Source organism: Streptomyces sp. SD31, from assembly GCF_052068475.1.
In the GTDB taxonomy this organism is placed as follows: Bacteria; Actinomycetota; Actinomycetes; order Streptomycetales; family Streptomycetaceae; genus Streptomyces.
This window is the reverse complement of sequence record NZ_JBQHCX010000017.1, coordinates 55,492-111,789: the sequence shown is the minus strand read 5'-3', so window position 1 is coordinate 111,789 and position 56,298 is coordinate 55,492. Positions and strand designations below refer to the sequence as shown.

General features: G+C 70.5%; 55 protein-coding genes (2 of these 55 cut by a window edge). 20 read left to right on the top strand and 35 right to left on the bottom strand.

Features of this window, described 5'->3' with window-relative positions; all coding sequences use genetic code 11:
• The 6 genes from ACTMVF_RS31895 to ACTMVF_RS31870 form a co-directional block, all read right to left on the bottom strand.
• Positions 1–95 carry the 5' end (the start) of a bifunctional methylenetetrahydrofolate dehydrogenase/methenyltetrahydrofolate cyclohydrolase gene (locus ACTMVF_RS31895; RefSeq protein WP_441274550.1) on the bottom strand. 766 nt of this gene lie to the left of the window's left edge, so the window shows 95 of its 861 coding nt (coding positions 1–95); its start codon is at positions 93–95; the stop codon falls past the left edge of the window.
• Between the two features lie 36 nt (positions 96–131).
• Positions 132–2,570, bottom strand: coding sequence for a GcvT family protein (locus tag ACTMVF_RS31890; RefSeq protein ID WP_441274549.1), 2,439 nt, complete (start codon positions 2,568–2,570; stop codon positions 132–134).
• 193 nt (positions 2,571–2,763) lie between these two features.
• Positions 2,764–3,750: an ABC transporter substrate-binding protein gene (locus tag ACTMVF_RS31885; RefSeq protein ID WP_441274548.1), complete on the bottom strand. Its 987-nt coding sequence runs from the start codon at positions 3,748–3,750 to the stop codon at positions 2,764–2,766.
• Positions 3,751–3,763: 13 nt separating this feature from the next.
• The gene (locus ACTMVF_RS31880; protein WP_441274547.1) at positions 3,764–5,773 is read right to left on the bottom strand and encodes an ABC transporter permease; all 2,010 of its coding nucleotides are present in this window, start codon (positions 5,771–5,773) and stop codon (positions 3,764–3,766) included.
• Positions 5,773–6,858, bottom strand: a complete 1,086-nt coding sequence (locus tag ACTMVF_RS31875; RefSeq protein ID WP_441274546.1) for a quaternary amine ABC transporter ATP-binding protein — start codon at positions 6,856–6,858, stop codon at positions 5,773–5,775. The genes ACTMVF_RS31880 and ACTMVF_RS31875 overlap by 1 nt, the downstream gene beginning before the upstream one ends.
• Positions 6,859–6,878: 20 nt before the next feature.
• Positions 6,879–8,348, bottom strand: a complete 1,470-nt coding sequence (locus tag ACTMVF_RS31870) for an aldehyde dehydrogenase family protein (RefSeq protein ID WP_441274545.1) — start codon at positions 8,346–8,348, stop codon at positions 6,879–6,881.
• Positions 8,349–8,566: 218 nt separating this feature from the next.
• On the opposite strand from ACTMVF_RS31870, the gene purU reads away from it, so the two are divergent.
• The gene (gene purU, locus ACTMVF_RS31865) at positions 8,567–9,439 is read left to right on the top strand and encodes a formyltetrahydrofolate deformylase (protein ID WP_441274544.1); all 873 of its coding nucleotides are present in this window, start codon (positions 8,567–8,569) and stop codon (positions 9,437–9,439) included.
• Positions 9,440–9,635: 196 nt separating this feature from the next.
• Here the strand turns inward: purU and ACTMVF_RS31860 are convergent, their stop codons facing one another.
• On the bottom strand, positions 9,636–10,472 hold the full coding sequence (locus tag ACTMVF_RS31860; RefSeq protein WP_441274543.1) for a 5,10-methylenetetrahydrofolate reductase: 837 nt from the start codon (positions 10,470–10,472) through the stop codon (positions 9,636–9,638).
• A 3-nt stretch (positions 10,473–10,475) separates the two neighbouring features.
• On the bottom strand, positions 10,476–12,146 hold the full coding sequence (gene betA, locus ACTMVF_RS31855) for a choline dehydrogenase (RefSeq protein WP_441274542.1): 1,671 nt from the start codon (positions 12,144–12,146) through the stop codon (positions 10,476–10,478).
• Between the two features lie 150 nt (positions 12,147–12,296).
• Between betA and ACTMVF_RS31850 the strand changes: the two genes are divergently transcribed.
• Positions 12,297–13,094, top strand: coding sequence for an IclR family transcriptional regulator (locus ACTMVF_RS31850; protein ID WP_441274541.1), 798 nt, complete (start codon positions 12,297–12,299; stop codon positions 13,092–13,094).
• Between the two features lie 13 nt (positions 13,095–13,107).
• Here the strand turns inward: ACTMVF_RS31850 and ACTMVF_RS31845 are convergent, their stop codons facing one another.
• From ACTMVF_RS31845 to ACTMVF_RS31805, 9 genes are all read right to left on the bottom strand, one after another.
• Entirely contained in the window at positions 13,108–14,238 is a 1,131-nt protein-coding gene (locus tag ACTMVF_RS31845) for an aromatic ring-hydroxylating oxygenase subunit alpha (RefSeq protein WP_441274540.1), read from the bottom strand.
• A gap of 165 nt (positions 14,239–14,403) precedes the next feature.
• Positions 14,404–15,567, bottom strand: a complete 1,164-nt coding sequence (locus ACTMVF_RS31840; protein WP_441274539.1) for an NAD(P)/FAD-dependent oxidoreductase — start codon at positions 15,565–15,567, stop codon at positions 14,404–14,406.
• Positions 15,564–15,926, bottom strand: a complete 363-nt coding sequence (locus ACTMVF_RS31835; RefSeq protein WP_128430547.1) for a bifunctional 3-phenylpropionate/cinnamic acid dioxygenase ferredoxin subunit — start codon at positions 15,924–15,926, stop codon at positions 15,564–15,566. The genes ACTMVF_RS31840 and ACTMVF_RS31835 overlap by 4 nt, the downstream gene beginning before the upstream one ends.
• Positions 15,927–16,141: 215 nt before the next feature.
• A complete protein-coding gene (locus ACTMVF_RS31830; RefSeq protein ID WP_441274538.1) occupies positions 16,142–16,771 on the bottom strand; it encodes an MBL fold metallo-hydrolase in 630 nt (209 codons plus the stop codon).
• Entirely contained in the window at positions 16,771–17,856 is a 1,086-nt protein-coding gene (locus tag ACTMVF_RS31825) for an S-(hydroxymethyl)mycothiol dehydrogenase (protein WP_441274537.1), read from the bottom strand. The genes ACTMVF_RS31830 and ACTMVF_RS31825 overlap by 1 nt, the downstream gene beginning before the upstream one ends.
• Positions 17,857–18,077: 221 nt before the next feature.
• Positions 18,078–19,844 carry a BCCT family transporter gene (locus ACTMVF_RS31820; RefSeq protein WP_441274536.1) on the bottom strand — a complete coding sequence of 589 codons (1,767 nt, stop codon included), beginning with the start codon at positions 19,842–19,844 and terminating at the stop codon, positions 18,078–18,080.
• Between the two features lie 302 nt (positions 19,845–20,146).
• A complete protein-coding gene (locus ACTMVF_RS31815; protein ID WP_441274535.1) occupies positions 20,147–21,229 on the bottom strand; it encodes a chorismate-binding protein in 1,083 nt (360 codons plus the stop codon).
• 70 nt (positions 21,230–21,299) lie between these two features.
• Positions 21,300–23,648 carry an FdhF/YdeP family oxidoreductase gene (locus ACTMVF_RS31810; protein WP_441274534.1) on the bottom strand — a complete coding sequence of 783 codons (2,349 nt, stop codon included), beginning with the start codon at positions 23,646–23,648 and terminating at the stop codon, positions 21,300–21,302.
• Positions 23,649–23,775: 127 nt separating this feature from the next.
• Positions 23,776–24,015, bottom strand: coding sequence for a hypothetical protein (locus tag ACTMVF_RS31805; protein WP_441274533.1), 240 nt, complete (start codon positions 24,013–24,015; stop codon positions 23,776–23,778).
• A gap of 50 nt (positions 24,016–24,065) precedes the next feature.
• Here ACTMVF_RS31805 and ACTMVF_RS31800 point away from each other — a divergent pair, with 50 nt between their 5' ends.
• The 6 genes from ACTMVF_RS31800 (at position 24,066) to ACTMVF_RS31775 (ending at position 28,550) form a co-directional block, all read left to right on the top strand.
• Complete coding sequence (locus tag ACTMVF_RS31800; protein ID WP_441274670.1) at positions 24,066–24,560, top strand: MarR family winged helix-turn-helix transcriptional regulator; 495 nt, start codon at positions 24,066–24,068, stop codon at positions 24,558–24,560.
• Positions 24,561–24,721: 161 nt separating this feature from the next.
• The gene (locus ACTMVF_RS31795; protein WP_441274669.1) at positions 24,722–25,339 is read left to right on the top strand and encodes a DsbA family protein; all 618 of its coding nucleotides are present in this window, start codon (positions 24,722–24,724) and stop codon (positions 25,337–25,339) included.
• 46 nt (positions 25,340–25,385) lie between these two features.
• A complete protein-coding gene (locus ACTMVF_RS31790; RefSeq protein ID WP_441274532.1) occupies positions 25,386–26,192 on the top strand; it encodes an MBL fold metallo-hydrolase in 807 nt (268 codons plus the stop codon).
• A gap of 5 nt (positions 26,193–26,197) precedes the next feature.
• Positions 26,198–26,620, top strand: a complete 423-nt coding sequence (locus ACTMVF_RS31785; protein WP_441274531.1) for a nuclear transport factor 2 family protein — start codon at positions 26,198–26,200, stop codon at positions 26,618–26,620.
• 207 nt (positions 26,621–26,827) lie between these two features.
• Positions 26,828–27,235 (top strand): CoA-binding protein, encoded by a 408-nt coding sequence (locus ACTMVF_RS31780; protein WP_441274530.1) that lies wholly within the window; start codon positions 26,828–26,830, stop codon positions 27,233–27,235.
• A 91-nt stretch (positions 27,236–27,326) separates the two neighbouring features.
• Positions 27,327–28,550, top strand: coding sequence for a 4-hydroxybenzoate 3-monooxygenase (locus ACTMVF_RS31775; protein ID WP_441274529.1), 1,224 nt, complete (start codon positions 27,327–27,329; stop codon positions 28,548–28,550).
• Positions 28,551–28,574: 24 nt separating this feature from the next.
• Here ACTMVF_RS31775 and ACTMVF_RS31770 read toward each other — a convergent pair whose 3' ends face one another.
• Positions 28,575–28,934 (bottom strand): ArsR/SmtB family transcription factor, encoded by a 360-nt coding sequence (locus ACTMVF_RS31770; protein WP_441274528.1) that lies wholly within the window; start codon positions 28,932–28,934, stop codon positions 28,575–28,577.
• Between the two features lie 63 nt (positions 28,935–28,997).
• Here ACTMVF_RS31770 and ACTMVF_RS31765 point away from each other — a divergent pair, with 63 nt between their 5' ends.
• Entirely contained in the window at positions 28,998–30,119 is a 1,122-nt protein-coding gene (locus ACTMVF_RS31765; protein WP_441274527.1) for a cation diffusion facilitator family transporter, read from the top strand.
• A 15-nt stretch (positions 30,120–30,134) separates the two neighbouring features.
• Here ACTMVF_RS31765 and ACTMVF_RS31760 read toward each other — a convergent pair whose 3' ends face one another.
• Complete coding sequence (locus ACTMVF_RS31760) at positions 30,135–30,692, bottom strand: YbaK/EbsC family protein (RefSeq protein WP_441274526.1); 558 nt, start codon at positions 30,690–30,692, stop codon at positions 30,135–30,137.
• A 43-nt stretch (positions 30,693–30,735) separates the two neighbouring features.
• Positions 30,736–31,308: a helix-turn-helix domain-containing protein gene (locus tag ACTMVF_RS31755; protein WP_441274525.1), complete on the bottom strand. Its 573-nt coding sequence runs from the start codon at positions 31,306–31,308 to the stop codon at positions 30,736–30,738.
• A gap of 138 nt (positions 31,309–31,446) precedes the next feature.
• Here ACTMVF_RS31755 and ACTMVF_RS31750 point away from each other — a divergent pair, with 138 nt between their 5' ends.
• Positions 31,447–32,304 carry an EamA family transporter gene (locus ACTMVF_RS31750; RefSeq protein ID WP_441274524.1) on the top strand — a complete coding sequence of 286 codons (858 nt, stop codon included), beginning with the start codon at positions 31,447–31,449 and terminating at the stop codon, positions 32,302–32,304.
• A gap of 1 nt (position 32,305) precedes the next feature.
• Here the strand turns inward: ACTMVF_RS31750 and ACTMVF_RS31745 are convergent, their stop codons facing one another.
• On the bottom strand, positions 32,306–33,103 hold the full coding sequence (locus ACTMVF_RS31745) for an acyltransferase (RefSeq protein ID WP_441274523.1): 798 nt from the start codon (positions 33,101–33,103) through the stop codon (positions 32,306–32,308).
• A gap of 110 nt (positions 33,104–33,213) precedes the next feature.
• Between ACTMVF_RS31745 and ACTMVF_RS31740 the strand changes: the two genes are divergently transcribed.
• Positions 33,214–33,744, top strand: coding sequence for a gamma carbonic anhydrase family protein (locus ACTMVF_RS31740; protein WP_441274522.1), 531 nt, complete (start codon positions 33,214–33,216; stop codon positions 33,742–33,744).
• An 89-nt stretch (positions 33,745–33,833) separates the two neighbouring features.
• On the opposite strand, the gene ACTMVF_RS31735 is transcribed toward ACTMVF_RS31740, so the two are convergent.
• From ACTMVF_RS31735 to ACTMVF_RS31725, 3 genes are all read right to left on the bottom strand, one after another.
• Positions 33,834–34,478, bottom strand: coding sequence for a DedA family protein (locus ACTMVF_RS31735; protein ID WP_441274521.1), 645 nt, complete (start codon positions 34,476–34,478; stop codon positions 33,834–33,836).
• Positions 34,479–34,551: 73 nt separating this feature from the next.
• A complete protein-coding gene (locus tag ACTMVF_RS31730; RefSeq protein ID WP_441274520.1) occupies positions 34,552–36,108 on the bottom strand; it encodes a carboxylesterase/lipase family protein in 1,557 nt (518 codons plus the stop codon).
• Positions 36,109–36,250: 142 nt separating this feature from the next.
• The gene (locus ACTMVF_RS31725) at positions 36,251–38,119 is read right to left on the bottom strand and encodes an RICIN domain-containing protein (protein ID WP_441274519.1); all 1,869 of its coding nucleotides are present in this window, start codon (positions 38,117–38,119) and stop codon (positions 36,251–36,253) included.
• A gap of 360 nt (positions 38,120–38,479) precedes the next feature.
• Between ACTMVF_RS31725 and galU the strand changes: the two genes are divergently transcribed.
• A complete protein-coding gene (galU, locus tag ACTMVF_RS31720; protein WP_441274518.1) occupies positions 38,480–39,448 on the top strand; it encodes a UTP--glucose-1-phosphate uridylyltransferase GalU in 969 nt (322 codons plus the stop codon).
• A gap of 101 nt (positions 39,449–39,549) precedes the next feature.
• Here galU and ACTMVF_RS31715 read toward each other — a convergent pair whose 3' ends face one another.
• The 4 genes from ACTMVF_RS31715 to ACTMVF_RS31700 form a co-directional block, all read right to left on the bottom strand.
• Complete coding sequence (locus ACTMVF_RS31715; RefSeq protein WP_441274668.1) at positions 39,550–39,987, bottom strand: DUF4442 domain-containing protein; 438 nt, start codon at positions 39,985–39,987, stop codon at positions 39,550–39,552.
• 132 nt (positions 39,988–40,119) lie between these two features.
• Positions 40,120–40,965 carry a spermidine synthase gene (locus ACTMVF_RS31710; protein ID WP_441274517.1) on the bottom strand — a complete coding sequence of 282 codons (846 nt, stop codon included), beginning with the start codon at positions 40,963–40,965 and terminating at the stop codon, positions 40,120–40,122.
• Positions 40,966–41,108: 143 nt separating this feature from the next.
• The gene (gene tuf, locus ACTMVF_RS31705; RefSeq protein ID WP_441274516.1) at positions 41,109–42,278 is read right to left on the bottom strand and encodes an elongation factor Tu; all 1,170 of its coding nucleotides are present in this window, start codon (positions 42,276–42,278) and stop codon (positions 41,109–41,111) included.
• A 273-nt stretch (positions 42,279–42,551) separates the two neighbouring features.
• Positions 42,552–43,274, bottom strand: coding sequence for a DNA alkylation repair protein (locus tag ACTMVF_RS31700; protein WP_441274515.1), 723 nt, complete (start codon positions 43,272–43,274; stop codon positions 42,552–42,554).
• A 49-nt stretch (positions 43,275–43,323) separates the two neighbouring features.
• Here ACTMVF_RS31700 and ACTMVF_RS31695 point away from each other — a divergent pair, with 49 nt between their 5' ends.
• Positions 43,324–44,112, top strand: a complete 789-nt coding sequence (locus tag ACTMVF_RS31695; protein ID WP_441274514.1) for a TVP38/TMEM64 family protein — start codon at positions 43,324–43,326, stop codon at positions 44,110–44,112.
• Positions 44,113–44,221: 109 nt separating this feature from the next.
• On the opposite strand, the gene ACTMVF_RS31690 is transcribed toward ACTMVF_RS31695, so the two are convergent.
• On the bottom strand, positions 44,222–45,391 hold the full coding sequence (locus tag ACTMVF_RS31690) for a thiolase family protein (protein ID WP_441274513.1): 1,170 nt from the start codon (positions 45,389–45,391) through the stop codon (positions 44,222–44,224).
• Between the two features lie 169 nt (positions 45,392–45,560).
• Here ACTMVF_RS31690 and ACTMVF_RS31685 point away from each other — a divergent pair, with 169 nt between their 5' ends.
• On the top strand, positions 45,561–46,031 hold the full coding sequence (locus ACTMVF_RS31685; protein WP_441274512.1) for a winged helix-turn-helix transcriptional regulator: 471 nt from the start codon (positions 45,561–45,563) through the stop codon (positions 46,029–46,031).
• Positions 46,032–46,059: 28 nt separating this feature from the next.
• On the opposite strand, the gene ACTMVF_RS31680 is transcribed toward ACTMVF_RS31685, so the two are convergent.
• Together ACTMVF_RS31680 and ACTMVF_RS31675 are read right to left on the bottom strand one after the other, a co-directional pair.
• Positions 46,060–46,989, bottom strand: a complete 930-nt coding sequence (locus ACTMVF_RS31680) for a PmoA family protein (protein ID WP_441274511.1) — start codon at positions 46,987–46,989, stop codon at positions 46,060–46,062.
• Positions 46,986–48,215, bottom strand: coding sequence for a Gfo/Idh/MocA family protein (locus ACTMVF_RS31675; RefSeq protein ID WP_441274510.1), 1,230 nt, complete (start codon positions 48,213–48,215; stop codon positions 46,986–46,988). Before ACTMVF_RS31675 ends, ACTMVF_RS31680 begins: the two co-directional genes overlap by 4 nt.
• A gap of 259 nt (positions 48,216–48,474) precedes the next feature.
• Between ACTMVF_RS31675 and ACTMVF_RS31670 the strand changes: the two genes are divergently transcribed.
• Positions 48,475–49,350 (top strand): undecaprenyl-diphosphate phosphatase, encoded by an 876-nt coding sequence (locus tag ACTMVF_RS31670; RefSeq protein WP_441274509.1) that lies wholly within the window; start codon positions 48,475–48,477, stop codon positions 49,348–49,350.
• Between the two features lie 92 nt (positions 49,351–49,442).
• A complete protein-coding gene (locus tag ACTMVF_RS31665; RefSeq protein ID WP_078504336.1) occupies positions 49,443–49,622 on the top strand; it encodes a hypothetical protein in 180 nt (59 codons plus the stop codon).
• A 119-nt stretch (positions 49,623–49,741) separates the two neighbouring features.
• On the opposite strand, the gene ACTMVF_RS31660 is transcribed toward ACTMVF_RS31665, so the two are convergent.
• Entirely contained in the window at positions 49,742–50,347 is a 606-nt protein-coding gene (locus ACTMVF_RS31660; RefSeq protein ID WP_441274667.1) for a DUF4291 domain-containing protein, read from the bottom strand.
• A 172-nt stretch (positions 50,348–50,519) separates the two neighbouring features.
• Between ACTMVF_RS31660 and ACTMVF_RS31655 the strand changes: the two genes are divergently transcribed.
• Together ACTMVF_RS31655 and lnt are read left to right on the top strand one after the other, a co-directional pair.
• The gene (locus ACTMVF_RS31655) at positions 50,520–51,005 is read left to right on the top strand and encodes a nuclear transport factor 2 family protein (RefSeq protein WP_441274508.1); all 486 of its coding nucleotides are present in this window, start codon (positions 50,520–50,522) and stop codon (positions 51,003–51,005) included.
• Positions 51,006–51,076: 71 nt separating this feature from the next.
• Positions 51,077–52,657, top strand: coding sequence for an apolipoprotein N-acyltransferase (gene lnt / locus ACTMVF_RS31650; RefSeq protein WP_441274507.1), 1,581 nt, complete (start codon positions 51,077–51,079; stop codon positions 52,655–52,657).
• Here the strand turns inward: lnt and ACTMVF_RS31645 are convergent.
• Positions 52,581–53,486, bottom strand: coding sequence for a Gfo/Idh/MocA family protein (locus tag ACTMVF_RS31645; RefSeq protein WP_441274506.1), 906 nt, complete (start codon positions 53,484–53,486; stop codon positions 52,581–52,583). The two genes, lnt and ACTMVF_RS31645, sit on opposite strands and share 77 nt — an antisense overlap.
• Before the next feature lie 529 nt (positions 53,487–54,015).
• Between ACTMVF_RS31645 and ACTMVF_RS31640 the strand changes: the two genes are divergently transcribed.
• Positions 54,016–54,528, top strand: coding sequence for a DinB family protein (locus tag ACTMVF_RS31640; protein WP_441274505.1), 513 nt, complete (start codon positions 54,016–54,018; stop codon positions 54,526–54,528).
• Positions 54,529–54,640: 112 nt separating this feature from the next.
• Positions 54,641–55,162 (top strand): hypothetical protein, encoded by a 522-nt coding sequence (locus ACTMVF_RS31635; protein ID WP_441274504.1) that lies wholly within the window; start codon positions 54,641–54,643, stop codon positions 55,160–55,162.
• Positions 55,163–55,174: 12 nt separating this feature from the next.
• Here ACTMVF_RS31635 and ACTMVF_RS31630 read toward each other — a convergent pair whose 3' ends face one another.
• The gene (locus tag ACTMVF_RS31630; RefSeq protein ID WP_441274503.1) at positions 55,175–55,630 is read right to left on the bottom strand and encodes a hypothetical protein; all 456 of its coding nucleotides are present in this window, start codon (positions 55,628–55,630) and stop codon (positions 55,175–55,177) included.
• Positions 55,631–55,754: 124 nt separating this feature from the next.
• Positions 55,755–56,298, bottom strand: the 3' portion of a protein-coding gene (ung, locus tag ACTMVF_RS31625; RefSeq protein WP_441274502.1) for a uracil-DNA glycosylase. Its footprint extends 140 nt past the window's final position; only the last 544 of its 684 coding nucleotides appear in the window; its start codon lies off the right edge, out of view — the gene reads right to left on this strand; the stop codon is at positions 55,755–55,757.

Genomic DNA, 56,298 nt, shown 5'->3' with positions numbered 1-56,298 from the left:
CGACCGTTCGTGGCCGTCAACTTGGCGACGCGCTCCGCGAGTTCGCGGCGGATGTCGGCGGCGGTCGCCTTGCCGTCGAGCAGCTGTGCGTTCACCGGCGGTGTTCCTTCCATCGGGGTCGACGCTGGGTGTCAGCCGCGGAGGCGGGACATGGTGGGGTCGAACAGGGGCTCCTCGGCGACGACCGCCTCGACGCGCTGGTCGAAGTAGCCGATCTGTACGGGCGTGCCGGGAGTGGTGAGCTCGGCCGGGAGCCAGGCGTAGGCGATGCCCTTGCCGATGGTGTAGCCGTAGGCGGCGCTGGTGACGTAGCCGACCGCCTGGTCACCGTCGTACACCGGCTCCTTGCCGAGGACGACCGACTGCGGGTCGTCGATTGTGAGGCAGGTCAGCTTGCGCCGGACGTCGGACTTACGGCGCTCCAGCGCCGCCTTGCCGATGAAGTCGCCCTTGTCGAGCTTGACGGCGAAGCCGACGCCGGCCTCGTAGGGGTCGTGCTCGTAGGTCATGTCGGTGCCGAAGGATCGGTAGCCCTTCTCCAGGCGGAGGCTGTTGAAGGCGCCGCGGCCGGCGATGACGCCGCCGAGGGGCCTCGCCGCCTGCCACAGGGTGTCCCACAGCTTCTGGCCCTGGTCGGCGGTGGTGTACAGCTCCCAGCCGAGTTCGCCGACGTACGACAGCCGCATCGCGGTCACCGGGACGCTGCCGATGTAGGCGCGCTTGGCGCGGAAGTACTTGAGGCCGTCGTTGGTGAAGTCCTCGTCCGTCAGCGGCTGGAGGACCTTGCGGGCCAGCGGGCCCCACAGGCCGATGCAGCAGGTGCCGGCGGTGATGTCGCGGACCTGGACGGTGCCGTCGGCGGGGAGGTGGCGGCTGAGCCAGTCGAGGTCCAGGTTGCCGTTGGCGCCGATCTGGAAGAGGTCGCGGGCGAGACGGGCGACGGTGACGTCGCTGCGGATGCCGCCGTCGTGGTCGAGGAACAGGGTGTACGTGACCGAGCCGACCGACTTGGCGACCTTGCCGGTGCACAGGCGCTCCAGGAACTCGGCGGAGCCGGGGCCACTCACCTCCAGGCGCTTGAGAGCCGTCATGTCGTACATCGCGACGGTCTCGCGGGTGGCCTGTGCCTCGGCGCCGACGATGGGCGACCAGAACTGCGCGGCCCAGTCGTTGGGGGTGGGGATGGTGCGGCCCTCGACCAGTTTCGCGTTGGCCTCGTACCAGTGCGGGCGCTCCCAGCCGCTCGCTTCCAGGAAGAAGGCGCCGTGCTCCTGCTGGCGGGCGTGGAAGGGGCTGGTGCGGATCGGGCGCGGGTCGCCGGACGGCTGGAGGGGGTGGAGGATGTCGTAGACCTCGACGAAGTTCTGGCAGTCGCGGGCGAGGACGTACTCCGGGGACAGCTGGTGCGGCTCGAAGCGGTTGACGTCGCACTCGTGCAGGTCGAAGGACGAGCAGTGGCCGTCGACCAGCCATTCGGACATGGCCCGGCCGACGCCCGCGGAGTGGGTGACCCAGACGGCCTCGGCGACCCAGAAGCCCTTGACGTCCCTCGACTCGCCGAGGAGCGGGAAGTTGTCGGTGGTGAAGGAGAAGAGGCCGTTGATGCCCTCCTCGATCTTCGCCTCGCGCGTCGAGGGGAGCAGGGACTGGGTCTCGCTCCAGGCCGGCTCGAAGTCCTCCTCGGTGAACTTCAGGATCGAGGGCATCTCGTCGGCCTCGTCCACGGAGAGGATGTCGTCGGCGGAGATCGGCATCGGACGGTGGCCGTAGTAGCCGATGCCGATGCCGTCGAAGCGGTCGCGGTAGTAGAGGTCCGCGTCCTGGTGACGCAGGATCGGGCGGACCGCCTCCTGCGTCTGGCCGGCGAGGGCCGGGACGGGGCCGGTCCAGGCGAGCTGGTGGGCGAGCGGGGTCAGCGGCAGGTTCATGCCGACCATGCGGGCGATCTTCGGGCCCCAGATGCCGGCGCAGCACACGACGATGTCGGCGGGGATCTCGCCCTGGTCGGTCAGGACGCCGGTCACCTCGCCGTCGGCCTTGAGGACATCGAGGACCTCGTGGCGGGCCAGGAAGCGCACGCCGCGCTCGGCGGCCCGGCGGATCTGCGCCTCGACGGCGAGGACGGCCTTGGCGAGGCCGTCGGTCGGGACGAGGAGGCCGCCGAGGACCTTGTCACGGTCGAGAAGCGGGTGCTTGTCGACGCACTCGTCGGCGGTCAGGATCCGGGACTCGATGCCCCAGGCGGTGATCCACCCGTGCCGGCGGTGCAGTTCCGCGAGGCGCTCCGGCGTGGTCGCCACTTCGAGGCCGCCGACCTGGAGGAAGCAGGGCTTGCCGTCGACGTCGAGGGAGCAGAACTTCTCGACGGTGTAGCGGGCCAGCTCCGTCATGGTCTTGGAGGAGTTCGTCTGGAAGACCAGGCCGGGGGCGTGCGAGGTCGAGCCTCCGGTGGCCGGGAGCGGCCCCTGGTCGACCACGGTCACCTCGGTCCAGCCCCGCGCCGAGATCTCGTCCGCGAGCGCCGCGCCAACGACTCCCGCTCCGATGATGACCACACGCGGTCCCGCCATCGCCGCACCTCCGGTTGAGTTGCTTTCTGCGCAACATGATTCAGGTTGCGCAACTCAATGTGCCTGCCGTCCAGGTGGGTGTCAAGAGGTCCGGTGACCTCGGAGAGTGGCTTGGGAAATGGCTTGAGAAACAGGAATGCCCGGTGGGCGGTGCGCGTCCGTACGCACCGCCCACCGGGCATCCGTGAAGGGCCTACTTGATCCAGGCCTCCACCTTGTCGCGGTTGGCCTCGACCCACTTCTTGGCCGCCGCCTCGGGGGTCATCTTGTCCACCGCGATGTACTTCGCCACGACGTTCTGGTCGTCGTTGGTCCAGGTGAAGTTCTTCACCAGGTCATAGGCCGGGCTGCCCGACTTGGCGAACTTCGCGCTGACGATCTTGTCCAGCTTGTACACGGGGTAGTCGCAGTTGACCTTCTCCGGATCGGCGTCGCAGCCCTCCTTGTACTCGGGCAGCTTGACCTTCTTCAGCTGCACCTCGGACATGAACCACTGCGGCTCGTAGAAGTAGCCGATCACCCACTCCTTGTCCTTCTCCGCCTTGCGGAAGGCCTGGATGAGGGCGGTCTCGCTGCCCGCGTACACGACCTTGAAGTCCAGCTTCAGGTTCTTCACCAGCGCCTCGTCGTTGGTGACGAACGACGGGTCGCCGTCGAGGAGCTGGCCCTTGCCGCCGGACTCGGAGGTCTTGAACTTCGCCGCGTACTTGTTGAGGTTGTTCCAGTCGAGGATGTCCGGGTGCGCCTTGGCCAGCCACGGCGGCACGTACCAGCCGATGAGGCCTTCGTTGCCGGTCGGGCCGGCGTCGACGGCGGTCTTCTGGTCGGTGATGTACTTCTTCTTCAGGTCGTCGTGGCCCCAGTTCTCCACGACGGCGTCGACCTCGCCCGTCCCGAAGCCCTGCCAGGCGATCTCCTCCTTCAGATCCTTCTGGGTGACCTTGCAGCCGAGGTCGTGCTCCGCGACGTACGCGATGACCGCCGCATTGGCCTCATAGCCCACCCAAGGGTTGACCGCGAGGTTGAAGGTGCCGCACTTGCCGTCGCCGCCCGAGCCGCCGGCGTCCGAGGAGCTGTCACCGACCTTCGCACCGCCGCAGGCGGTGAGGGTGATCGCGAGGGCAGCCACGCCCGCTATGCCGGCCGCGCCGACTCTCCACTGTCTTGCTTGCCTTGCCATGGTCAGTTGCTCCTTACGCGCTGGTACGCCGCGCCGCTGCCTGAGTGATCCGGTCGAACATGACTCCGAGAAGGACGATGGCGAGCCCTGCGGCGAGCCCCTTCCCGAACAGTTGTCCCTGCGAGAAGCCGGCCACGACGTCGTAGCCGAGGGCGCCGGCGCCTACCAGGCCGCCGACCACAACCATCGACAGCACATAGATCAGGCCCTGGTTGGTCGCGAGAGTCAGGGCGCCGCGTGCCATCGGCAGTTGAACCTTGGTGATGATCTGCCAGGTGTTGCACCCGGCGGAGGTGGCCGCCTCCACGGTCGTCGCGGGCACGTTCCGTACGCCGTCCGCGATGATCTTCATGGCGACGGGAGCCGCGTAGACGACGGCGGCGACGATCGCTGTGAAGCGGGTCGCGCCGAACAGTGCGAGGAACGGCACGAGGTAGACGAACGGCGGCATGACCTGGGCCGCGTCCAGGGTGGGCCGGATCAGCCGGTCCACCAGCGCGCTGCGTCCCATCCAGACGCCGAAGACGACGCCGAGCAGCATCACGAGCACCGTGGCGACGAGGGTGGACGCCAGGGTCGTCATGCCGTCCGACCACACGCCGGTGCCGACCAGCAGACCCACGCAGACGGCCGTGGTGACACCGGCGCGCCAGCCGCCGAGGACGACGGCGAGCGCGATCAGTGCCGCGCCGACGAGCCACCACGGGGAGTCCGTGAGCAGCGCCTGGAACGGGTTGAGCAGACTGTTGGTGAGGGCGTCCCGGAAGGCGTTGGTGACGCCCGAGAGGTTGTCCTGCACCCAGGTGGTCACACTGTCCGCCGTGCTCCTGATGGTGCTGCCGGTGCTCCCCTCGCCGGGGAACTCCGCCGCCCACAGATAGGTGTGGGACAGATAGGCCAGGACCGCCGTGACCGCCGCACCTGCCGCCAGCAGCGGGCGTCGCCAGGTGATGAAGCGGTTCTTCGAGAGGCGGGCGGCCTCCTGGCGTGCGCTCGCCGCGGTGGTGACCCGGTCCAGCACGATGGCCATGACGACGATGGCCAGGCCCGCGTTGAAGGCCGTGCCGACGTCGAGGGTCTGGAGCGCCTGGACGACGGTCTTGCCGAGGCCGGGCGCGTCGATCAGGGCGGCGATGGTCACCATGGCCAGGGCGGCCATGATGGTCTGGTTGACGCCCATCACCACGGTCCGCTTGGACATCGGCAGCAGCACCTTCATGAGGGACTGCCGTCGCGTGGCACCCAGCGAGTCGGCCGCCTCCACCGTCGTCTCCGGGACGGAGCGGATGGCGTGCGCGGTGATGCGGATCGTCGGCGGCGCCGCGTAGATCAGCGTGGCGATCGTGGCGGAGGCCGGGCCGATCTGGAAGAACAGCGTCAGTGGGGCCAGGTAGACGAAGGTCGGCATGGTCTGCATGAGGTCCAGGAAGGGCGTCACGAACCGGTTGAACCGGTCGGACAGCCCCGCCCACACACCCAGCGGGATCGCGAACACCAGCGCCACGAAGACGGCGGAGACGGTGAGCGCCAGGGTGTCCATGCTCTCCTGCCACAGGCCCTGCAGGCCGAGGAAGGTGAAGCCGGCCACTGCCAGCAGAGCGACCCGCCAGTTGCCCACGGCCCAGGAGACATAGCCGGCGATGCCGACGACACCGAGCCAGCCGATCTGCGGGACGGGCCGGCCGACGGACGGCTGTGAGATCAGCTCCTGGACGAAGGTCACCAGGGAGTCGATGACCAGGCGGATCTCGTTGAAGAAGTAGAGGAAGAGCGGGTTGGAGTTGCGGTTCGCGCCGATCGAGTCGTTGACGTCGTTGAACCAACGGTGCAGGTCGGTCAGGTCGGCCGCCCCCAGGGCGAGGGTCTGCTTGCCGCGCAGTACGACGAACAGCACCAGCCAGACGACCAGGATCGCGCCGACCACCATGGACCGGCTGACCTTGCGCACGTTCTTGACGGGAGCGGGCGGCTCGACGGCCCCGGTCTTCTGCGGTTTCTCGGTCTTCTCCACGGCGACGGTCATCACGCGCCGCCTTCCTGCCCGGCGACCACCGCGAGGATCTCCTCGTCGCCGACGATGCCGAGCAGCTTGCCGTTCTCGACGACCTTGACCGGCTTGTCGGCCGCGAGCACCGCCCGGGTGGCCTCCTTCACCACGACGTCGGGGCCCAGCTCGGGACCGTCCAGAGCGTCGCCGTCCGCCGGCGGGCGCATGATCCAGCGCAGGGTGAGCACGTCGCCGCGCGGGACGTCCTTGACGAACTCGCGGACGTAGTCGTCGGCGGGGGCGCCCACGAGTTCGTCGCCGGTGCCGCACTGGACCATCTTGCCGTCGCGCATGATGAGGATGCGGTCGCCCAGTTTGAGGGCCTCGGAGAGGTCGTGGGTGATGAACACCATCGTCTTGCCGACCTCGTGGTGCAGGCGGATGACCTCGTTCTGCATGTCACGGCGGATCAGCGGGTCGAGCGCCGAGAAGGGCTCGTCGAAGAAGAGCACGTCCGGGTCGCCGGCCAGCGCGCGGGCCAGGCCGACGCGCTGCTGCATACCGCCGGACAGCTGGTCGGGGTAGGAGTTCTCGTATCCCGCGAGGCCGACCAGATCGACGACTTCCTGGGCCCGCCTGGTGCGCTCGGCCCTGCCCATGCCGCGGATCTCCAGACCGAACGCCACGTTGTCGACGACGCGGCGGTGGGGCAGCAGACCGAAGTGCTGGAAGACCATGGAGAACTTGCGGCGCCGCAGATCGCGCAGGCGCTTGTCGTCGGCCTGGCGGATGTCCTCGCCCTCGAAGACGATCTCTCCCGCGGTGGGTTCGATCAGCCGGGTCAGACATCGCACCAGCGTGGACTTGCCGGAGCCGGACAGACCCATGACGACGAAGACCTCGCCGGGCGAGACGTCGAAGTGGACGTCGCGTACGGCGGCGGTGCAGCCGGTGCGGTCCATGAGCTCGCGGCGGGTGAGGCCGCGCAGCTCCTCGGAGTCCGGCACCTGGTCGGCCTTCGGCCCGAACACCTTCCACAGCCTGCGCACGGAGATGACCGGGGTGGAGCCCGAGTCCTGGGGCGTGCCGCGCCGCTGCGGCACCTCGGTCTGTGTGGTCACGTTCGACCTTCTTTCGGCGTTCAGCCGCGGAACCAGTGTTGCGGCCGGGGTTGGATGTTCTGCCAGATGTGCTTGGGCTCTCGGTACTCGTTCAGGCCGGTCGGTCCCAGCTCCCGGCCCACCCCCGAATGCCCGAAGCCACCCCATTCCGCTTGCGGCACATAGGGGTGGTAGTCGTTGATCCACACCGTGCCGTGGCGCAGCCGCCGGGCGACCCGCTGGGCCTTGCCGGCGTCCTGCGTCCACACGGCGCCGGCGAGTCCGTACTCGGTGTCGTTGGCGATGCGTACGGCATCGTCCTCGTCGGTGAAGCGCTCCACGGTGAGCACGGGCCCGAAGGACTCCTCGTGCACCACGCGCATGTCCTGCCGGCACTCGTCGAGGACGGTCGGCGGGTAGTAGTGGCCGTCTCCCAGCGCGGGGTCGTCGGGCCGGGCGCCGCCGCAGCGCAGTACGGCGCCCTCGGCGATCCCCGCGGCGACGTACGCCTCGACCTTCTCCAGGTGCTGGGCGGAGATCAGTGCTCCGGTGTCGGCCTCGGGGTCGAAGGGGCCGCCGAGGCGGATCTGCCGGGCCCTGCGGACGACCTCGTCGACGAAGCGGTCGTGCAGGGAGTCCTCGACGATCAGCCGGGCCCCGGCCGAGCAGACCTGTCCCGAGTGCAGGAAGACGGCCGTGAGGGCGAAGTCGACGGCCGTCTCGAAGTCGGCGTCGGCGAAGACCACGTTGGGGTTCTTGCCGCCGAGCTCCAGCGCGACCTTCTTCACGCTCGCCGCGGCGGTGGCCATGATCCGCTTGCCGGTCTCCAGGCCCCCGGTGAAGGAGACCATGTCCACGGCCGTGTCCTCGGAGAGCGGTGCGCCCACCTCGGGCCCGGTGCCCAGGACCAGGTTCGCGACGCCCGCCGGGAGCCCCGCCTCCTGAAGTGCCTTCATCAGCAGGATGGAGGTGGAGGGGGTGAGCTCGCTGGGCTTCAGAACAATCGTGTTGCCGGCGAGCAGCGCCGGGGCGACCTTCCAACTGGCTTGCAGGAGCGGGTAGTTCCAGGGGGTGATGAGCCCGCACACACCGACGGGCTCGTACACGACGCGGCTGACGGCGTCGTCGCGGCCGGTGTCGATCGCGCGGCCGGCGTCGGTGCCCGCGAGGCCGCCGTAGTAGCGGAAGCAGGAGACGACGTCGGCGATGTCGTACTCGCTCTCCACCAGCCGCTTGCCGGTGTCGAGGGACTCGGCGCGGGCGAACACCTTGGCGTCGCGCTCAAGAATGTCGGCGGTGCGCAGGAGCAGGGCGCCGCGCTCACGCTCGGGGGTGTTCGGCCAGTGCCCCGCGTCGAAGGCGCGGCGGGCCGCGGCGATCGCGGCCTCGGTGTCGGGGCGGGTCGCCTCCGATACGGTCGCCGCGAGCGTGCCGTCGGCAGGACATCGGATGTCCCGGTGCCCACCGGCGACCGGATCCCGCCATTCGCCATCCACGTACAGGTCTGCCACGCGACGAGCCTTTCAATGGAAATTCGTTGCGCATCGTGCACCCGATTGCTTGTGGTGGAACACAGTGTCGAATGGACAGACCGGCGTCAAGAGGTTGGCTGATGACGATTTCACCATGCGCACCTTTACCCACCTGCCCTTGACCACAAGCGGCGCCGAGCCGACCATGTTGCGTATCGCTCACCATGTTGTGCATTACGCACCGACGGAGGCCGCACATGTCCCCTCGACCGCACCCTGGCCGCGAGTACGTCCTGACCCTCTCCTGTCCCGACAGCGCGGGACTGGTGCACGCCGTGAGCGGCTTTCTCGTCAGGAACTCCGGCAACATCCTGGAAAGCCAGCAGTTCGACGACCGACTTCAGGGTCGCTTCTTCATGAGGGTCCACTTCGACGTTTCCGATCCCGACGTCGATCTCGAACAGCTGCGTTACCGGTTCGGTCCCGTGGCCCAGGCCTACGGCATCACCTGGGCGCTGAGCGGCGCGGCCACACCGACCCGGACGCTGATCATGGTGTCCAAGTTCGGCCACTGCCTGAACGACCTGCTCTTCCGCCGGCGCACCGGCGCCCTCAACATCGAGATCCCGGCGATCGTCTCCAACCACCGGGACTTCGAGAAGCTGGCGGAGACGTACGGCATCCCCTTCCACCACATCCCGGTGACCAAGGACACCAAGCCCGAAGCCGAGGCACTGCTGCTGGAGCTCGTGCGTGAGCTGGACGTCGACCTGGTCGTGCTGGCCCGCTACATGCAGGTCCTCTCCGACGACCTGTGCAAGGAGCTGGAGGGCCGCGCCATCAACATCCACCACTCCTTCCTCCCCAGCTTCAAGGGCGCACGCCCCTACGAGCAGGCCTACCGGCGCGGAGTGAAGCTCGTCGGCGCGACGGCGCACTATGTGACGCCGGACCTGGACGAGGGACAGATCATCGAGCAGGACGTGGTCCGGGTGGACCACTCGCTCGACCCCGGCGACCTGGTCACGGTCGGGCGGGACGTGGAGGCGCAGGTGCTCGCGCATGCGGTGAAGTGGCACAGCGAGAGCCGCGTGATGGTGGACGGCAACCGCACGGTGGTCTTCCGCTGAGCACACCCACGAAGGGGCGGGACCGGCTACCGGTCCCGCCCTTTTCGCATCCGGGCCGTCCAGCCAGGGCTCGATGAGTCGACTGCGGGGCCGGCAACCGCCCTTGAGGGACGCGGGACCGTATCGACATGCGGCTACCGCCGCGCGGGCGCGACCAGCCACGACGAGCCCGCAGACGATGGACGACCCTTCCGTCTCAGCCGCCCAACCGGTCAAGCACAGCGCAGCGCCACCGCTCCGTCTCGGCGATCTGGTTGAACGTGAACAGGTGCAGTCCGGCCACTCCCGCCGAGGGTGCGGTGAGGGCCTTCTCCGTGCGGGTCAGCAGCCGCTCGGGCGCATACCCACCGGGGGCCGCGAAACGCACGAACCACGAGGCGTGCTTCGTCAGGAAACGCGTCGACTCGCCCACCCCGATCTTCGTGGCCATCGCCAGCAGCTTCGCCCGCTGCACGGGCCCCGCGACGCCCACATGGACCGGCAGAGTGATGTCCCGGCGCCGTATACGAACGAGCCACTCCCCCAGCACCCGCGGGTCGAAGCACAGATTGCTCACGATGTACGTGGCGTGCTCACGCTTGTCCCACATCGCCTGGACGGTGACGTCGTCGTGGATGAGCGGATGGCTCTCGGGGTAGCCGGTGACCCCGACGCGGGCGAAGGGGCTGCCCAGCTCGCTCAGCCTGTGCAGCACGGGAAGCGCCCCGTCGTAGACCCCGGCCGGCGGGTCCGAGTCACCTGCGGGGACGAAGACGTCGTCCACACCGGCCTCCCGGAGCCGGCCCGTCACCTCTTTCAGGTGTACGTCGTCCCGCAGCAGCCGCGCAGGCACGTGCGGGACGACCCGGTAGCCGTGTGCCGCGAGCCGGGCGGCGAGGTCGAGGGTCGGTTCCAGGCCCTTGACCGGCGACGCCGTCACGGTGACGACGACGTCGCGCGGGACATGGGCGAGGACCTTGTCCTCGGTCGCCTTCGCGGGCAGCACCTCGTAGCGGACGCTTCGCAGCAGCGCCCTCAGCCCTGTCGCACTCAACACCTACTCCGTTTGCTTCTGGACGTCTCGATGGCGGTAGTACGCGGCCTCGGACGGCGCCAGCGGCTCCTTGCCGAGGATCAGGTCGGCGGCCTTCTCGGCGACCATCATCACCGGGGCGTAGATGTTGCCGTTGGTGACGTACGGCATCACCGACGCGTCGACCACGCGCAGGCCCTCGACGCCGTGCACCCGCATGCTGGCGGGGTCGACGACGGACATCTCGTCGGTGCCCATCTTGCAGGTGCAGGACGGGTGCAGGGCGGTCTCGCCGTCCTTGGCCACCCACGCGAGGATCTCCTCGTCGGTCTCCACCGAGGGGCCGGGCGAGATCTCCCCGTCGTTGTAGGGGGCGAGCGCGGGCTGGTTGAGCAGCCTGCGGGCCACCCTGATCGCCTCGACCCACTCGCGGCGGTCCTGCTCGGTGGAGAGGTAGTTGAAGCGCAGTGCCGGGTGCTCGCGCGGGTCCTTGCTCTTGATCTTCACGGAGCCGATGGCGTCGGAGTACATGGGTCCGACGTGCACCTGGTAGCCGTGGCCGCCGGCGGGCACGGAGCCGTCGTAACGGACCGCGATCGGCAGGAAGTGGAACATCAGGTTGGGGTAGTCCACGTCCTCGTTGCTGCGGGCGAAGCCGCCGGCCTCGAAGTGGTTGGTCGCGGCCGGGCCCTTCCTGAACAGCCACTGCAGGCCGATGAACGGGGCCCGCCACTTCGCCAGGTACGGCTGCATGGAGACGGGCTGCTTGCAGGCGTACTGGATGTACACCTCCAAGTGGTCCTGCATGTTCTCGCCGACGCCGGGGAGGTCGTGCACGACGTCGATGCCCAGCGCCCGCAGTTCCTCGGCGTTGCCGACGCCGGAGAGCTGGAGCAGCTGCGGGGAGTTGATGGCGCCGCCGCAGAGGATGACTTCCTTGGCGCGGACTTGCTGAAGCGCTCCCCGGCCGCGCTGGAACTCGACACCGACGGCGCGCTTGCCTTCGAAGAGGACGCGGGTGACGAGGGCACGGGTCTTGACGGTGAGGTTCGGCCGCTTCATCGCGGGCTTGAGGTACGCCTTGGAGGCCGACAGCCGACGCCCGCGATGGACGTTCCGGTCGAACTTGGCGAAACCTTCCTGCCGATAGCCGTTGACGTCGTCCGTGGGTGCGTAGCCCGCCTCCTCGGTGGCCTTGAGGAAGGCGTTGAAGAGGGGGTTGGTCGCGGGGCCGCGTTCGAGGACGAGTGGGCCGTCATGGCCGCGGAACTCGTCGTCCGGGTCGGCCGCCAGGCAGTTCTCCATGCGCCGGAAGTACGGCAGACAGTGCGCGTAGTCCCAGGTCTCCATGCCCGCATCGGCGGCCCAGCGCTCGTAGTCCATGGGGTTGCCGCGCTGGAAGATCATGCCGTTGATGCTGCTGGAGCCGCCCAGCACCTTGCCGCGCGCGTGGTAGACGCGGCGGCCGCCCATGTGGGGCTCGGGCTCGGACTCGTACTTCCAGTCGTAGAACCGACTGCCGATCGGGTAGGTCAGCGCCGCGGGCATGTGGATGAAGACGTCCCACGGGTAGTCCGACCGGCCCGCCTCCAGGACCAGGACCCGGTTGGCCGGGTCGGCGGAGAGTCTGTTCGCCAGTGCACTGCCGGCCGAACCGCCGCCGACGATGACGAAGTCGTACTGCAAGGGAGCCATGGTGCCTCGTCTCGCTCGCGCCGTAGATGTGCGAGGCATGCTAGACCCAGTCGCGCCATACGCACCAGGTTGCGAACGGCGCAACTTCCGGGCCGTCGTTTCGGCGGCGTTACTTGCAGTGACGTTGTTTACTACGCGTATAGTTTCACTGTGAGCAACTACAGCCCTGACACAGAAACGTCGAATTCGCAAACGGGCGGCGTCCAGTCGGTCGACCGCGCCATCAGCGTCCTGGAGATCCTCGCTCAGCGTGGCGAAGCGGGCGTCAGCGAGGTGGCGGGCGAGATCGAGGTGCACAAGTCCACCGCCTTCCGCCTGCTCGGCGCCCTGGAGGCACGCGGTCTGGTGGAGCAGGCCGGCGAGCGCGGCAAGTACCGGCTCGGCTTCGGCATCGTTCGCCTGGCGGGAGCGGTCACCAGCCGTATCGACATCACCCAGCAGGGCCGGCCGGTCTGCGAACGTCTGGCCGAGGAGCTCGGCGAGACCGTCAACATCGCGGTCATGCAGGAGCACTACGCGATCAACCTCTACCAGGTGCGGGGGCCGGGAGCCATCACCGCGCACAACTGGGTCGGCCAGCTCACCCCCCTGCACGCCACCTCCAGCGGCAAGATCCTGCTGGCGTATCTGCCCGCCAAGGAGCGCGCCGCGCTGCTGTCCGAGGCCGGTATGAAGAAGGTCACCCCGCGCACCATCACCGCGAAGACGAAGCTCGAGAAGAACCTCGCCGAGGCCCGGGAGCGGGGCTACTCCTTCACCCTGGAGGAGCTGGAGGTCGGTCTGCACGCGATGGCCGCCCCGGTCCGCAACCGGGACGGCGAGGTCATCGCGGCACTCAGCGCCTCCGGGCCGGGCTACCGGTTGACCGAGGAGCGCCTGCACGAGCTCTCCCCGGTGCTCCTCAAGGGCGCCCAGGAGATCAGCCACCGGATGGGCTACCTGGGCTGAGCCACCGGCGGATTCACCCCTGAGGGGTACCCAGGCGCTCGTTCACCCAGTCGTGGAACGCGCCGATGTGGTGCTCGCTGGGCACCAGCACACCACCCTTGGCATACATACGGGAGCTCATTCCGGGCTGCGTTCGCTCACAGGCGTCGAAGTCCTGCTGGTTGACCCGGTGGAAGAGTTCCACGGACCGGCTGACGTCCTTGCCGCTCTCGACGACATGCGGCAGATACAGCCAGTCGCACTCGACGATCGTGCGGTCCACCGCCACCGGGTACATCCGGTGGAAGATCACGTGGTCGGGCACGAGATTGATGAACACCTGGGGCTTGACGGTGATCGCGTAGTAGCGGCGGTCCTGGTCGTCCGCGACCCCGGGAATGCGGTCCAGGCCCGCGGACCCATCGACGGTGAAGCCCTGGACCTCCTCGCCGAACTCCGCGCCGTGGCCCACGTAGTACTGGGCGGCGTAACCGTCCGCGAACTCCGGGAGCACCTCGGTGAGTTCGGGGTGGATCGTGGCGCAGTGGTAGCACTCCATGAAGTTCTCGATGATGAGCTTCCAGTTCGACTTCACGTCGTATGTGATCCGCTTGCCGACGGAGAGGTTGTCGATGTCGTAGCGCTCGATCGACTCGACGTCGCCGAGGCGGGAGACGACCTCACCGACGACGTCCTCCTCGAAGGAGGGCGGGTTCTCCGCGAGGCAGACCCAGACGTAGCCGAGCCATTCGCGTACGGCCACGCTCACCAGGCCGTACTCGGTACGGCCGACGTCGGGCATCTTGGTGAGGTTGGGGGCCGCGACGAGCTTGCCGTTGAGGTCGTACGTCCAGGCGTGGTACGGGCATTGGAAGGCCCGCTTCACCTCGCCGGTCTCCTCGGTGCAGAGCTTGGCTCCGCGGTGCCGGCACACATTGAAGTACGCGCGGATGCTGTTGTCCCTCGCCCGGGTGATGAGGATGCTCTCGCGGCCCACGTCGACGGTGCGGAAGGCACCGGGCTTCGCCAGTTCGGAGGCGCGCGCCACGCAGAACCACATGGTCTCGAATATGCGCTCCTGCTCCTGGGCGAAGATCCCCGGGTCCGTGTAGGAGGAGCCGGGAAGAGTGGCGATCAGGCTGTCCGGCAGGCTGGTCGAGGTCACGGTGCACTCCTCGGGAGAACGTCGGGGAGGGGTCATTCACGCGCCGGGAAGAGCGACTCCGGACGGTGTTGTGCATGAAGCAACGCTGCGTGCTATATGCAACCGCAGCATGGGATGCCGCTGGGGCGGTGTCAAGATGCGGGCGGCGCCAGGATGCAGGTGGCGTCAGGACGCGGTGGCGGCGAGTTGCTTGCGCCAGCGCGTGAACAGCCGCGGCTGGTTCATCCCGAGTACGGCGACCGGGTCCCCGGCCCGCCGGTAGACGGCGAGGACGTCGCGGTCGTCCGCGGCACCCGCCTCGATGGTGACGCTGTCGGCGCCGGCCGCGTGACCGGCGAACTGGATCTTCACGCCGTACTGGTCGGACCAGAAGTACGGCGGCCGGGGCACACCCGGTTCCACCGCACCGCCCGCAAGCAGTGTGGCGACCGCGGCGTCGGGGCGCTCGCGCGCACCGGTCCAGTGCTCGACGCGGCGATGGAACCCCGCGCGCGGGTCGTACCAGTTGGCGCAGTCACCGACCGCGACCACCCCGGCCAGGCTGGTGCGGCCGTCGGAGCCGCACTTGACGCCGTTGTCGAGAGCGATGCCGGAGTCCGCCAGCCACTCGACGTTCGGGCGGGCGCCCACACCCACCACCACGATGTCGGCGGGGATGCTACGGCCGTCCTCCAGCAGGACGGCGTCGATGCGGGTCTCCCCGCTCAGCCCCTTGACGCCCACACCGCACTCCAGCCGCACGCCGTGGTCGGCGTGCAGGGCGGAGACGATGGCGCCCATCGTCTCGCCGAGCGGTCCGGCGAGCGGGGTCGGGGCCGCCTCCACGACGGTCACGTCGAGACCGAGGGCGTACGCGGTGGAGGCGACCTCTGCTCCGATGAAGCCTCCGCCGATCACCACCAGGCGTCCGCCGCGGGTCAGTTCGTCCCGCAGGGCGCGGGCATCGTCCAGGGTGCGCAGCGTGTGCACTCCGGCCAGGCCCTCGGACCCGGGGAGGGTGCGTGCCGCTGCGCCCGTCGCGATGACGACGCCGTCGGCCTGCACCTCCCGCCCGTCACCGAGCCGGACGACACGCCGCGCGTGGTCGAGTCCGGTGGCCCGGACGCCGAGCAGCCACTCCGCCTGAAGGTCCTCGTCGTCGGACTCCAGGGCGAGTTCGGCTTCGCCGAGCGTGCCGGACAGGAACTCCTTGGACAGCGGGGGCCTGTCGTACGGGCGGTGGAGCTCGTCCCCGATGACGACCAGCCGGCCGCCGTAGCCCTGCTTGCGCAGTGAGCGCGCCGCCGACAGCCCGGCCAGCGAGGCGCCGACCACGGCGACCGTCCTCACGCGGGACCCCCGGCGAGCCGGGCCGAGATGCAGGGCGGCAGATTGGGCGCGTCCATGGACAGACGGACGTGGATCATGCCGTCCTCGACGACGACCTCGTGCGTCCGGACCGGGAGCTTGGCCGGCGGGGCGTCGACCGCGCCGGTCCTCAGGTCGAACTTGGAAGCATGCAGCGGGCATTCCACCTCGCAGCCCTCCAGCCAGCCGTCGGCGAGCGACGCGTCCTGGTGGGTGCAGGTGTCGTCGATGGCGAAGAGTTCGCCGTCGTCGGTGTGGAACACCGAAACCGGCGGATCGATGTCGAGCCGGTGGGCCTCGCCTCGCGGAAGGTCCTCGAGACGGCACGCGGGAATCATCATGACACCTCGGTGCGTATAACGAAACGGATTGCGGTAAGCGCAACATCAGTCTGGGGCGGCCCAGAACCCTTGTCAAGGCGTTCAGAGGCCCCTCTGAGGCCATTCATCGTGTTGCGCCATAAAAAACTAGGCTCACATAGAACAACAGCAGCCCGCCGCTTCGGCTCGCGGTGACCGCGAGCCGAGGGCGGGCGTGTGAGGGTCGCAGGCGGGCGTCAGAAGCCGCGGTCGACCCACTCCTGCAGGTGCGGGGCCTCGGCCGCGACGGTGGTCGTGTCACCGTGCCCCGTGTGCACGACGGTGTCTCCCGGCAGCGTCAGCAGCCGGTCCCGGATCGAGTCGATGATGGTCGGGAAATGGCTGTACGACCGCCCTGTCGCGCCCGGCCCGCCGGCGAACAGGGTGTCGCCGCTGAAGAGCGCCTTCAGAGCCGGTGCGTACAGACAGACCGCCCCGGGGGCGTGGCCGGGTGTGTGCAGCACGGTCAGCTCGACGCCGGCCACCGTGAGGCCCTGGCCGTCGGTCAGTTCGGCGTCCGGCGCCCGGTCGGGGTGGGTCTGTTTCCACAGCGGCAGGTCGTCCGGATGCAGCAGGACCGGGGCGCCGGTGCGGGCCGCGAGTTCGGGCGCGGCGTCGATGTGGTCGTTGTGCGCGTGGGTGCTCACGATCGCGATGAGGCGCCGGTCGCCGACGGCCTCGGCGATGGCGTCGGCGTCGTGCGCGGCGTCGATGACGATCGCCTCGGTGTCGTCACCGACGATCCACACGTTGTTGTCGACGTCCCAGGTGCCGCCGTCCAGGGAGAACGTCCCCGAGGTGACGAGGTGTTCGATGCGGGCCGCCATCAGAGGACCACCACCGAGCGCAGCACGTCGCCGTGGTGCATCCGCTCGAAGGCCTTCTCGACCTCGTCCAGCGCGATGGTCTCCGTGACGAAGGCGTCGAGGTCCAGGCGGCCCTGGAGGTAGAGGTCGATCAGCATCGGGAAGTCACGGCTCGGCAGGCAGTCGCCGTACCAGGAGGACTTCAGGGAGCCGCCGCGGCCGAAGACGTCCAGCAGCGGCAGTTCGAGCTTCATCTCGGGGGTGGGCACGCCGACGAGGACGACCGTGCCGGCGAGGTCGCGGGCGTAGAACGCCTGCTTGTACGTCTCCGGGCGGCCGACCGCCTCGATGACGACGTCGGCGCCGTGGCCGCCGGTCAGCTCGCGGATCGCCTCGACCGCGTCGGCGGACTTGGAGTTGACGGTGTGGGTCGCGCCCAGCTTCGAGGCGGTCTCCAGCTTGCGGTCGTCGATGTCGACCGCGATGACCTTCGCCGCGCCGGCCAGGTTCGCCCCGGCGATCGCCGCGGCCCCGACGCCGCCGCAGCCGATGACGGCGACCGAGTCGCCCCGGCCGACGTTGCCGGTGTTGATCGCGGCACCGATGCCCGCCATCACGCCGCAGCCCAGCAGACCGGCGGCGGCCGCCGACGCGGACGGGTCGACCTTGGTGCACTGCCCGGCCGCGACCAGCGTCTTCTCCGCGAACGCGCCGATACCGAGGGCGGGCGACAACTCGGTGCCGTCGAGCAAGGTCATCTTCTGCTTGGCGTTGTGGGTGTTGAAGCAGTACCACGCCTCCCCACGCTGACAGGCGCGGCACTGGCCGCACACCGCACGCCAGTTGAGGATCACGAAGTCGCCGGGCGCGACATCGGTGACGCCCTCCCCCACCGACTCCACGATGCCCGCGGCCTCATGGCCCAGCAGGAACGGGAAGTCGTCGTTGATGCCGCCCTCGCGATAGTGCAGATCGGTGTGGCAGACCCCGCAGGCCTCGATCTTCACCAGCGCCTCACCCGGACCCGGGTCAGGCACGACGATCGTTTCCAGGCTGACGGGGGCGCCCTTGCCCCGCGCGACGACAGCACGGACCTGGTGCGTCATGGCCACTCCTCGGCTGGTGGAGACTTGAATCGGATGTTGCTCATTACGGCACACATCTCACGTGTCGCAACACAGCATCGTTGAGCGCCGACCGGGGGTCAAGGAGCGCGACGAGGTTCCCTCGGCCGGGCGGGATCGCGGTGGGAGCAGCACGAACGCCCGGCGGGGCCGTGGCCGACCATGTCGGTGCCACGACCCCGCCGGGCGCGGATCTGCCGCTCTCAGCGAGCGGAGGTGGAGGGCTCCGTGGGGTGCACGGGGTCCTGGGACTGCTGGGGCTGCGGGGACTCCGCGCCGTCGTTGCACGCCACGGGGCCGATGCGCAGCTCGAAGTCGCCGTCGTACTTCTCGTGACCGGCGATGACGGCCGTTTCGATGGCCTCCTTGCCGATCCGCCCGCGGATGATGAGCGGGTCCTGGCGCAGATCGCGGGTGAGGGCGATACAGAGGCCGACCATCACCAGGGTGAAGGGCGCCGCCGCGAGAATGGTCAGGTTCTGCAGTCCGGTGAGCGCGTCACCCTTGCCGCCGCCGATGAGCAGCATGATCGCGGCTACCGCACCGGTCAGCACGCCCCAGAAGACGACGACACCGCGGGTGGGTTCCAGGGACCCGCGCTGCGAGAGCGTGCCCATCACGATCGAGGCGGCGTCGGCGCCGGAGACGAAGAAGATGCCGACGAGGATCATCACCACCACGCTCGTGATCGTGGCGACCGGGTACTGCTGGAGCACGTCGAAGAGCTGGCCCTGGGCGGTCGAGGCGTCACTGAGCTTCTTCTCGTCCTGCAGATGCATCGCCGAGCCACCGAAGACGGCGAACCACAGCAGGCTGACGGTGCTGGGGACCAGGATGACGCCGCCGACGAACTGCCGGATGGTCCGGCCACGGCTGATGCGCGCGATGAACATGCCGACGAAGGGCGTCCAGGAGATCCACCAGGCCCAGTAGAAGACCGTCCAGCCGGCCAGCCAGTCGGCGACGCCTTCACCGCTCGACGCCTCGGTCCGCCCGGCCATCTGGGCCAGGTCCCCGAAGAAGGCGCCTATGGAGGTGGGCAGCAGGTCGAGGATGAAGATGGTCGGGCCGACGAGGAACACGAAGACCGCCAGGCTCACCGCCAGCACCATGTTGATGTTGGACAGCCACTGGATGCCCTTCTCGATCCCGGACACCGCCGAGGCGACGAACGCCACGGTCAGCACCGCGATCACGGCGACCAGCAGGCCGGTGCCGACGGATCCCAGCCAGCCGAGTCCGGTGAAGCCGCTGCCGATCTGCAGGGCACCGAGGCCCAGGGAGGCAGCGGAGCCGAAGAGGGTGGCGAAGATGGCGAGGATGTCGATGACCCGGCCGCCCCAGCCGTTCGCCCGCTTCTCGCCGATCAGCGGGGTGAACACGGCACTGATCAGCTGCCGGCGGCCGCGCCGGAAGGTGCTGTAGGCGATCGCGAGACCCACCACCGCGTACATCGCCCACGGATGCAGCGTCCAGTGGAAGAGGGTGGTGGCCATGGCGGTCTCCATGGCCTCGTTGGCGTCGGCCGGGTCGGTGCCCGGCGGTGGCGTGACGAAGTGCGAGAGCGGTTCGCTCACGCCGTAGAACATCAGGCCGATGCCCATGCCCGCGCTGAACATCATGGCGATCCATGAGACGGTGCGGAACTCGGGCTGCTCGCCCTCCTCGCCCAGGGTGATCCGCCCGTACCGGCTGATCGCCAGCCAGAGGGCGAAGACCACGAAGCCCGAGGCCGCGAGGACGAAGGCCCAGCCACCGTTGCGGATGGTCCCGTCCAGGAGCTTTCCGGACACGCTCTCCAGCGTGTCGGTCGCGGTGGCTCCCCAGACGACGAAGGCGAGGGTGAGGGCCGCGGCGACGCCGAAGACGATCAGGTCGGTGCGGGGACCGGCGGACACCGCCGGGCTTCCTGGGAGATCCGCGGCAACGGGATGGCTGTGCCTCCCGTCCCTTTCGCGGGTTTTACTCATCAGCTCGTCCTTTCCACAGACGGCAGTGGAGTCTTTGTCGCGGACGACGACGGGGGAACTCGTCGGTGATTCCGCCTGGCCGACCGGCACGCCGGAGCGGATGGGAGAACGACGAGAGAAGGGGAGGCGGAGCGGCCGCCATGGTGCGTCGTTGCGAATAATGCATCTGAATTCACTATGGGCAACAACCATCTGGGCGCCCGGGAGGGCTGTCAAGGGGTCGGACGTGCTGAGTTGCCCGACCGCGATCGACCCGTGACCACGAACGCCCGCGGGCGCGGTTACCCCGACCCGACGAACCGTCAGCCGTCTGCCCGGGAGGGCATGCGGGAGCCGCGCCGGTACGCACCCGACGCCACCGTCAGCAGCCGCCGCGCTTTGAGCCGCGTCTCGGCCCACTCGCGCTCGGGGTCGGATCCCCAGGTGATCCCGGCCCCGGTACCGAAACGCAGTAACGGACCGCCGGGAGCGGGGCGGTCGATCCAGAACGTGCGGATGCCGACGGCGAGTTGACCCGTGCCGCGATCGGCGTCGACCCAGCCCACGCCACCGCAGTACGGGCCGCGGGGCGCCGTTTCCAGCGCCGCGATGATGCGCAGCGCGCTGGACTTGGGGGCGCCCGTGACGGAGCCGGGCGGGAAGGTGCCGGCGAGCAGCTCGGGCCATCCGGCGCCTTCGGCCAGTTCGCCACGCACCGTGGACACCAGATGCACCAGGCCGGGGTGTGCCTCGACGGCGCACAGCTCGGGGACGGTCACGGAGCCGGTGGCGCAGACGCGCCCCAGGTCGTTGCGGACCAGGTCCACGATCATGACGTTCTCGGCGTGGTCCTTGTCGAGGAGGTCCGCGGCGGTACGGCCGGTGCCCTTGATGGGGCCGGAGACGACCGTACGGCCGTCCCGGCGCAGGAAGAGCTCGGGCGAGGCCGTGGCGATCTCCACGCCGTGCGCGGGCAGGCGCACGGTGCCGGCATAGGGCGCGGGGTTGCCGCGCGCCAGCAGGGTGGTGAGGGCGTCGACGTCCGCGCGCTCCGGGTCGGGCAGCGGCGCGGACAGCACCCGGCACAGGTTGGCCTGGTAGACCTCGCCGGCCGCGATGTGCTCGCGGATGCGCCGCACCCCGGCGATGTAGGCGGCCCGGTCGAGGGAGGAGGTCCAGTCGTCCGGGGCCGGGCCACGCCACGTACCGGGCTCGACAGCGGGCACGGTTTCCCGCCGTACGTCCCCGAAGCGCGCGCACACCAGGCGCCCCTCGAAGTCGGCGACCACGGCCCAGAACCCGGTGGAGTCCAAGGCCGCGGGATCGCTGGTCACGTCCCGGAGGTCGGTGGCGACGAGACCGCCGAAGCGGGCCAGCGGTGCGAGGTCGTCAGGGCGTCCACTCATCGGTCACCACCTCTGCGGAAGGGAACGGACGAACGGCAGGGGAATACGTCCCCGCCGTTCAGCGGCTGGGCTACGCGCCGGCTGACGCCTGTTCCACTCGGGCCTGTTCCGCTCGGACCTGTTCGGCTCGGACCTGTTCCAGTCGGACGACGATGGACTTCGACGTGGGGGTGTTGCTGATGGCCGCCGTGGAGTCCAGTGGTACGAGGACGTTGGTCTCGGGGAAGTAGGCGGCGCAGCAGCCCCGGGGGGTCGGGTACGACACGGCCCGGAAGGCCGGTGCCCTGCGCTCCACTCCGTCGCCGTACTCACTGACGATGTCGACCATGTCCCCGTCGGCGAGGCCGCGCTCGGTGAGGTCGTCGGGGTGCAGGAAGAGGACCCGGCGGCCCTGCTGGATGCCGCGGTAGCGGTCGTCCAGGCCGTAGATGGTGGTGTTGTACTGGTCGTGGGAGCGCAGCGTCTGCAACAGCAGTCGGCCCGGCGGGACCTTGGGGCTCTCCAGCGCGTTGGCGGTGAAGTTGGCCAGGCCGGTGCTCGTCGTGAACCGGCGCTCGTCGCGGGGCGGGTGGGGCAGGGCGAAGCCGCCCGGCTGCCGTACCCGGGCGTTGAAGTCCTCGAAGCCTGGGATGACGCGTTCGATGCGGTCGCGGATGCGGTCGTAGTCCGACTCGAACTCCTCCCACGGCACCTGCGGGCCCGCTTCGCCGAGGGTGGCCCGGGCCGTCCGGCAGATGATCGCGACTTCGCTCAGCAGGTGCTCGGACGCGGGTGTCAGCCGGCCCCGCGACAGGTGCACCATGCCCATGGAGTCCTCCACCGTGACCAGTTGGGGCCCGGCCGGCCGCAGGTCGGCCTCGGTGCGACCGAGGCACGGCAGGATGAGGGCCTGCTCCCCGGCGATGACGTGCGAGCGATTGAGCTTGGTGGAGATCTGGACGGTGAGCCGGCACCTGCGCAGGGCCTGCTCGGTCAGGTCGGTGTCGGGGGCCGCGGCGACGAAGTTGCCGCCCAGCGCGATGAAGACCTTCACGTCGCCGTCGCGCATGGCGCGGATGCTGTCGACCGCGTCGTGGCCGTGGCGGCGCGGGGGCGTGAAGGCGAACTCGGCGCCGAGCCGGTCCAGGAAGGCGGCGTCCGGCTTCTCGTAGATGCCCATCGTGCGGTCGCCCTGCACGTTGGAGTGGCCGCGCACCGGGCAGAGACCGGCGCCGGGGCGGCCGATGTTGCCGCGCAGCAGAAGGAAGTTGACGACGTCCCGGATGGTGGGCACGGAGTGCTTGTGCTGGGTCAGTCCCATCGCCCAGCAGACGACGATCTTCTTGGCGGCCAGCACATGGCCGAACGCGGTCCGGATCTCGTCCTCGGGCAGACCGGTGGCCTGGAGGATCTCCTCCCACGACGCCTTGCGGGCGTGCTCGGCGAACTCCTCGAAGCCATGCGTGTACCGCTCGATGAAGGAGGTGTCCAGGCAACTGCCGGGCGACTCGTCCTCCGCCTCCAGCAGCATGCGGCTGAAGGCCTGGAAGAGCGCCTGGTCGCCGCCCAGCCTGATCTGCAGGAACTGGTCCGCCAGCTTGGTGCCGCCGCCGATGACGCCGGACGGCTTCTGGGGGTTCTTGAACCGGAGCAGGCCCGCCTCGGGCAGCGGGTTGACCGCGATGACGCGCGCGCCCTGCTGCTTGGCCCGCTCCAGCGCGGAGAGCATCCGGGGGTGGTTGGTGCCCGGGTTCTGGCCGACCACGAGAATCAGATCGGCCTCGTAGAGGTCCTCCAGACTGACGCTGCCCTTGCCGATGCCGATGGTCTCCACCAGGGCCGAGCCGCTGGACTCGTGGCACATGTTGGAGCAGTCCGGCAGGTTGTTGGTGCCGAAGCCGCGGACGAAGAGCTGGTAGAGGAACGCGGCCTCGTTGCTCGCCCGTCCGGAGGTGTAGAAGGCGGCCTGGTCCGGGTGGTCGAGCGCGCCGAGCTCGCGGGCGATCACGGCGAACGCCTCGTCCCAGGAGATCGGCTCGTAGCGGTCGGCGCCGGCCGGGCGGTACATGGGGTGGGTGAGGCGCCCCTGCTGTCCGAGCCAGTAGTCGCTGCGCGGAAGCAGGTCCTCCAGGGTGTGCTCGGCGAAGAAGTCCGGGGTCACCCGGCGTACGGTGGCCTCCTCGGCGACGGCCTTGGCGCCGTTCTCACAGAACTCCGCCTTGTGCCGGTGGTCGGGCTCCGGCCAGGCGCACCCCGGACAGTCGAAGCCCTCCTTCTGATTCACCCGGAGCAGCGTGAGCAGGCTGCGGCGGGCCCCCATCTGTTCGCCGGCGTGCCGCAGCGAGGAGGTGACCGCGGGGAGGCCGGCGGCGTACTCCTTCGGGGGGCCGACCCGCAGACGGGCGTCGCCGGGGTCCTCAGCAGGTGGCTTGCGAGTCATCTGTAGCGCTGCTCCGCGGTGTAGGGAATAGGCTCAGTTGCGCAGCACACAACAGTACCGCCATACGCAACACCCCTAAGGAAGCCCGACCGGCGACCTCCTGTCAAGCGCCGAGGAGGCGCCAGATCTACCACTGCTGGTACCGGGCGCCGCCGACGGTGGCGAAGTCGATGGTGACGCTGGTGCCCGCGGCCTGTGACGGGGCGGCGGACACCTCATCGACCGACTCAGGGGTGCGCCCTACGCGTGGGAGGTGCGATGAGGTGAACACCACCGGCGACCCCCGCCGCCGATGCCACAAGCAGGCGCCCGGGTCGGTCACGCTCCGCCGCTCGAAGAGGAACCGGCTCGTCGGGCCCGGGAACACGGCATGATCATGGGATGAATGGCGTGGAGGACCTGACAGGCGGTGGGGACGTGGGTGAGCAGGCGGAGATCTCGTCGCCGAAAGATGCGGCGGACAACGCGCTGGTGCTGGCGTTCGGGCGGCTGCAGGGGGCCGCGAACAGGCTGGAGTACATCCTGGGGCGGGCCCTGGAGCGGGAGTGCGGCATCAGCCACCTGATGTTCGAGGTGCTGCTGATCCTCGGGCGGACCGGCGAACCGGGGATGCCGATGCGGGCCATCGCCCAGGAGCAGGTGCTGACCACGGGCGGTGTGACACGTCTCGTGGACCGGATGGAGGCGGCCGGGCTGGTCGAGCGCACCGAGGACCCCGGCGACCGGCGCGGTCGGCTGGTGCGCCTGACCCCGTTGGGCGAGGAGACCACCGTGCGCGCGTCCCGGCTGCACGTGGAGAACATCCGCCGCTACTTCCTGGCGCCGCTGCCGCCCGAGGACCGAGAGCGGTTCGCCGAGAACCTGCGCCTCCTCAGCCACTCAGCCCGGGACGAGCTGCCCCGCCTGCCCTGAGGCGCCCCCACCGGGCAGCGGCCGATCGGCAGCGCGACGCGCTGAGCAGAGCGGACAGAGGTGTGACCACAGTCACACGCACAAGGAAATATCTGACTCGTCAGCTACTGTTCTGTCAGATGAACCGCTCGCATCCGGCGGGCGCCGTGCCGAGGATCTCCATGCAGCTCGTCTACGTCTTCGATGCCTACTGCGGCTGGTCGCACGGGTTCTCCGGCACCCTGCGCGAGGTCGCCTCCCGCCACCCGGAGCTGCCGGTGGTGGTGGTCTCCGGCGGCCTGTTCACCGGAACCCGCCGGCTGCCGATCGGTGAGTTCGGCTATGTGCAGGGCGCGAACGCCCAGATCGCCGAACAGACCGGCGCCGAGTTCGGCGACGCGTACGAGCGGCTGATCGCCGACGGGTCGTTCGTGATGGACTCCGAGGACGCCGCGCGGGGAGTCGCCGCCCTGCGGCGGATCTCCCCCGACCGTGCGGCCGAGCTGGTCATGGCCATGCAGCGGGCCTTCTACGTCGACGGGCTGAGCCTCTCCGCCCCCGCGACCTACCGGAAGCTCGCCGAACAGGCCGGGCTGGACGCCGACGCCGTGGTCACCGCCTTCGAAGCCCCCGAGGCTCGGACGGCGGCACAGGCCGACTTCCGCCTCGGGGCCGAACTGGGCGTCACCGGCTTCCCCACCCTCCTCGCCGTCGACGGCGACCGTGTCACCCCCCTGGCCTACGGCCACGCCACCGCCGACGAGGTCGAGGCACGGCTCACGGCCGTACTCACCCCCTGAACCTCTCCCCCGTCCCCACCCACCACGTCCCGTCAAGGAGCCACCGATGAGCACCCTGTCCTTCAAGGTCCTGGACCTGGACTTCCCGGCAGGCAGCAAGAACAAGACCGCCACCCTCGTCACCGGCGAGAACGAGGCCCTGCTCGTGGACGCCGCCTTCACCCGCGCCGACGGCCACCGCCTGGCCGCCGAGATCCTCGACTCCGGCAAGACGCTGACGACGGTCTTCATCAGCCACGGCGACCCCGACTTCTACTTCGGCGCCGAGGTCATCGCCGACGCCTTCCCCGAGGCGCGGTTCGTCGCCACCCGGCAGACGATCGAGCACATCCAGCACTCCTACGAGGGCAAGCTCAAGGCATGGGCGGCCCTGGGCCAGAACCTGCCCACCCGCCTGGTCGACCTCGAGCCGCTGACCGGTGACCTCACCCTCGAAGGCCACCTCTTCGAGCTCAAGGGCGGTCCGGCCGCGCTGCCCGACCGTCACTACCTGTGGCAGGCCGAGCAGCGCGCGCTCCTCGGCGGCGTTCTGCTCTTCCAGCAGGAGCACGTCTGGGTCGCCGACACGGCCACACCGGCCGACCGCGCCGCCTGGATCGACCTGCTCGACGAGATGGCCGCCCTCCAGCCGGAGCTGGTCGTCCCCGGCCACCGTCTGCCCGATACCGCCGCCGACGCCTCCGCGATCACCGCGACCCGTGACTACCTCGTCGCCTTCGAGGAGGAGCTCGGCAAGGCCGCCGACGGTGCCGCCCTGACGGACGCCCTCGTCAAGCGCTACCCGGGCAACGGCATGGTCATCGCCGCGCAGATCGGCGCGAAGGTCGCCAAGGGCGAGATGAAGTGGGGCTGACCTCCATGGCCCACGACAGCACCGACTTCGCGACCTCCACCGCTCCCGCCGACGTCGTACGCCGCCAGTACCTGGCCTCGGCCAACCGTGACCTGGCAGCCCTGCGCGCCACCCTCGCCCCCGACGTCGAGTGGACGGAGATGGCCGGCTTCCCCCTCGCCGGCACCTATCGCACCCCCGACGGTGTCACCAGCAACGTCATGGAGAAGCTCGGCCAGGAGTGGGATGACTGGATCGCCCACGACGACACCTATGTCACCGAGGGCGAGAACGTCGTCGTCCTCGCCCGGTACACCGCGACCAACAAGGCGACCGGCAAGGCGATCGACGTGCGCGTCGCCCACCACTTCACCGTCCGCGGCGGGCTGATCGTCCGCTTCGAGCAGTTCGTCGACACGGCCCTGGTCCGCGAGGCCATGGCCGACTGACTCAAATCCCGTTCCAGACAAGGTAGTTCGTCGCTCGGCGGGAGATCGCAGGGCACCACCGGCCGTCCGTCGTGGCGCACGAGGGCGGCCGCACCCGCTGCGGCCGCCGCATGACGGACGGGAAGCCCGCCACCGCCGGGAATCACCGCACACCACCCGCTGTTGTCCGGGACAGCAGCCCCTGCCCGAATCCCAAGGAGGCCGAGCGTGTACGGCGACCCGGCGACAGTCCGCAAGATCCTCACCGAGCTCGGTGACACCTGGGCGATCGTGGGTCTGTCCACGAACGAGCGGCGTGCGGCATACGGGGTCGCCGACGTCCTCCAGCGCTACGGCAAGCGCATCGTGCCCGTGCACCCGAAGGCGGAGACGGTCCACGGGGAGCCGGGATACCCCTCTTTGGACGCGATCCCCTTCGAGGTCGACGTCGTCGACGTGTTCGTCAACAGCGACCTCGCCGGTGCCGTCGCCGACGAGGCCGCGGCCATCGGCGCCAAGGCCGTCTGGTTCCAGCTCGGCGTCATCGACGAGGCCGCGTACGACCGCGCCCGCGCCGCCGGCGTCGACATGGTGATGGACCGCTGCCCGGCGATCGAGATCCCACGCCTGGGCTGACCGGACGGCGACGACACGTCGATTCTCCGCCGATCCACCGAGCCACCCCGGAGCCCTCCCCTCCCCACGTCAGCCGCCCCATAATGCTCGGGTGACTTCCACCTCCCCCCACACCAACTCCGGTGCCCCGCAAGGCTTCCCGGTCGTCATCGTCGGCGCCGGACCGGCCGGTCTCACCATCGGCAACATCCTGCGGGCGGCGTCCGTCGACTGTCTGGTCCTGGAGACCGAGACACGCCAGTTCATCGAGCAGCGGCCGCGGGCGGGGGTCCTGGAGGACTGGGCCGTGCGCGGACTCCAGCGGCGGGGCCTCGCGGACACCTTGCTGGAGCGGGCGCAGCGGCACACCGAGTGCGAGTTCCGGTTCGCCGGGGAGCGCTACCGGTTCGAGTACGGCGAACTCACAGGGGTTCATCACTGGGTCTACCCCCAGCAGTTCCTGGTCACGGACCTGGTGCGCGAGTACGCGGACGTGCGCGGCGGCACCGTGCGCTTCGGCGTGCGGGACGTGGAGCTGCACGACCTCGACACCGACCGCCCCTGGGTGTCGTACACCTGCCCGCAGACGGGTCAACGGGAGGTCGTGCACTGCGAATTCGTGGCGGGTTGCGACGGGGCGCGCGGGGTGACGCGCACCGCGCTGCCGACCGACCGTGCCCACATCTCCCGCAGCGACTACGGCATCGGCTGGCTGGCCCTGCTCGCCGAGGCGCCGCCGTCCTCCGACTGCGTCCTGTTCGGCATGCATCCGAACGGGTTCGCCGGGCACATGCCGCGCAGCGCCGAGGTGACCCGCTACTACCTCGAGTGCCCGCCCGGCGACGACCCGGACAACTGGTCACACGACAGGGTCTGGACGGAGCTGCAGCAGCGGCTCGGGGCGAACGGCGCGCCACCGCTGACGGAGGGGCGGCTGATCGAGAAGCGCGTCCTCGACATGCACAACTACGTGGTCGAGCCCATGGTCTTCGGCCGCCTCTTCCTGGCCGGCGACGCCGCTCACCTGACCGCCCCCATCGCCGCCAAGGGCATGAACCTCGCCCTGCACGACGCCTTCCTGCTGGGCGACGGACTCGTCGCCCACCTCACGAAGGGCGACGGCACCGGCCTCGACGGCTACTCGGCGGCCTGCCTCGGCCGGGTGTGGGACTACCAGGAGTTCTCCCACTGGCTCTCCGAGGTCTACCACGGCACATCATCGGGCGACCCCTACCGCGCGGGCACCACCCTGGCCCGCCTCCGCCGCATCTTCGGCTCCCCGACGGCGGCCAGGGCGTTCGCGGAGCAGTACCTGGGCAAGAACGCGGACTACTGACCACGCTCGGGATCCACCCCTCGGTCAGTCGTGCAGGGGCCGGTCGCTGAGCCGGTGGTCCGCCACGTTCAGCGCCTCGTCGACGAGGCGGCGCAGATGGCCGTCGCGCAGGGAGTAGATCACCCGGCGCCCCTTCTTGCGCGTGTTCACCAGGCCCGCGAGCCGCAGCCGGGCGAGGTGCTGGCTGACGGCGGGCCGGGCAGCCCCGCAGGCCTCGGTGAGCGTCGTGACGTCGGCCTCTCCCGCCGTCAGGGCGTGCAGCAGCGTGAGGCGGGTGCGGTCGCCGAGCAGGGCGAGGAGTTCGGCGGCGAGCGCGAACTGTTCCTCGCCGGGGGTGCGCGGGTGCGCATCGTGCGCAGGTGACAGGTGCATGCGTGCGCTCATACGCACATAATGGCGTCGTGGGCGGTCACGCGTCCACTCCCATCGCACCTGAAGGGGATCGCTGTGAGCGACGGGCACTCGCACGAGCACGACGACCACCACGCCGATCACAGGCACACGCACGAGCACCACGCGCACGAGCACCGACCCGGACACGGACACCCGCACGGGCACGGGCACGGACATGGGCACACCCCGTCCCCCCTCCGCCACCGCCTCACCCACCTCCTCAAACCCCACTCCCACGAGACCGCCGACAAACTCGACTCCGCCCTGGAGTCCTCGGCCCGCGGCATGCGCGCGCTGTGGGTCTCGCTGGCCGTGCTCGGCGTGACGGCGCTGGCTCAGGCGGTCGTGGTGGTCGCCTCCGGTTCGGTGGCGCTGCTCGGCGACACGGTGCACAACACCGCGGACGCGCTCACCGCCGTACCGCTCGGGATCGCCTTCATACTGGGCCGGCGCGCGGCGACGCGGCGCTTCACCTACGGCTACGGGCGGGCCGAGGACCTCGCGGGCATCGTCATCGTGCTGACGATCGCCGCGTCCGCGGCCTTCGCGGCGTGGACGGCCGTCGACCGCCTCCTCGATCCGCGCCCGGTGGAGCAGATCCCGGCCGTCGCCGTGGCCGCGCTCGTCGGGTTCGCGGGCAACGAGTGGGTGGCCCGCTACCGGATCCGGGTGGGCCGGGCGATCGGCTCGGCCGCGCTGGTCGCGGACGGACTGCATGCCCGGACGGACGGATTCACCTCACTGGCCGTCCTGGTGAGCGCGGGCGGCGCGGCGCTGGGGTGGCAACTCGCCGACCCGATCGTGGGGTTGGCGATCACGGCCGCGATCGTCCTGGTGCTGCGGGACGCCGCGCGCGAGGTGTTCCGGCGGGTGATGGACGCCGTGGACCCGGCCTTGGTGGACCGGGCCGAACAGGCGCTGCGGGAGGTCGCGGGCGTACGCGAGGTGGGCGAGCTTCGGTTGCGCTGGATCGGGCACCGGCTGCGCGCCGAGGTGGCGGTCGTCGTGGACGGCGAAGCGACGGTACGGCAGGCGCACGCCATCGCCGTCGACGCCGAACACGCCCTGCTGCACGCCGTACCCCGGCTCACCGCGGCCCTGGTCCACGCGGATCCGGCACCGGTGCCGGGCGAGGCGGATCCGCATCTCGCCCTGGCGCACCACACCGCGGGATGAGCTGAACCGACGGGCTCAGGCGACGCCGAGCCCCTCCAGTACGACCGCCCCCGGCAGCTCCGCGAACGCCTTCCCCGGCACCAGCAGCTTGCCGCGCCGGCGCCCGCTGCCGACCAGGACGTAGGGGAGGTCGACGACGGCCGAGTCCACCAACACCGGCCAGCCGTCGGGCAGTCCGATCGGGGTGATGCCGCCGTACTCCATGCCGGTCTCACCGGTCGCCGTGTCCATCGAGGCGAACGACGCCTTGCGGGCGCCGAGTTGACGGCGTACGACGCCGTTCACGTCGACCCGGGTGGTGGAGAGCACGACGCACGCGGCCAGCGTCGCCTCACCGCCGCGCTTGCCCGCGACGACCACGCAGTTCGCGGACTGTTCGAGCAGTTCCCGGCCGTAGTGCTCCACGAAGACGGCGGTGTCGGCCCACTGGGGGTCGCTCTCGACGTAGATGATTTGGTCGGCGGGGACGCTGCCGCTCCAGTGGCGTACGGCGTCGGCGACCGGGCGGGTGAGCTCGTCGAGGCAGTCGGGGGCTGGGGTGGCGTTGTCGAAGTGACCGATGGGTGCGTCCATGAGCGCACGCTAACAGCACCGGACCGGCGGTCGGCCGGGAGTCTCAGCGGACGGGCGGCACCGACACCGCGAGCACCCATTCCGCCGGGACGTCGCCCTGATTGCCGTACGTGTGGGGGGCGTTGGCGTCGAAGGTGGCGCTCGCGCCGGCCGGGACGCGGTACTCCGCATCCTCGACGGTGAGGGTCAGCTCGCCCGTCGTGACGTGGACGATCTCGAAGGTGCCGGCGGGGTGCGGGTCCGAGCTGCTGCTCTCGCCCGGCATCATCCGCCACTCCCACATCTCCAGCGGGCCCGGCGCCTCGGTGCCCGCGAGGAGCCTGCTGTAGCTGCCCGCGTCGGTGTGCCACAGCCGTACCACCTGGTCGGCCGAGACGACGCGTACCTTCGGGCCCTGCTCGTAGTCCAGCAGGGTGGTGATGCTGATCCCGAGCGCGTCGCCGATCTTGATCACCGTGCCGAGGCTGGGGTTGGTGCGCGCCTGCTCGATCTGGATGAGCATGCCGCGGCTGACGCCCGCCCTGGCCGCGAGCACGTCCAGGGTGAAGCCGCGCACCGAGCGCCAGTGCTTGACGTTGCGCGCCAGGGACTGGGTCAGCAGGTCGAGGTCCGCCACGTTCCGCCCCTCGTCGTTCCGGCCATCGCTGCTCCGTCCACCACTTCCGAAGTCAAATATTCTGGATGACGGGGTCCAGTGCACTGCACTACGGTGAGGTGCACCCCATCGTGCACCGAACTGTACTGCGAGGCTCCCGTGACAGCACTCTTCGCCCTGGCCACCAGCCTGCTGTGGGGGCTGGCCGACTTCGGCGGCGGACTGCTGACCCGGCGCACCCCGGCACTCACGGTGGTGGTCGTCTCGCAGGCCATCGCCGCGGCCGTGCTCGGCGTGGTCGTGGTGGCCACCGGCGGCTGGAGCGAGGCCGGTGATCAGCTGTGGTTCGCGGTCGCCGCCGGGGTGGTGGGCCCGGTCGCCCTGCTCTGCTTCTACAAGGCACTCGCGCTGGGCCCGATGGGCGTGGTCTCCCCGCTCGGCACGGTGGGAGTGGCGGTCCCCGTCGGGGTGGGCGTCTTCGTCGGTGAGCGGCCCGGCCTGATGCAGATCGCGGGGATCGCGGTCGCCGTGCTCGGGGTGCTGCTGGCGGGCGGACCGCAGCTGCGGGGCGCACCCGTGCAGCGGCAGGCCATCCTGCTCACGCTGATCGCGGCCTTCGGTTTCGGTGCGGTGTTCGCGCTGATCGCGGAGGCGTCGACCACCGTCACCGGCCTGTTCCTCGCCCTCTTCGTCCAGCGCGTGGTCAACGTCGCGGCGGGCGGCCTCGCGCTGTGCATCTCCGTGCGGCGGGGCGGCACCGCCCTCCCGGACGGCGGCTTCCCCTGGCGTTCGCTGCCGGCGCTCGCCTTCGTCGGCCTCGCCGATGTCGCGGCGAACGGCACCTACGTGGTCGCCGCCCAGCACGGCCCGGTCACCGTGGCCGCCGTACTCGCCTCGCTCTACCCGGTGGTGACCGCGTTGGCCGCGCGCGGCATCCTCAGGGAGCGGTTGCGGGGGGTGCAGGCCGCGGGTGCGGGGCTCGCGCTGGTCGGCACACTGCTGCTGGCGGCCGGCTGACTCAGGTCTCCGCGTCGACCTGGGCCAGTCGAGCAGCGGCTTGCTCGTCCAACGCCGCGAGTTTCGCCGCCGTCTCCTCGTCCAGCCCGGCCAGCGCCTGTAGCTGCTCGGGGGTGACGCCGTCGGGGATCGGCACCGGCGCCGGGGTCCGCAGCGGCGGCTGCCAGCCGTCGTCGGGCGTCCAGCGCCGTACGACACGGGCGGGAGCCCCCGCCACGACGGCATGGTCGGGCACTACGCCCCGGACCACCGCACCGGCCGCGACCACCACGTTCCGCCCGATCCGCGCGCCGGGCAGGATCACGGCCCCGGTGCCGATCCAGCACCCCGGGCCGATCTCGACCGGCTCCATGCGCGGCCACTGCTTGCCGATGGGCTCGTGGGGATCGTCGTAGGAGTGGTTCGTGGACGTGACGTAGACGTACGGCCCGAAGTAGCAGTCGCTGCCGATGGTGACCGTCGTGTCGGCGATGACATGGCTGCCGCGGCCCAGGACGACGCCGTCCCCTATACGCAGGATCGGCTCCGGGCCGAGGTCGAGGTCGGGCATCAGACCGGCGGTCAGCGTCACCTGCTCGCCGACGATGCAGTGGGAGCCGAGGTGGATCCAGGGTTCGCCGAAGACGGTGCCGAGCGGGAAGGCGAGCCGGGTGGCTTCGCCGATCGAGCCGAAGCGGAAACGGCCGGGATGCTCGGCGGTCACCGAACCCGTGCGCTGCGCCCAGGCCCAGCCCACGTGGAGGGCGCGCTGCGCGAGGCTGCGCCGCCAGGACGAGAACGTGTTCTTGCGCTTGAGCACCCGCTTACCGTACTGACCGTTCGGCGCCCTCATGAGGTGCGGGGGCTGTGATCTTCGCCCCACCGGGTGGCGGTAGCGTTCCGGTGTACCGCGGACGACAGGAGACGGTGATGACGCACAAGGCGCTGATCAAGGGCATCGGCGGCAGGGAGCCGAAGATCGACACGGAGGCTTTCGTGGCGCCCACGTCCGCGGTGATCGGGGATGTGACGCTGGAGGCCGGGGCGAGCATCTGGTACGGCGCGGTGGTGCGCGGTGACGTCGAGCGGATCTCCGTCGGGGCTCAGTCCAATATCCAGGACAACTGCACGCTGCATGCCGACCCCGGTTTTCCGGTCAGCATCGGGGCGCGGGTGTCGGTCGGGCACAACGCCGTGGTGCACGGGGCGACCGTCGGGGACGACTGTCTGATCGGGATGGGCGCGACCGTGCTGAATGGCGCGGTGATCGGGGCGGGGTCCTTGGTCGCCGCGCAGGCGTTGGTGCCGCAGGGGATGCAGGTGCCGCCCGGGTCGCTTGTCGCGGGGGTGCCGGCGAAGGTGAAGCGGGAGCTGACTGAGGAAGAGCGGCAGGGCGTGACGCTCAACGGAACGATGTACGCCGCGCTGGCTCAGGCGCACCGGGAAGAGCACGAGGGCTAGAGGTCGTACGCGGTCTGCGGGCCGTATGCGGCTGGTCGCGCCCACGCGGCGGAGCCGTATATCGATACAGCCCCGCCCCTTGAGGCGTCTTACTCCCCGGCTCCGACCGGTACTGGCTCCCGGTGTGCCGTCTGGGCCTTCTTCGCCTTGCGCTTGAGGATCAGCATGGACGTCAGGCCGATCAGGACCGCCGCCACCAGGCCCAGCCACGAGAAGCGCTTCAGCCAGGACTCGGCGACCACTCCGACGTAGTAGATGACCGCGGTCGTGCCGCCCGCCCACAGGATGCCGCCGAAGACGTTGGCGATCAGGAACTTCCAGTACGGCATCCGCAGGACGCCCGCGAGGGGGCCGGCGAAGATGCGGAGGAGGGCGACGAAGCGGCCGAAGAAGACGGCCCACATGCCCCACTTCTGGAAGGACCGTTCGGCGGTGGCGATGTGGCCCTCGCTGAAGTGCTTGGGGAATTTCCCGCCGAGCCAGGCCAGGAGTGGGCGGCCGCCCTTGCGGCCGATGGCGTAGCCGATGGAGTCGCCGATGATCGCGCCCGCGGTGGCGCAGGCGCCGAGCACGAAGGGGTCGATCTCACCGTGCTGTGAGGCGAGCAGCGCCGAGGAGACCAGAATGATCTCGCCGGGCAGCGGGATGCCCAGGCTCTCCAGACCGATGACCACGCCGACCAGCAGATAGATGGCGAGCGGGGGCACCGTTTCGAGCCATTCCTGGACGTGCAACGCCGCTTCCTCTCATTGCCTGGACTCTGTGTTTCCCGGCGCACGCTCGACGGTGAGCGTGCGCCGGGGCAGCCTACCCGTTCTGAGTGACGGTCTCTGAGTCCCACAGGTTGCACTGGTGCTCACGGTGCACGGCAGTACTCAGTGTGTTACCGCCCGCGGAGGCGGTGCGCAGTGTCAGCACCGTCCCGGGCCGGGTCGGCATCACGGGCTGGCCGGTGGCCCGCGGCACCCCTTCCCGGACGAAGGAGCCCCAGTACTGGATCATCTGCCGCGCCAGCGTCCGCTGCTCGGCGTTCAGCGGTGACGGAAGGCCGAAGTGCTTGAAGAGGTACTGCACCTCGTTGACGTGGGTCGCGCCGAAGTCGAAGTCGGTTTCGAGGTTGCGCAGGGAGGCGAAGGGCGGGGAGGTGCGGTCGGCGAACTCGTACGCGTAGACCTTGCCGCGTCCGGCGAGCGTGCCGTCGAGGCGGAGGGCCGGGCAGGCGAAGAGTTGGTCGCCCTGGGCCGTGGCGTAGGCGATGGTCGGGGAGGGGTACGACGACAGGGGGTAGCGCGCGAGCGCCTCGTCTCCGTAGTCCGCCCGCATGACCGTCGGGTACTGGTCGGCGGTGAGCGGGCTGCCGTTCAGGTCGAAACGGGCCCAGGCGAACAGCCGGCCCTCGTCCTGGTTGGCCCCGTTCATGACCGGCACGCCGGCCGCGGCTCCCTGCGCGAACGCCTCCTCCGGCTGCCTCGGCAGGAAGTCGCCGCCGACCACCGGCGCCCAGTCGAAGCCGCTCTGGGCGGCCAGGATCTCGGCGGCCGGCTTGGCGCGCAGACAGGCCAGGTCGGCACAGCCGAGCTTCTGCGCGAAGGCGGCGCCCTGGGTCAGGGCCGTCTCGTGCGTACGCGCCCCGCAGTCGCCGTACGCCCCGCTCTGGATGATCCCGGCCCGGAACAAGCCCTTCGCCGTCGGCGAGGCCAGCTGGGTGCAGACCGAGCGGCCGCCCGCCGACTCGCCCGCGATGGTCACCCGGCCCGGATCGCCGCCGAAGCGGCCGATGTTGGCGCGCACCCAGCGCAGGGCGGCCTGCTGGTCGAGCATGCCGAAGTTGCCGGAGACCCCGTCGCGGGCCTCGCCGTCGAGACCCGTCGTGGCGAGGAAACCCATCGCCCCGAGGCGGTAGTTGACGGTCACGACGACGGTACCGGTCTGCCGTGCGAAGGTGTCGGGGACGACGTCCTGACCGGCCCCGGCGGTGAGGCCTCCGCCGTGGAACCAGACCAGTACGGCCCGGCGTGCGGCGCCTTCGGGGACGTACACATTGAGGTCGAGACAGTCCTCGGTGTGGCTGGGCCGCTCATAGCCGGGGTCCCAACTGGCGCCCTGCACACACGTGTTGCCGAATTCCCCTGCCGTACGCACCCCTTGCCAGGGCCGGACCGGCCGCGGCTCCTTCCAGCGAAGCCTTCCTACCGGCGGTTCGGCGTAGGGGATGCCGAGGAACTGCCGTCCCTCGGCCGTGGTTTCGCCTCTCACCCAGCCCGCTTCGGTACGGACCACAGGGGGGCCGGCGGCCTGCGCCGGTACGGGAGTGATGAGCGCGGCCGCGAGGGCCAACAGCGCGACGGACATACGACGTATCACCGGTCCACCTCCAGCTGCTGTGTGCGGCGGGAAAACTATGAGCGTCGGTGACTCGTGTCAATGAAGTGAACGAGAAACGGCTGAATGGCGCCAGGAGTCGCAGGAGGGGCCACCCCGGCGGAGTGGCCCCTGAGCTCCTTGACTAGTGAAGGGCGGAATCGACCGTTGTCGTGGCGGCGCCGACGGCGGCGGACACAGTGCCCGGCGCCTCGGCCGGGAGAGCCACGACGGCATCGACACGGGTGGCGGGCTCGACCTGGCCGCCGGAGAGGGAGCCCGAGCCGGAGTCGGAGCCGGAGCCGGAGTCGGAGTCGTCTTGGACGTAGCGCGTCTCGTACTGCGGCTCCGCTTCCTCCTCCAGTTGGCCGGACTCGCCCCACGGGGAATCGGCCTCGGGCGGCTCGGGGGCGTCGGCGTCGGGGGACGCGCGCTCGGGCTCTACAGGCGTGCCGTGCGTCCCCTTCCCATCCGGCTTCTCCCTCTTCTCCCCGGGCCCGGTCTTGCGTACGTCCGCGAGGCCGCCGTCGAGCAGCCAGCGCTGCGCCGTGGAACCGTCCCGTTCGATGACGACCACGCTCTCGTCCTTGCCGCATGCGACCGCCAGCCCTTCGGACCGGCGCAGGAGAAGCTCCCCGTGGACGGTGAGGTCGTAGCTCACCTCGCCGGCGTGCGCGAGGCAGTTGGCCAGGACGACCGTGCCCGCGCCGGGGTCGGAGTCGAGGCAGAGGGCGGGGGCGGCGGCGCTGCGCAGCAGACCGTTGCCCTGGTACGACCACTGCTGGGACGCGGCGGACGAGCACTCGGCCAACTGGGCTCGGGCGCCGCTGCGGACCTTGCCGTCGTGGAGGTCCAGGCACAGGCCGCGGTCGAGGTTGCGGAGCCTGCCCTGGGCGATCGCGAGGGGTTCCTCGGCCGAGGCGGCCGACGGTGATCCGCCGGACGAGGGCGAGGGCGGGGAGACGGCGCCGGGGTGGACGGTCTGACCGCTGGGCGCGCCCCAGGTGGCCCCCGGATCGGGAGCGCCGTTCTCCTCGGACCAGCCCTTGGCGGTGAGCACGGTCACGAGCAGGGCGAGGGAGGCCACGCCGACGCCCACCGCGACGGCCTTCGTGCGTGCGCGCGGCAAGGCGAGAGGTGCCGGGCGGTGCCGTCCGCCGCGGCGCGGGCGTGCGTCCGGCGCCGATCCCAAGCCGCCTCGCCCGGGCCGGGAGTCGAGATAGCGCCGGGCGCCCCAGCCGAGCACGGTTTCGGCGAGGAGCACTTCGAGGCCGCCCTCGAAATGGCTGAGCTGCTCCGCGGCATGCCGGCAGTAACGGCACCCCATCAGATGCTGCTGGACATCGGGCAGCAGGGCGCCGCCCCGGCGAATGGGGACGTCGAGGAGACGGTTGTAGTAGCGGCATTCCCGGGTGGGCGCGAGTTCACCGTGGGCACCGACGCAACCGCGCCTGAATTGCTCTCGCACTCCCTCCAGCGTGGCCGACGCGGTGGCCGCGTCCACCCCCAGCAGACCAGCGGGTATGGTTATTGGTTCCGCCTCGACCTCGGTGTGCCAGAGGAGGCATTGCGAAGCCCCCGACAGATCCCGGAATGCGCGCTCGGCGATTTGCCGCCTTTCGGGCGTCACTGACCGGGCGGCGCGCAGGCCGCGCCCTCCGGTCGGTTTGCCGAGTTCCGGCAGGAGGGCGGAAATACCGTCGTCGGCGGCCCACTCCTTCACCATGTCCCGTACGGCGGCGAGGAGTTGGGGACGCAGTGCGCCGGGGGCGGGCTTGCCGAGCACACGATGGAACGCCGCGGCGGCCACCATGGAGGCCGAACTCGCCGTGGATGCCAGGCAGATGGACGCGTAGTCGTACGTGGCGCGCCAGTGCCGGGCCATCAGCAGGGCGACGGCGTGGGGGGCCGGCCCGGCCTGTCCCAGGCTCGCGAGGAGATTGCGGTCGGACTCTCCGGGGCTCGCCCCGGGTCGTGGCGGGTACGGCGGTCGTGGGGGGTAAGGGGATTGCACTGAACCATTTCCTTCCCAGCCGCAGAACGGCATGCGAAATGCACGTCCGTCGGAAAAGCAGGCGCCTGATTGGTGCATACCTATGCCGCGTCACCTGTGGACCGGCTATCCGGTCGCTCACTTTCGCACAAGCGAAGCACAGGAAACAAGAAGTTCGAGTGACCGACGTTCAAAAGGCGGGGAATTCAGGAAAGTTACCGGCGGTATCGGTGCCAGCTTTCGACATCACCGACGAACCGGCGCCAAGTTGTGTGCGACCGAGGACCATTGGTCCACGGAATCTTCAACTCCGCTTGTCGCACAGCAAGCTCCGAGGTTTCTCCCGGCGCACTCTCATCCCCGTGTACCAGCATGAGCCGCATGATCGTCCCCCACACGACACCCACCCCGGATGCGGGCGGTACGGCCCGTACCTCCCGCGGAGTCCGCAAGGCGGTCGTCCCGGCCGCCGGCCTCGGCACGCGGTTCCTGCCCGCGACGAAGGCGACGCCCAAGGAGATGCTGCCGGTCGTCGACAAGCCGGCCATCCAGTACGTCGTCGAGGAGGCCGCGGCGGCCGGGCTCGACGACGTCCTGATGATCACGGGCCGGCACAAGCGGGCCATCGAGGACCACTTCGACAACGCCTTCGAGCTGGAGCAGGCGCTCGCCGCCAAGGGCGACTCCGTACGGCTGGACGCGGTGCGCGACCCGGCCCGGCTCGCCGACATCCACCACATCCGCCAGGGCGACCCGCTCGGCCTCGGTCACGCCGTGCTGTGCGCCCGTCATCACGTCGGCGACCAGCCGTTCGCCGTCCTTCTCGGCGACGACCTCATCGACCCGCGCGAGACGTTGCTCAGCCGGATGCTGGAGGTCCGCGACCGCTACGAGGGCAGCGTGGTCGCCCTCATGGAGGTCCCGCCGGAGCAGATCCACCTCTACGGCTGCGCGGCCGTCGAACCGTCCGGCGAGGACGGCGTGGTCCGCGTGACCGGCCTGGTGGAGAAGCCGTCGCGCGAGCAGGCGCCGAGCCACTACGCGGTCATCGGCCGCTATGTCCTCGACCCGGCCGTCTTCGGCGTCCTGGAGCGCACCGCGCCCCGCCGCGGCGGCGAGATCCAGCTCACCGACGCCCTCCAGGAACTGGCGACGGGCGCAGCGGTCCACGGAGTCGTGTTCGACGGGCTGCGCTACGACACCGGTGACAAGGCGGACTACCTGCGCACGGTGGTACGGCTGGCGTGCGGCCGGGCGGACCTGGGACCGGAGTTCACGGCCTGGCTGAAGGAGTTCGTGGCGAGACTGGAGGAGGGCGGCGAGCAGGAGCGGAACCGGCTCGCTGCTTGAGCGTCCTCCGGGCCGCCGTGCGCGGTACGAAGAGGCCGTTCGCGGCCCGAAATGGCACAGGGGCCCCACATGGGGCCCCTTCCTACTGCCGTACGGCCGGCTCAGCCGTTCGGGCGCAGGGTCCAGACGACCGTCATCTCCCCGGTCACGGCCCCGTCGCCGCGCTGGATCTCGATCGCCACGGGGAACTCGGGCCGCTCCCCCGCGTCCAGCTCCGCGACAACCTCGGCGGCCGGGCGGCCCAGCGTCGCGGTGGCGGTGACGGCGCCCATGGCGAGCTTCTTGTAGGCGATCTCGGCGCGCACCGCGAGCGGCACGGCACGCGAGAGCTGGTCGCCGAACGCGGCCAGCACGATCGCGCCACTGGCGGACTCACCGAGCGTGAACATCGCGCCGGCGTGCGGCCCGCCCACGTGGTTGTGGTACTCACCCTGGTCCGGCAGAGCCACCACGGCCTTCTCCGGCGTGGTCTCCAGGAACTCGAGGTTCAGGGTCCGGGCCATCGGCACGGTGGCGGCGAGCATCTCGCCGATCGACATCTGGTCTGCGCTCATGGCGGTCATGTTACCCACGAGTAGGATCCGGGGACAGACCTATGTGACGAGCGTCGTGTCACATGCGACGAGCTTCGTGGGCGGCCGCCTCTCCCCCCAGCCGGAACCCGGCTCGACTCAGCCGATGCTGAAAGCCCCGTCGGGGGGCTCGGGTGACGGTACGGCGTCCTCGTCCCGCACCGGCCGCGCGCCGCCGATGAACTGTCGCAGGGCCGGCCCGTGTTCGACGCGCGCCGGAAAGGCGTCGGAGGCGGTGAGCCGGGCCAGGGCGGCCGTGTCGAGGGGCCGGTGCGCGGCGATGAGCACGGCGTTGCCGAAGCGCCGCCCGCGCAGGACGCCCGGCTCGGCGATCAGCACGAGCTCCTCGAACAGCGTGGCGTAGGTGGCGAGTTGGGAGCGCAGGAAGGCGAAGGGCGCCGCATCGGCGAGGTTGGCCAGATAGACGCCGCTCCCCCGCAGCACGCGCGCCGCGTGCCGGACGTACTCCACCGACGTCAGATGCGCCGGCACCCGTGACCCACCGAAGACATCGGCGACGAGCACGTCGGCCGAGTCGGCCTGAGCCGCCTCCAGCCAGGCACGGGCGTCCCCGGCGTGCAGCCGGATGCCGGCCCCGGCCGGGACCGGCAGATGCTCGGCGACCAGCTCCATCAGCCCACGATCGGCCTCGACGACGTCCTGCCGCGAGCCGGGCCGGGTCACGGCCAGATACCGGGGGAGGGTGAGCGCCCCGCCCCCGAGATGCAGCACATCGAGCGCGCGGCCCGGCTCGGCGACGGTGTCGAGCACATGCCCCAGCCGGCGGGCGTACTCGAATTCCAGATACGAAGGGTCGTCCAGATCGACATACGACTGAGGCGCTCCGTCGACGGTGAGCAACCAGGCCCGCTTTCGATCGACGTCGGGCATCAGCTTGGCGGTGCCGTAGTCGACGGACCGGGTGACGGGTATGGGATCGCTCACGACCCCATTGTGCCGGTGGCGGTCCTTTTCCGACGCCGGGGAGGGACACGCCCCCAGGGGCGCGGGGCTGTGTCGATATGCGGCTCCGCCACGTGGGCGCTACCAGCCACAACGGCCTCGCAGTCCCACGCGGCGAACCACCCTCACACGACGGCAGTCACGGTCCCCGCCCCGACGGTCCGCCCGCCCTCGCGGATGGCGAACCCGAGCCCCGGCTCCAGTGGAACGTCCCGCCCCAGCTCAACAGTCATCGTGACCGTCTCCCCGGGCCGCGCGACACCCACCTCACCAAGGTCGATGTCCCCGACCACATCCGCCGTACGGATATAGAACTGCGGCCGGTACCCACTGGAAACCGCCGTAGTACGACCTCCCTCACGCGCGGACAGCACATAGACCTGCGCGGTGAAGCGCCGACTCGGCAGGACACTCCCCGGCGCGACGACCACATGCCCCCGCCGGACGGCGTCCCGAGGAACCCCGCGCAGCAGCAACGCCACGTTGTCCCCGGCCTGCGCCTCGTCCATCGGCTTGCCGAACGTCTCCAGGCCGGTGACCACGCTCTCCAGCCCGGCCCCGAGCACTTCGACCCGGTCACCCACCCGCACGGTGCCCCGCTCGACGGCCCCGGTCACCACCGTCCCCCGGCCGGTGATGGTGAGCACGTTCTCGACGGGCAGCAGGAACGGCGCGTCCACATACCGCTCCGGCATCGGAACGTAGGTGTCCACCGCGTCGAGCAGCGCCTCGATCGACGCCGTCCACTTCGGGTCGCCCTCCAGCGCCTTCAGCCCCGAGACCCGTACGACGGGCGCGGCGTCGCCGCCGTAGCCGTGCTCGCTGAGCAGGTCACGGACCTCCAGCTCGACGAGGTCCATGAGCTCCCCGTCGCCCGCGTCGGCGTGCGTGAGGGCGACGACGATGTGGTCGACGCCCACCTGCCGGGCGAGCAGCACGTGTTCGGCGGTCTGCGGCATGATCCCGTCGAGCGCGGAGACGACGAGGATCGCCCCGTCGAGCTGCGCGGCGCCGGTGACCATGTTCTTGACGTAGTCGGCGTGGCCCGGCATGTCGACGTGCGCGTAGTGACGGGTGTCGGTCTCGTACTCGACGTGCGCGATGTTGATGGTGATGCCGCGCGCGGCCTCCTCCGGCGCCCGGTCGATGCGGTCGAAGGGCACGAACGTGCCGGACCCGCGCTCGGCGAGGACCTTGGTGATGGCGGCGGTCAACGTGGTCTTGCCGTGGTCGACATGACCCATCGTGCCGATGTTCAGATGCGGTTTGGTGCGCACGTATGCCGTCTTGGACATGGCTGTACCTCGAAGTCTCTACAGATGTCTCTGCGTAGGAGAGGGAGGAGAGGGGACCCCAAGGACTTGCCGACCCTCCCCCTGCGGGGTCCGCCGGACTGTCCGGGGAGGGTCAGCTTCGGGCGCCGTCGACGGCAGCCAGGAAGACGAGAACGGCAGCCTTCGGGGCATCCGCGACCGCGGATGCTGCGAAGAGGAAGGCGTGCCGGAACATGAGGTCGATCATCGTCGACGCTTTGCCCGACGTCGAATGGTTTTTCGCGGTACGGGACTTCAGTCGCTGATGTTCTTCAGCGCCTCCCGCACCGACAGCGGCGCGAACCGCCCCCGCTCCCGCGCCAGAAAGGCCCGTACGGCCTCCGGGTCGGTCTTGGCGTACTCGCGCAGGCACCAGCCGATGGCCTTGCGGATGAAGAAGTCGGGGTGTCCGGACTGGCGCATGCAGTAGGTGAAGAGGCGTTCGGTGTCGGTGCGTTCCTTGTAACGCAGCTGGTGGAGCAGGGCGGTGCGGGCCACCCACAGGTCGTCGTCGACGATCCACGCGTCCATGTCGGCCGTGAGCTTCGGGTCGGCCGCGACGAGCCCGCCGACGACATGCGCGGCGAGCGCGTCGACGGTGTCCCACCAGGAGACGGTGGTGACGAGGTGCCGGGCCACCGGCAGGAAGCCGGAGGAGCAGCGCCCCACGTGGCGGCGGAGATAGTCCACGGCGAAGTAGTGGTACTCGCGCTCGGGCAGCTGCCAGCAGCGCAGCGCGACGGCGGTGCAGTCGGTCTCGTCGGGGCGCGGTGTGCCCTGCAGGACGGTGCGGGACAGGGCGCGGCGCTCAGGAGTGGGGATGCCGAGGAAGGGGGCCACGTCCTTCATGTACGCCCGGGCGGTGGCGGCCCGCCTCGGATCCGCCGCGGCGGCGTACGCGGCGGTGAGCCGCTCCAGGACTGTGTCGGCAAGAACACTGCGGGGAACTTCCCAGGTTCCCGCACCTGTGACGCGCATGAGACGAACCATACGGCGATCACACATCTTTGTCGGTTACTGTCGCCGAATGCTCGACGATGCCACCACCCGCTCTGGGGGCACCGCCACTGCCTCTCCCCGGGCCACCGCCACGCAACTCGCCGTCCCCGCGCCGATGCCGGCGCCCGTACCCGTCCCCGCAGGTTTCGCCACGCGCTGCTCGAGAGCGCTGCTCTCCCCGTGGTCACGGCTGTCCCTGCTGGTGGTCCTGCTCGCGGCGGCCGCGTCGTCCGTGCTGCTCTTCGAACCGCAGAAGCTCCTGGCGAACGGCTGGCCGCCGCACGTTGAGGGCTCGGCCGCGATCGTGTTGTTCGCCGTGGCGTACGGGCTGGTCACGGTGGCGTTCGTGCCAAGGCCGCTGCTGAACCTCGCGGCGGGCGCGCTCTTCGGTTCCGGGTGGGGCATCGGCGCGGCCCTGGCGGGCACGGTGCTGGGGGCCGGCCTCGCCTTCGGGCTGGGCCGACTGCTCGGCCAGGACGCGCTGCGGCCGTTGCTGCGGGGCCGGTGGCTGAAGGCCGCGGACGGCCAGTTCAGCCGGCACGGTTTCCGCTCGATGCTGGCGGTGCGGCTGTTCCCCGGTGTGCCGTTCTGGGCGGCGAACTACGCCGCGGCCGTCTCCCGCATGGGCTACGTCCCGTTCCTGCTCGCGACGGCGCTCGGGTCGATCCCCAACACCGCCGCGTACGTAGTCGCCGGCGCCCGTGCCTCCGCGCCGACCTCACCGGCCTTTCTGATCGCGCTGGCCTGCATCGCCCTGCCGGCGCTGGCGGGCGTGGTGGTGGCCTGGCGCAAGCGCCACCACCTGCGGGGCCGCTGAACCGTAGCGCCGCCTGCGGGACCTGCCACCGGTCACCGGCTTCCGGCAATCGGCTATCGGCTATCGGCTATCGGCTATCGGCTATCGGCTATCGGCACCCGACTACCGACTACACCGTCTCCAGGATCATCGCGTTGGCGAGGCCGCCCGCCTCGCACATCGTCTGCAGGGCGTAGCGCGCGCCGCGCTCGCGCATCGCGTGGACCAGGGTCGTCGTCAGTCGGGTTCCGCTCGCGCCGAGCGGGTGGCCGATCGCGATCGCACCGCCGTGCACGTTGACCTTGGCGAGGTCGGCGCCGGTCTCCTGCTGCCAGGCCAGGACGACCGTGGAGAAGGCCTCGTTGACCTCGAAGAGGTCGATGTCGTCGAGGCTCAGCTGTGCCCTGCGCAGCACCTTCTCGGTCGCCGGGATGACTCCCGTGAGCATCAGCAGCGGGTCGGATCCGGTGACGGCGAAGCTGTGCAACCGGGCGAGCGGGCGCAGGCCGAGCCTGGCCGCGGTCTCGCTGGAGGTGATGAGCACCGCGGAGGCGCCGTCGTTGACGGGGCTGGCGTTGCCCGCGGTGACGTTCCACTCGATCTGCGGGAAGCGCTCGGCGAAGGCCGGGTCGTAGTAGGCGGGCTTGAGACCGGCCAGGATCTCGGGAGTGCTGCCGGGGCGGACGCACTCGTCGCGCGAGAGGCCTTGCAGCGGCGCGACTTCGGCGTCGAACAGGCCCTTGTCCCAGGCCTCGGCCGCCTTGTGGTGCGAGGAGACGGCGAACGCGTCCATCTGCTCGCGGGTGATCGACCACTTGGCGGCGATGAGCTCGGCACTGATGCCCTGCGGGACGAGGCCCTCCGGGTAGCGCTCGGCGATACCGGGGCCGAAGGGATCCTTGCCGGGCGGCACGTTCGACCACATCGGCACGCGGCTCATCGACTCCACGCCACAGGCGACGACCACGTCGTACGCGCCCGAGATGACGCCCTGGGCGGCGAAGTGCACGGCCTGCTGGGAGGAGCCGCACTGGCGGTCCACGGTGGTGGCCGGGACCGTCTCCGGGAATCCCGCCGACAGGGCGGCGTAGCGGGTGGTGTTCATGGCCTGCTCGCCGACCTGGTCGACGGTGCCGCCGATGACGTCGTCGATGAGCGCCGGGTCGACGCCTGAGCGTTCGACGAGGGTGCGCAGGGTGTGAGCGAGGAGTTCGACGGGGTGGACGTGCGCCAGGGAGCCGTTCGGCTTGCCCTTGCCCATCGGGGTGCGTACGGCTTCGACGATGACTGCGTCACGCATGGTGCGGGCCTCCTTGGCCGCCGGGGCGATGACCGGAGCGCCGACCCGGGTGAGGGGTGGCCGCCGCCGATTACCGGTGAGTAGGAAATCCGAACTCACCATAGCCCGGTCAGTTGGAAAATCAAACCCATTCAGTTGGAAACCCGAACCCTCCCCTAAACTGAGCGCCATGGCCGCCACCAAAGACCCGCGCCCCTGTTCCATCGCCGACGCCCTGGCGCTCGTCGGCGAGAAGTACTCCCTGCTCGTCCTGCGCGAGGTGTGCCTCGGCAACGGCCGCTTCGACCAGCTCGTACGCAACATCGGCGCCCCGCGCGACATCCTGGCCACCCGGCTGCGCCGCCTCGTCGACGCCGGGATCCTGACCAAGCGCGCCTACAGCGAGCGCCCGCAGCGCTACGAGTACCGGCCCACGCAGGCCGGGCTCGAACTGGAGCCGGTCCTGATGACGCTCATGGCGTGGGGCGACCGCCATCTCCGCACGGACGACGACCGCCCCATGGTGATCGAGCACATCTGCGGCAACGAACTGGTCCCGGTCGTCACCTGCCGGGCGTGCGGCGACCCAGTGCGCAACGAGGACCTCACGGCCCACCCCCAGGCACCCGGATGGACGGTGGCGGGGCCGTCGGCGGCGTGAAGCCCTCCGCGCCGTCACACGGCCGCGCTCAGCACCACGGATGCGTGTCCAGATACTTGGCGATCTCTTCCCGGTCCCAAGCCCCGTCGGCCACGACGACCCGGTAGCGGCGGGTGAGGGTGTCACCGGGGGCGAGCTCCAGCTCGTCGTGGAACGCCCAGGAGGGGGCCACTCCGGCGAAGGGCTCGTTGCGTACGAACCAGTGGGCCGGGTGGGCGCCCCGCTCGCCGGCGTGGTCGTTCTCGGGGGCGTGCGCGAAGACGAGGGTCGCGTGGCCGTCGGTGCCGTCGTGCTCCCCGGAGTAGGCGACCCAGGGCGCCTGCTCGCCCATCAGACCGGGGCCCTCGGCGTCCGGGGCGATGATCCGGCCGCCCTGGAAGGCGCGTGGGCCGCGCCAGAACAGGCCCGTGTAGCCGGCCATTTCCCGTCCGGCGGTGGTGGGGCTGCCGAACCGCAGCGGCTCGTCGCGCCGGTTGGTCACGGCGCTCGTCCAGGTCAGGGCCCACGACCCCGACTCCGGCTCGATGTCGTGCACCTCGATCCGACGCCGCTCCTCGGCCCACCGCTCACCGCTGTGGGGATGCCAGGTCAGCCGCTCGGCGATGACAACGCGGTCACCGTCCGAGGCGACCTCGTCGAACCCGACGTGCGCCATCGACCCGACGCGCTCGGGCAGTTCGAGATACCCCTGCCCATGGACGTAGGTGTTGCCGCCCCACAGGTTCGCCCCCGACAGATGTGAGGCCGTCAGCGACAGGCCCTTGTGCCACCGGTGGTCGTGGGGCCGGTAGTCGGTGACGATGTCACCGGCGAGGGTCCGCAGCGGGTGGACGTACGGCTTAGGGGCCTCCCAGGCGGCCTCCGGCCCGTAGACGTAGGCGAGCAGTTCGACACCGGTGAGCGGCTCGGTCACCGTGATGCGGTCGCCGTGCGCATGGACGATACGCAGCCCGCTCACGCGGCGGCCTCCTCGCCGGAGGCGGTCTGATCGCCGGAGGCCGCCTGCTCCCCCACGCCGGGCGCCCAGCCGGGCGCACCGCCGTGCATCGCCGCATAAAAGGGGTCGCCGGGACCGATCTCCCCCGCCTTCACCGTCGTATCGGTGAACGCGGACTTGTACAGCGCGGCGATCAGCTCCAGGCTCGTACGCCCGTCCGCGCCGCTGCTGCGCGGCCGCTCCCCCGCGCGCATGCTCGCGATCAGTTCCCGCAGCTGCTCCAGATGCGAACTGGGCACGTCCGCGCCGAAGTCCTGCCACGCCTCGGCCTCGGCGGCCGGCACGTCCCGGGCCGGGGTGATGGTCCAGTTGTCGTTGCGGTGGCCGTAGAGGTGGGTGAGTTCGACGGTGGCACGCTCGCAGTCGATGCGGATGCGGCTGACCTCGTCGGGGCTCAGCACGCTGTTCACTACGGTCGCCATCGCGCCGTTCGCGAACCGCACGAGCGCGGTCGAGACATCCTCCGTCTCCACGTCGTGCACCAGACGCCCGGCCATGGCCCGCACCTCGCTCCACGGTCCGAGCAGGTCGAGCAGCAGATCCATCTGATGGATCCCGTGCCCCATCGCGGGACCGCCGCCCTCGGTCCCCCAGCGCCCGCGCCAGGGCACGGCGTAGTAGGCGGTGTCGCGGTACCAGGTGGTCTGGCAGTGCGCGACGAGCGGCCGGCCCATGGCCTGCTCGGCGAGCAGCCGGCGTACGTGCCGGGTGCCCGAGCCGAAGCGGTGCTGGAAGACGATCGAGGCGTACGGTCCGCCGTCCTTGCCCTCCTGCGCCTCGACGGCGTCGAAGTCGGCGAGGCTCGGCACCGGCGGCTTCTCGCACCACACCCAGGCACCGGCGCGCAGCGCGGCGACGGTCTGGTCGCGGTGCAGGGTCGGCGGCGTGCAGATGGTGACCAGGTCGGGCCGCTGCTCCCGGAGCATCCGGTCCAGGTCGGTGAAGGGGCGGGGCGTCCCGGCCGCGGTCGCGGCCACGTCCGCGCAGAAGCCCTCGGCCGACTCCGCGTCGATGTCGACCGCGGCGACGAGCTCGGTCTCGCCCTCCTCGGCGAGCCTGGCGAGCGCGGGCAGGTGGGAGTCGCGTGCGATGGCACCGGTGCCGATCACGGCGACCCTGATGCGGCGGCCGGTGAGCGGGGCGGGGTGGCAGTGGTGCGTCCCGGGAGCGGTCTCGGATGTGGCCATGGACGTGATCGGACTCCTCCGGGACGCGGGCACGCGCGGAACCAGACAGCAAGCGCTTTCGGCTCGCAGCAACGTAAGCGGCGGCGCCTGTGCAGGTCAACACCGGTTTGGCCGGGATGGGCGAGCCCTCCGCCGAACCCCCGTGCCGGAGGCGTCGTCGCGGGACGCTACGCTGCCCCTCGACACCCGCGATCACTGCGCCGCCGACGCGGTGTCCCCGTCGCCTCTTCCACCATCAGCACTTGGACTCCGTAACTTCATGTCTTGGTTTGAATCGCTCATCCTCGGACTCGTCCAAGGGCTGACCGAGTTCCTCCCTGTGTCCTCCAGCGCGCACCTGCGGCTGACCGCGGCGTTCTCGGGCTGGGAGGACCCCGGTGCGGCCTTCACGGCGATCACCCAGATCGGCACGGAGACCGCGGTGCTGATCTACTTCCGCAAGGACATCGGGCGGATCATCTCGGCGTGGGCGCGGTCGCTGACCAACAAGGAGATGCGGCAGGACCACGACGCGCAGATGGGCTGGCTGGTGATCGTCGGCTCGATCCCGATCGGCGTGCTCGGCCTGACGCTCAAGGACCAGATCGAGGGCCCGTTCCGCGACCTGCGCATCACGGCGACGATGCTGATCGTGGTCGGCATCATCATCGGCATCGCCGACCGGCTGGCCGCACGCGACGAGTCCGGCGGCCGGCACCGCGCCGCCAAGCAGCGCAAGGGCCTCGAGGACCTGGGCGTCAAGGACGGCCTGATCTTCGGCCTGTGCCAGTCCGCGGCACTCATCCCCGGAGTCTCCCGCTCCGGCGCCACCATCAGCGGCGGCCTCTTCATGGGCTACACACGCGAGTCCGCGGCCCGTTACTCGTTCCTCCTCGCGATCCCGGCCGTCCTCGCCTCCGGCCTCTTCGAGCTCAAGGACGCGATGGAGAGCGACCACGTCTCCTGGGGCCCGACGATCTTCGCGACGGTGATCGCCTTCGCGTCCGGCTACGCGGTCATCGCATGGTTCATGAAGTTCATCTCGACCAAGAGCTTCATGCCGTTCGTCTGGTACCGCATCGCGCTCGGCATCGTCATCATCGTCCTCGTGGCAACCGGCGCTCTCAGCCCGCACGCGGCGGAATCCGCGGGCTGACCGGGCGGGCACCCGAGCCCGTGACCAATCACATACGTTGTGCGTAGCCGTCCGGTAGCGCACTGTCAGTCCTTGCCCCTAGGCTTGTCCGCATGTCCCCCCATTCCTTAGGCCCTGGTTCCGTGCGGTCTGCTGCCGAGGTGAACGAGGAGATACGCGCCCTGTGGCTGCGCGCGGGCGGCTCCCTGTCGGCCCAGGAGCGCGCGGAGTACGAGCTGTTGGTGGTCGAGTGGGCGGCCGCCATCCGCGGTGAGGTCATCGAGGCGGCCTGACGCCGAGACGCCGGGGCGGCGAGAGACCGGGGCGGCGAGAGACCGGGGCGGGCAGCCCCCCGGTTGATGATCCTCCGCCGGCTCTGGGCTCGTGGTCGTCTCTGAGCTCGTGGTCGTCTTCAGGCTCGCAGATGCGCGAGGACCTCGTCCTCCAGCGGATACGGCCGCTCCGGTGGCAACAGCTCGGCCGCACGGTCCAGTTCACCCGCCCGCACGCGCGCGTGGATCTCCGCGGCGAGCGGTGTCACGTCCTCGATGCCGACGATCCATTCGTCCGCGTACCGGGCGGCCGCCTCCCCGGTGAGCCCCAGTTGCAGGGACCGGTGCGGCAAAGGGTTGAGGTGCAGATCGCGCTCCGGATCCCACTGCACGCGCGCGGGTGCCGTCCTCAACTGCCGCTTCCAGGTGCCCTGGTCGCCGTGCAGGACGGGGACGTAGTGCGAGAGGCACGCGTGGCGCAGTGCCCACGCGAAGCCGTCCCGGCTGATCTCGACCGCGAGGACGGTCTCCTGGTTCTCCTTCGTGGCCCAGCCGCAGCGGTACATCATCCAGAGGAACGACGGCTTGATCCATGTCATGCGGTCACGGCTCCAGGACGGCGGAAAGCGGCCGTCGCGGGCGGCTGCCCGGCCGATCTTGGGGCGGTAGGCCTGGTAGACGGTCACCGTGGACTCGGTGTGGTGGGCGCGTATGCGGAACCTGGGTTCCTGCTGTGCCGGCTGCACGGGTCGGTCGTCCTGACCGTTCGGGTCGTTCGGGTCGATCGGGTCGTTCTGATTCTTCGGGTCGTTCTGGTCATTCACGGGGAACAGCCTCGCCCCCCGCCCCCGCCGACATCCACCGAATATCGCCGCACGCCCTCTTGGCTCCGCCCACCTCATGCCCAACACTGAGCCGATGACGCAGCGTGTGGAACTCGCCACCCTGAGGGACCGGCTCGCGGTCGACGAACTGATCACCGACTATGCCGTGGCCGTCGACGACGGGGACTGGGCGGCGTACCGCAGCCTGTTCGCCCCCGGCGGACGCGCGGACTACCGCTCGGCCGGTGGCATCGAGGGGGACGCCGGACAGGTCGCCGTTTGGCTCGCGGAGAGCATGCGGGTCTTCTCGATGCGGCAGCATCTCATCGTCAACCGCCGGGTGCGCTTCGGGATCCTCGAGCAGGACGACGGCGACACGGCCCGGGTCCAGGCCGAGTACATCAATCCGATGCGGTTCGCCGAGCACGGCGACGGCTGTGCCGCGCCCGATTTCGTGTGCGGCGGCCGGTACGCCTTCGGGCTGCTGCGGACGTACGACGGCTGGCGGCTGCGCGAGGTGGTCGTGCAGGAGAAGTGGCGTCGGCTGCCCGACCGGATCGCGCCGGCGGTGATCGACTGAGCGGAGACCCACTGTCCGTTGTCAGTGCCGACGAGCACACTGGAAAGACCACGAGGCAGGGAGGCCACCGCATGAAGACGATCAGCCACTGGCTCGCCTCGCCGTGGCGGCGCTCGGCCGCCGCCGCGCTGGCCGGTGCGCTGCCCGTGCTCGCCTATCCGGAGCCGTCGCTGTGGTGGTTCGCGTACGTCGCCCTGGTCCCGTGGATCGCGCTGCTGCGCTCCGCGCCGACCGCGAGGCGGGCGCTGTACGACGGCTGGTGGGGCGGGTTCGGCTTCATGCTGGCGATGCACCACTGGCTGCTGCCGAACCTGCATGTGTTCACGTTCGTCCTCGCCGCCCTGCTCGGCGCTCTGTGGGCCCCCTGGGGCTGGCTGGTGCGGCGTTTCCTCGCCGGGAAGCCGTCCGCGGGCCGGGTCGCGGCGGCCCTTGCCGTCCTGCCGTCGGGCTGGCTGCTGATCGAGCTCGTCCGTTCCTGGCAGGGGCTCGGCGGGCCGTGGGGTGTGCTGGGCTCCAGCCAGTGGCAGGTGGAGCCCGCGCTCCGGCTGGCGTCGGTGGGCGGGGTGTGGCTGATCAGCTTCCTGGCGGTGGCCGTCAATGTCGCGGTCGCCGTGCTGGCGGCGGTGCGCAGGTGCCGGGTGCCCGCGGTGGCCGGGCTCCTCGCCACGGCCGTCGCCACCTCGGCCGTATGGGTGTGGTCACCGCGCCCCGACGCCGACGACCGGGTCCGGATAGCTGTCGTACAGCCCGGCGTGATCCAGGGCGTCGGCGGCCCCGACCGCCGGTTCGACCGGGAGGAGCAGCTCACCCGCGAGCTGGCCGGCCAGGATGTCGACCTGGTCGTCTGGGGCGAGAGCAGCGTCGGCTACGACCTCGGCGACCGGCCCGACTTCGCCCGGCGGCTCGCCGCGCTCTCCGGCGAGACGGGGGCGAACATCCTGGTCAACGTGGATGCGCGGCGCTCCGACAAGCCCGGCATCTACAAGAGCTCGATCCTCGTGGGCCCGGACGGCCCGACCGGCGCCCGCTACGACAAGATGCGGCTGGTCCCCTTCGGGGAGTACATACCGCTGCGCTCGATGCTGGGCTGGGCGACCTCCGTGGGCGAGGCGGCGGCCGAGGATCGCAGGCGCGGCACGGAGCAGGTCGTGATGGACGCCGGACACGGGCTGCGGATCGGCCCGATGGTCTGCTTCGAGTCGGCGTTCGCCGACATGAGCCGCAACCTCGCCGACAACGGCGCCCAGGTGCTGATCGCCCAGTCGGCGACGTCGACGTTCCAGCAGAGCTGGGCCCCTGAGCAGCACGCCTCGCTCGCCGCGCTGCGCGCCGCCGAGACCGGCCGGCCGATGGTGCACGCGACGCTGACCGGCGTCTCCGCCGTGTATGGCCCCGGCGGGCAGCGCATCGGTTCCTGGCTGGGCACGGACGCGAGCAGGAGCGCGGTCTACGAGGTGCCGCTGGCCGACGGTGTCACGCCGTACGTCCGCTTCGGCGACTGGCCGGTGCAGGCGGCGCTGCTGATCGTCGCCGTCTGGGGCGCGAGCGAGGGCATACGGACGCTGCGGCTGCGGCTCAGGCGGCCCGCTCCTGAACCGCGTGTACAACCCGCTCGCACAGCTCATGGGTCGCCAGCGCGTCCCGGGCGCTGAGCACCTTGCCCGCGCGCACGGCGTCGAGAAAGGCCAGCACCGCCTGCTCGATGCCGCGCTGCCGGGCCACCGGCACCCAGTCCCCGCGCCGCCGCACGGTCGGCTGGCCCTTGTGGTCGACGACCTCGGCGAGGTTGAGCACCTGACGCTTGGTGTCCTGCCCGGACACCTCCAGGATCTCCTCGGCCGAACCGCTGAGCCGGTTCATCACGCCGAGGGCGGTGAAGCCGTCCCCGGCGAGCTGCAGCACGACGTGGTGCAGCAGCCCGTCCTCGACGCGGGCGCGCACGGTCACGTCGTCGACGGGGCCCGGCACCAGGAAGCGCAGGGTGTCCACGACGTGGATGAAGTCGTCCAGGATCATCGAGCGCGGCTCTTCCGGCAGCCCGATCCGGTTCTTCTGCATCAGGATCAGCTCGCGCGGATGGTCGGCGCACTGCGTGTAGCCAGGGGCGTAACGCCGGTTGAAGCCGACGGCGAGGCTCACGTTCCGCCGCTCGGCGAGCGCCACCAGCCGCTCGGAGTCGGCGAGATGGTAGGCGAGCGGCTTGTCGACATACGTCGGCACGCCCGCCTCCAGCAGCCGGGTCACGATCTCCGGGTGCGCGACGGTGGGCGCGTGCACGAAGGCGGCGTCGAGGCCCTGGGCGAGGAGCGAGTCGAGGTCCGCGTGCCGCCGCTCCGAGGGCAGGTGGAGGCTGTCGGCGACCCGGGCGAGCGTCGCGGGCGTACGGGTCTGCAGATGCAGTTCGACCCCGGGCTGTACGCCGAGCACCGGCAAATAGGCCTTCTGCGCGATGTCACCGAGTCCGATGCAGCCGACCTTCACGGGGTGTTCTCCTCTGGTGGTTGCCTGCCGGGGCCTTCCCGGCAGCATACGGCGCCTGCGGGGGCCGCCGGTCGGCGATGCCCGCCAAGCCCCTCGGGGACGGCAGGGCCCGGCCTGGGACCGCGCCGCGGTCACCGTCACCTTGACGGCCTGGCGGGCTACGACGCGTCGACGCGCCCAGGCCGGCTCGCGTGTACGGCGAGATCGTCGGCGTAGGCAGCGGACGGCCACCTCGATGGCGGTTGCCACAACGCCCCGGCGTCGGCGGTCTGGCGCGCGGCATCGCCCACCAGGGCGACGCTTGAGCGCGGGCCCTGGCGACCGCGCTGAGTCGACGGACCCGGCACGTGCCGTCCCGGCGCGGAGGCGCGGGCAGGGCCGCGCGGGCTGCCGGTCGGCTGCCCGGCCGACGACACCGGGCACTCGGGCACTCGGGCACTCGGACACTCGGACACTCGGGCAACTCCTGGCACCCGCCGCGGGCGTAAAACTCCTGGTGGCCTCACGGGAGTTGAGCGAGGATTCGGGAATGACCACAGAACGCAATGAGCCCTCCACCACCGCCGACGAACGCACCATGCTGGAGGGCTGGCTGGACTACCACCGGCAGACCCTCGCCTGGAAGTGCGAAGGCCTGACCGAAACCCAGCTCAAAACCGCCTCCGTGGAGCCGTCCGAGCTGACCCTGCTGGGGCTGGTGCGGCACATGGCTTTGGTGGAGCGGTACTGGTTCCACGAGATCCTCCTGGGCGAGGACCTCGGGGTGCTCTACTCGACCGAGGAGGACCCGGACGGCGACTTCCACTTCACCGAGGCCGACACCTGGGAAGAGGCGCACGCCACCTGGCAGGCCGAGATCGAGAACGCCCGGCGCAACGCGGCCGGCGTCGGTCTCGACAGCATCTCCAAGGGGCGGAGCCGACGCACCGGCGAGGAGTTCAACCTGCGCTGGATCATCACCCACATGATCGAGGAGTACGCCCGCCACAACGGCCACGCCGACCTGATCCGCGAGCGCCTCGACGGCGCCACCGGCGACTGACGTCAGCCGCGCGGGGCCCACGCCGCCCGTACGGGGACAGAGATCACCCGTGCGGAGCAACCTCTGCTTGTCCGCTGTCCCAACGGCCGCCGGACCCAGCAGAGTTGCGCGGGTGCATCGAACGACGACCACCGCAACACTCCTGGTCACCGTGGCCGTCTCGGCCCTCGCGGGCTGCGTGACGGTCCCCCGCTCACCGTCGCCCGGCCCGCCGACGGCACCGGCCCAGCCGCCGGCGACCCACCCGGGCGAGGAGGCGGACCCACGGATCGTGCAGGCACCGGCTCGCGAGGCTCTGGCGCACACCGGACCGTCCCCCAGCCCGGCCCCCACCACGCCCGCCGCACGGGCCGCGTCCCCCACCGCCCCGCCGGCGGCGCACACACCAGGAGCCCCGCGCTCGCACGCCCATCCCCGTCCGCATCCCCACCCCCGTCCCCAGCACCGGGAACCCCACCGCCCCGCTGTCGACACCCCGAAACGGCCGCACCCCGAGATCCCCGACATGTCCGAGTCGGTCCGCAACGAGGTCCCGAGAGGGAACGCGGACCTCTGCACGCTGGGCAGGAAGTACGGCGGCTGGCGGGCGGACAGCCCCGAGTCGAGGATCTGCGAGCAGACGTACGGCCACTGAGCTCCGCGGCCGCTACGGCCCCTCCCCCAGCCACACCTCCAGTCGCCGCAGCTCCGCCCGCACCCCGTCGCCGTAGCTGTCGTCCCGCAACGCCCCCACGGCTCCCCGCGCCCGGCGAAGATGCACCCGGGCGGCCTCGGCGCGGTCGAGCTTCACATAGTCGGCGGCCAGATTCAGATGCAGCGAGGGGTACAGGGCCCGTACGGCGAGCGCACCGCCGGCGCCCTCGGCCTCGGTCAACGCCCGCAGATCCCAGGCAAGTTCGTCCGAGGGGTCGTCCTGTGTGTCCGCCAGGTAGTGCGCCAGCGTGCAGCGGTGCAGTGGGTCGCCGTCCTCGCCGAGCTCGGTCCACAGGTCCAGCAACCGGCGCCGGGCCTCCTCGCGGTCCCCGGCGTGATGCAGAATGACGACCTGCCCGATCCGCGTCAGCACCGTGTCCGGCGCCGCCTGCTCCTGTTGCTCCGCCACCGCGTCCTCCGGGCCCTCGTCGGCTGGTCCCTCCCGACGCTAACGGCCCGCAACGGCAATCCCGGTCAGGCGGCTCCGTACGGCACCGGGCCGGTCCGGCGAAGGACCGGCCCGGTGGAACGGATCAGCCCAGGTCGGGGATCCGCCAGTCGATCGGCTCGTGCCCCTGCCGGGCCACCGCCTCGTTGATCTGCGTGAACGGGCGGGACCCGAAGAACTTCTTCGCCGACAGCGGCGAGGGGTGCGCCCCCTTGACCACGACATGCCGCGTCTCGTCGATGAGCGGGAGCTTCTTCTGCGCGTAGTTCCCCCACAGCACGAACACCGCCGGGTCGGGCCGGTGGGCCACGGCGCGGATCACCGCGTCGGTGAACTTCTCCCAGCCCTTGCCCTTGTGCGAGTTGGCCTCACCGCCGCGGACGGTGAGCACGGCGTTGAGCAGCAGGACGCCCTGCTGGGCCCAGGGCATCAGATAGCCGTTGTCGGGGACGGGGAGGCCGAGCTCCTCCTTCATCTCCTTGTAGATGTTGCGCAGCGACGGCGGCGTCTTCACTCCGGGACGGACCGAGAAGCACAGGCCGTGTCCCTGGCCCTCGCCGTGATACGGGTCCTGGCCGAGGATCAGGACCTTCACCTGCTCGTACGGCGTCGCGTCCAGCGCGGCGAAG

Excerpts from the sequence above, each read along its gene's own strand:
- ACTMVF_RS31890 (WP_441274549.1), bottom strand. The coding sequence starts at position 2,570 with ATGGCGGGACCGCGTGTGGTCATCATCGGAGCGGGAGTCGTTGGCGCG.
- ACTMVF_RS31885 (WP_441274548.1), bottom strand. The coding sequence starts at position 3,750 with ATGGCAAGGCAAGCAAGACAGTGGAGAGTCGGCGCGGCCGGCATAGCG.
- ACTMVF_RS31880 (WP_441274547.1), bottom strand. The coding sequence starts at position 5,773 with ATGACCGTCGCCGTGGAGAAGACCGAGAAACCGCAGAAGACCGGGGCC.
- purU (WP_441274544.1), top strand. The coding sequence starts at position 8,567 with ATGTCCCCTCGACCGCACCCTGGCCGCGAGTACGTCCTGACCCTCTCC.
- betA (WP_441274542.1), bottom strand. The coding sequence starts at position 12,146 with ATGGCTCCCTTGCAGTACGACTTCGTCATCGTCGGCGGCGGTTCGGCC.
- ACTMVF_RS31835 (WP_128430547.1), bottom strand. The coding sequence starts at position 15,926 with ATGATGATTCCCGCGTGCCGTCTCGAGGACCTTCCGCGAGGCGAGGCC.
- ACTMVF_RS31830 (WP_441274538.1), bottom strand. The coding sequence starts at position 16,771 with ATGGCGGCCCGCATCGAACACCTCGTCACCTCGGGGACGTTCTCCCTG.
- ACTMVF_RS31825 (WP_441274537.1), bottom strand. The coding sequence starts at position 17,856 with ATGACGCACCAGGTCCGTGCTGTCGTCGCGCGGGGCAAGGGCGCCCCC.
- ACTMVF_RS31820 (WP_441274536.1), bottom strand. The coding sequence starts at position 19,844 with ATGAGTAAAACCCGCGAAAGGGACGGGAGGCACAGCCATCCCGTTGCC.
- ACTMVF_RS31815 (WP_441274535.1), bottom strand. The coding sequence starts at position 21,229 with ATGAGTGGACGCCCTGACGACCTCGCACCGCTGGCCCGCTTCGGCGGT.
- ACTMVF_RS31810 (WP_441274534.1), bottom strand. The coding sequence starts at position 23,648 with ATGACTCGCAAGCCACCTGCTGAGGACCCCGGCGACGCCCGTCTGCGG.
- ACTMVF_RS31795 (WP_441274669.1), top strand. The coding sequence starts at position 24,722 with ATGCAGCTCGTCTACGTCTTCGATGCCTACTGCGGCTGGTCGCACGGG.
- ACTMVF_RS31790 (WP_441274532.1), top strand. The coding sequence starts at position 25,386 with ATGAGCACCCTGTCCTTCAAGGTCCTGGACCTGGACTTCCCGGCAGGC.
- ACTMVF_RS31785 (WP_441274531.1), top strand. The coding sequence starts at position 26,198 with ATGGCCCACGACAGCACCGACTTCGCGACCTCCACCGCTCCCGCCGAC.
- ACTMVF_RS31770 (WP_441274528.1), bottom strand. The coding sequence starts at position 28,934 with ATGAGCGCACGCATGCACCTGTCACCTGCGCACGATGCGCACCCGCGC.
- ACTMVF_RS31760 (WP_441274526.1), bottom strand. The coding sequence starts at position 30,692 with ATGGACGCACCCATCGGTCACTTCGACAACGCCACCCCAGCCCCCGAC.
- ACTMVF_RS31740 (WP_441274522.1), top strand. The coding sequence starts at position 33,214 with ATGACGCACAAGGCGCTGATCAAGGGCATCGGCGGCAGGGAGCCGAAG.
- galU (WP_441274518.1), top strand. The coding sequence starts at position 38,480 with ATGATCGTCCCCCACACGACACCCACCCCGGATGCGGGCGGTACGGCC.
- ACTMVF_RS31715 (WP_441274668.1), bottom strand. The coding sequence starts at position 39,987 with ATGTCGATCGGCGAGATGCTCGCCGCCACCGTGCCGATGGCCCGGACC.
- tuf (WP_441274516.1), bottom strand. The coding sequence starts at position 42,278 with ATGTCCAAGACGGCATACGTGCGCACCAAACCGCATCTGAACATCGGC.
- ACTMVF_RS31700 (WP_441274515.1), bottom strand. The coding sequence starts at position 43,274 with ATGCGCGTCACAGGTGCGGGAACCTGGGAAGTTCCCCGCAGTGTTCTT.
- ACTMVF_RS31695 (WP_441274514.1), top strand. The coding sequence starts at position 43,324 with ATGCTCGACGATGCCACCACCCGCTCTGGGGGCACCGCCACTGCCTCT.
- ACTMVF_RS31690 (WP_441274513.1), bottom strand. The coding sequence starts at position 45,391 with ATGCGTGACGCAGTCATCGTCGAAGCCGTACGCACCCCGATGGGCAAG.
- ACTMVF_RS31685 (WP_441274512.1), top strand. The coding sequence starts at position 45,561 with ATGGCCGCCACCAAAGACCCGCGCCCCTGTTCCATCGCCGACGCCCTG.
- ACTMVF_RS31675 (WP_441274510.1), bottom strand. The coding sequence starts at position 48,215 with ATGGCCACATCCGAGACCGCTCCCGGGACGCACCACTGCCACCCCGCC.
- ACTMVF_RS31670 (WP_441274509.1), top strand. The coding sequence starts at position 48,475 with ATGTCTTGGTTTGAATCGCTCATCCTCGGACTCGTCCAAGGGCTGACC.
- ACTMVF_RS31665 (WP_078504336.1), top strand. The coding sequence starts at position 49,443 with ATGTCCCCCCATTCCTTAGGCCCTGGTTCCGTGCGGTCTGCTGCCGAG.
- ACTMVF_RS31655 (WP_441274508.1), top strand. The coding sequence starts at position 50,520 with ATGACGCAGCGTGTGGAACTCGCCACCCTGAGGGACCGGCTCGCGGTC.
- lnt (WP_441274507.1), top strand. The coding sequence starts at position 51,077 with ATGAAGACGATCAGCCACTGGCTCGCCTCGCCGTGGCGGCGCTCGGCC.
- ACTMVF_RS31640 (WP_441274505.1), top strand. The coding sequence starts at position 54,016 with ATGACCACAGAACGCAATGAGCCCTCCACCACCGCCGACGAACGCACC.